Here is a 57,671-nt window from a genome sequence, read left to right as displayed (position 1 = left end):
TCCTATCAAGCTCTTCAATGCCATGCTGGTGGCCGAGATCGTCATGATGGCAATGGGCTTTGCCTGGCTGGCGCTGTTGATCGGCCCGGAAAAATCCTGGCAGTTCGGGGTGGTGCCCTTTATCGTCGGTGATCTGATCAAGGTAGCGCTGGCCGCGAGCCTGGTGCCGGCTGTCTGGTCGCTGCTGAAGCGTTCGTGAAGCCGGTCGAGCGGAACTTAAGTCAAAAGCGGACCTGCATGTTGTATCGCTGTCGCCATGTTATTGCCTGAACCCCCATGACTCGATGGTGACCCGTTCTGCGAGAAAACCTGCCGAATGGTTTTCGCCGTACTTGGTGTGGCCGTGCAGGATCTTTGTCGCCGGCGGCAGGCTTGTGCGCGACGCCTTCCGTCACATTAGCTTCAAGTTGACAGACTAAGTACCAGAACCAACGGGCGATTCGTCACGACTAGCGTAACCACGCACTTACGTATGCAAATAAATTGCTCGACATAGCATCTCAGCCAGCTGAAAAAGAAAGCGGCTCGATGATTATTTAGGCAGAGCTAAATTTCTGGACAATGTGTAGGAAATTCTTAACCCAACCGCCTTGACTCTAGTGGCTTGGTTGCTTGCTGGTATCCACACACTGTCGTAACCGTTGACCTGAGATCATGCCGCCGACCGCTGAAGGGAGACACGTGAATAGCGCGGAAAAAACAACGAGCAAGGCAACAATCCCGTCGCCTGAGCCGACCGCCGCGCCGGCAACCCGCTGGTATGCGGCCAGCGTCTTTCCCGGAAAGGAGCACGTTGCCGAGCGGCATCTCCGGATCCAGGGGTTCCAGCCCTTTGTGCCTCGCTGCGAGAAAACCGTGCGTCATGCCCGGAGGCTCGAAACCCGGTCGGCGGCCTATTTCCCAGGCTATATGTTCATCGCCCTTGACGTCGGACTGCAACGTTGGCGTTCGGTCAATGGAACATTCGGTGTGCGTTCCCTCGTTACGCAAGGCGACCGGCCTTTGCCGGTCCCCTCGGGTTTAGTCGAGCGTTTCATTGCATTGACCGGCAAGGATGGGCTGCTTGATTTCAGTGGAGGCCTCGCAGCCGGTGCCTCGGTCCGAATCCTTTCGGGCCCTCTCGCGGATACAATCGGTCGCCTTGACCGGCTCGATCCAGCGGGACGAGCCCGGGTTCTGGTGGCCATCATGAATGGCGAAATCCCTGTCGACTTGGATGCTAGGGATCTCGTAGCAATCGCGTAGCCGCAACCATCAAGGCGGCGTCGTGATGTAAATTGTTGTAGGATTGGCTCTCGGGTTTTCACCCGGGAGTGCGGTAGCAGTTCTTTGGTGGGACTAGGCGTTGTCTGACGAGATCGTCTCGTCGGCGCTGATTGAGAGTACGCGATATGCGAATAACAATGATTGGTGCCGGCTATGTGGGGCTCGTCTCGGGCGCCTGCTTCGCCGACTTTGGCCATCAGGTCTGCTGCATCGATCGTGATGCGGACAAGCTTGCCATGCTCAAACTCGGCAAGATACCGATCTATGAGCCAGGGCTTGACGACCTCGTCACCACCAACACCGCGCAAGGCCGCTTGCGTTTCGACGACAATCTGGCGGATGCCGTTTCCCAATCGGATGTCGTCTTCATTGCCGTGGGCACGCCATCACGGCGTGGCGATGGCCATGCCGACCTGTCCTTCGTCTATGACGCGGCCGCCGAAGTTGGTCGCGCACTCAAGGAGTTTACGGTCGTGGTGACGAAATCGACCGTTCCCGTCGGTACCGGCGATGAGGTGGAACGGATCATCCGCGAGCAAAATCCCACAGGTGATTTTGCGGTGGTCTCCAATCCGGAATTTCTTCGCGAAGGATCGGCCATCGAGGATTTCAAGCGGCCCGACCGCATCATCGTCGGGACCGATGCAGAACGGGCCAAAGCCGTCATGGGCGAGATCTATCGCCCACTCTCGTTGAATGTCGCGCCGATATTCTATACGAGCCGGCGTACGGCTGAGCTCACCAAATATGCCGGCAACGCGTTTCTTGCCATGAAGATCACCTTCATCAACGAAATTGCCGATCTCTGCGAGCGGTTGGGAGCCGATGTTCAGGACGTCGCGCGCGGCATCGGCATGGACAATCGCATCGGCGCCAAGTTTCTTCATGCCGGGCCGGGCTATGGCGGTTCCTGTTTCCCGAAAGATACGCTTGCGCTGGTCAAGACCGCGCAGGACGCGGCAAGCCCCGTGCGGCTTATAGAAACGACGGTCTCCATAAACGACCAGCGCAAACGGGCGATGGCGCGCAAGGTGGTCGAGGCCTGCGGCGGCACGGTGCGCGGCAAGACTGTCGGTATCCTTGGCCTTACGTTCAAGCCGAACACCGACGATATGCGCGACGCCCCCTCATTGGCCATCATTCAGGCACTCCAGGATGCAGGCGCTTCGATCAAGGCCTATGATCCGGTCGGCATGGAGCAGGCGCGCAAGATGATCGACGGCATTGAATTCGGGGAAAGCGCCTACGCGGTGGCCGACGGCGCGCACGCGATCGTCATCGTCACCGAGTGGAACGCGTTTCGGTCACTGGATCTGAAGCGGCTCGGTGCAGTCATGGCGACGCCGGTGATGGTTGACCTGCGAAACGTCTACCGCGGCGAGGACGTCGTGAAGGAAGGCATAGCCTATTCGAGCGTCGGCCGAGGAGCGATATCTCGCCGAATGGATGTGGGTCATTGAAGCTTGAATGTTGATCAGGTTAGCGGAAATCAACTTGAACACTTCTACAATTACCCTGCCTAGAGCAAGGCATATTTTGCTTCGGATGCGCTTTCAATTGCTAGGTGGATTGACCTTCGCTATTTTGTTTCCTGTGCTTGTCCGTATGTCGTTTGGGTTTGGCGTAATATTTTCTTCAAACATGCAGGTAACGATTTTGGCTGCATTTATTGCTCACATGACAGGCTACTTGTTTTATAAGCGAATTGGAAATTTTCCTGGTGTGGCAGCAACAGGTTACATCCTACCCACCTTTGCGCTAACCTATGGTGTTGTTTTTGTTACCATTTTCTTTTTTCGGTTTGACTACAGCCGGTTCCAAGCCGCTGCGAGCTTCATCCAATCAACATTGTGGTATTTCGGCTTGCATTTAGCCACTCGAAGGCTAGCTCCATACCGGCTGGCAATAATTCCTGGTGGAGATGTAAGTAGGCTCGAAAGCATACCAGGCGTGAGTTGGCACTGGATTCGTTCGCCTGACAGGGTTATCGACTATGCAAACGGCGTCGTGGCCGATCTTCGGGCCGATCTTTCAGATGAGTGGGAGGGATACATCGCCGACCGTGCGCTCTCGGGAACGCCGGTCTACCACGTCAAACAGATCAGCGAATCTCTCACCGGCCGGGTCGAGATCGAGCATCTTTCCGAAAACACGCTGGGCTCCCTGAATCCAAACCAGGCTTACCTGAAGATAAAGCAGGCGATAGACTGGGCTTCTGCATTATTTGTGCTTGTTGTCTTCTCACCATTGCTGGTGTTCGTGGCGATTGCCGTAAAGATCGATTCGCCTGGACCGGCGCTATTTAGACAGAAGCGAATGGGCTATAGAGGCCATCCGTATGAGGTCTATAAGTTTCGAACGATGAAGCTCAGCGACACGGCCGTTGACGAGAAGGAAGCGGCCATCACGAAGGCCGGCGACACACGCATCACCCGTTTGGGGCAGTTCTTGAGAAAATCCAGGATCGACGAGTTGCCGCAGGCATTCAACATCCTGCGCGGCGAGATGAGCTGGATCGGTCCGCGCCCGGAAGCGCTTGTCCTATCGAAATGGTACGAGGCGGAGCTGCCGTTCTATCGATACCGGCACATCGTGCGGCCTGGCATTACTGGCTGGGCGCAAGTCAACCAAGGGCACGTCGCGGCCGTCGACGATGTCCTGGAAAAACTTCACTACGACTTCTACTACATCAAGAATTTCTCTCCTTGGCTCGACGTGCTGATCGTGTTTCGCACCATCCGAACCATGCTGACGGGATTTGGCGCACGTTGACAAGGCGACAAAGATCAGTAGTGGACGCAGCCATGCGGCCGCGCACGAGACCTACAGATGGGCATAAACAATAGTTTTTTGAAATGGGTATTTAAAATGCAATGCCTTATGGCGCGCTGATTGGCATTGAGAATATCGTCCTATCGACACAGGAGAAGCACAATGACTAGGAAAACCGCGCTCATAACCGGCATCACCGGCCAGGATGGCGCCTATCTGGCGGAACTTCTTTTGGCAAAGGGCTATGATGTTCATGGCATCAAGCGGCGTTCCTCGTCGTTTAACACCGGTCGCATCGATAGTCTCTATCAGGACCCCCATGAAAAGAACGTCAGGCTGTCATTGCACTATGGCGACATGACCGACGCCACCAATCTTATCCGTATTGTCCAGGAAGTGCAGCCAGACGAGATTTACAATCTTGCGGCCCAATCCCACGTCCAGGTGAGTTTCGAGACCGCAGAATATACAGCGAACGCGGATGCGATCGGTACGTTACGTCTCCTCGAAGCCATCCGGTTGCTTGGCCTGACAAAGAAGACGCGCTTCTATCAGGCTTCGACTTCGGAGCTCTACGGCAAGGTTCAGGAGATCCCGCAACGAGAAACGACGCCTTTCTATCCTCGCTCACCATATGCGGCTGCCAAAATCTACGCTTACTGGATCACCGTGAATTACCGCGAAGCCTATGATATCCATGCTTCCAATGGCATCCTGTTCAACCACGAGAGCCCGATGCGCGGCGAGACATTTGTCACCCGCAAGATCACCCGGGCGGCTGCTGCGATCAGCTTGGGCCTTCAGGACAAGCTCTACCTCGGAAATCTGTCTGCCGAACGGGACTGGGGCCACGCCCGCGACTATGTCGAAGGTATGTGGCGAATTCTTCGGCATGACGTGCCCGATGACTACGTTCTCGCAACCGGCGTGAAGAACTCGGTCCGCCGCTTTGTCGAGCTTGCATTCAATGAGGTTGGGACCGAGATCCAATGGGTTGGCTCCGGTATCGACGAAAAAGGCATCGACGCGAAATCGGGCGCCGTTCTGGTCGAGGTGGACCCCCGCTATTTCAGGCCGACCGAAGTTGAGCTTCTGATTGGTGACGCATCGAAAGCGGAGCGCGTTCTAGGGTGGAAGGCAACAACGTCCCTAGCAACCATGGTCCAGGAAATGGTCCAGTCCGACCTTGAAACGGTAAAGCGCGAATCGGAGCACCGGCGTCTGGACGAGGATCAGATTCGAGTTGCGGCACAGTAAGGAACGTTGCACCGAGGTGACATGAAAATCTCGGTTTTAACAGTTTGCCGGAATTCGGCGGCGACAATTAACCATACGCTCGACAGCTTCCTGGCCCAGGATCATTTGGACAAGGAGCTGGTGGTTATCGATGGGGGCTCGCGGGATGAAACGCTGCCGATAATCCGATCTTACTCACAGGACCAGATTCGGTTGGTCAGCGAACCCGACAGCGGAATGTATGATGCACTCAACAAAGGACTGCGGCTCTATACGGGTGATGCCGTAGGGGTTCTTAATTCCGACGATTGCTTTCATGACCGCACGGCGCTGAGGCGAATCTCCGCAGGGCTTGAACAGGCGGACATCGTGCATGGTGACCTGGACTTTGTTGAAGATCATCTGACCAAGCGGGTCGTACGCCGTTGGCGTGCGGTTCCCCGGCCCTTCAAGGGTTTTCGGACCGGCTGGATGCCGGCCCATCCCACGTTCTATGTTAAACGGAAAGTCGCCGAAGCGACCGGTGCTTTCGATCTTAATTTCAAGGTGGCATCGGACTATGATTGGATGCTCAGAGCTGTTGAACTCCATGGATTTAAGTCGGCCATAGTCGAGCAGGTCTTGGTTGACATGATGATTGGTGGCGAAAGCACGCGCAGTCTTAAATCTCATGTTTTGCACAATATGGAAGCATTGCGAGCACGGCGCCAATGGCTGGCTTCGGGTTGGATAGACTATGCGCTCATCGCAAAGCCTGTACGCAAAATTGGGCAGTTTTTCGTGGAGCGCGGCACGTCACGGGCATGAACGAAATCAAGGTTTTCTTTGCGGCATGCGGGCGTGGGTTGGATAACTGTAAGACGAATCTTTTTCTGACTCATCTCATTTGCTCGAGTTCCCGTGTTTCGAGCCTAAAAACAGTGAGTGGTTAACTCAGCTATGAACATCTATGGCCTGCAGAACTCCGCTTTTTCGCTTTTTGCTAGAGTGGTTCCACTGCGTTTGCGCATTCCATCACGTGGCTGCGGTTTCTTTGGCGACCTCTTCATGACCCTCAATGGCCTAAGATTTGCTGAGCTTTGCGGAGCGGATGCGTCCGTGGTATGGGGGCAAAATAGCCTCTATTTTGATGCGAACTCGGGACAGAACGCTTATCGCTACTTTTTCGAACAGGCCGAGTTTGACATTAGGACGCCTAGATCGCGCCTGTCCTTGGACATGAAATATCGTCCAACTGCCGATACATTTCGCCGATACGACGGCCTGAGCGTCCGCGCATCGCTTAGACGTGCGCTCGCGAAGTATTGTGTTGTCCGAAAGGAAATTGCAGACGCAGTTGAGACGTTCGTCCGTGACGAATTCAGCAATCTGACGCTTGGTGTTCATATTCGCATGACGGATGCAGCGACCGGTGCTGAGAATCGGAAGGTCGCTGCAATCGATCTCTATAAATATCACGCAGACAAATGGATCAACAGAAACCCCGATGGACGAGTGTTTTTAGCAACGGATGACGAGCGAATTGTCGAGGAGTTCGGGAATCGCTACCGCGAGCGGCTTGTTGTTCGAAAAAGCTTACGATCAACAGACGGAACTTCCTTGCACGGTCACTACGATATTGGGGTCGCAGGAAGTGGTCTAATTAAGGGACAAGATGTTCTTACCGAAGCTTTGATTCTTTCACGATGTAATTACCTTGTTAGAAGTCACTCCAGAGTAACCTGCTACACACTTTGTGTGAATCCCGCGCTGGAATTTACTGACCTGAGCTTGGAAATTGACGGGGTAGATAGAACGCCTTGGCTCCGCGGCAATGGTTTTATTGAGAGATGATGGCTCAGATAGTTCCATTTATGGTATTGGCATTGGCTGCTGTTGTCGCGATGCGCCTGCCGCTTGGAAAGGATTTAGCTGTACCCGCGTTTCTTCAACCCTGGTTTGCGCTGACCCCGAATGTGGGGCTCAATCTTCCGCTCTCTAAGCTCCTGTTTGGCATTCTCATATTCAAATATCTTCTACATGGGCGCTTTGATCCAATAAAGTCTTCGCTTTTTCTAATCTATATGCTGCTGTTGGCCTCGGGACTTTGTGCCGCCACTGTTTCGCTGTCTGTGACGGGATCAGGCGTAGAATTTGTGGGTGGCGGATTTCGAAATGGCTGGCTGCGTGTTTTCGTAGCTGCAATGAGCCTCACGCTTAGCTTTGCGCCCATGTTCCTCCTTTTGGCGAAAGGGATTGACATACCTTCTCGCTTCCTAATTCGATGCATCTGCATTTCTCTGCTCACACTGTGCCTGATCGGTATTTGTCAGTTCGCCGTTTTTGTGGTGACGGGAATCGACATGTTACCGCTCGGACTTTTTATGGGGGCAGAGGATGCGCAAACCGGTATGCTGGCTATCGGCGGCTCCCTTTATATTAGGCCCGGTTCTCTTGCCGGCGAACCGAAGAGTTTAGGTATTGGAGCCTGCGTGCTTTTGCTGATGCTGATTACGATGGGGCGTCAGATTTTCCCTTCCAAGTTCAATAGATATTTTGCGGGAGCAGGCGGTCTATTGACCATTTTGCTCACGCAGTCGACGTCAGCCTTCATTTCGTTATGTCTAGGTTCGGCTGTTTATCTAGCACTGCGCAGCGTAGGGCGACCGCTCCGGAACGGCGAGATAGTTTCGTTGTATACCGCTGGTGCTGTTGTTATTCTCTCTGTGTTCCTCACGAGAGTCTCGAGTATCGATACTCTTGGTTTGTCTGCACAAGAGGTAGCGACTCCAGATAGCTTTGTTTCTCTTCTACAAAGCAGAACTCTGGATCGATTAGAAGTTGAGGACTTCGATGTTATTATTCTTAAGTCAATGCTCGATGACACTCAGTCGATGATCCTAGGAAAGGGGTTGGGATTGGCTCACCTTTTTACCAGCGACTATATTCCTGATGTGTGGCGGTACTACATGCAAGACCGCATCATATTTCCGAAAACCGGTTTGACGTTTTACCTCGCTAGTGGGGGGATCTTTTCCGTGTTTCTCTTTGTTATGCTGATGGCCGCCATGACACCAGGAGCTCAGCGGAGTGGAGACTTGTTGGATAGAAGGTTATGGCGGTCCCTTCTTTTTATGCAGCGCACGGTTATCCCCCTTATGTTTTTAGCAATGATACGCATCTATGTGCTCGAACTGTCACTGCTGGTTGGCGCAATTCTGACAATCGGTCTCCAGCAGACGCTAAATATCAATAGTCGGAGACACCTCTTGTCCTTGAATCCGAGTGATAGGAGAGGATCCGTTTCAACACCCATTTGATTGGCCCAGGTCCCCAATACAGATAGAAACAAGTCCTCGTTCGCATTTCAGAAACACCGGAGAGACTGAATGATCCCACATTCTTTGGAGCTACGAACCAGAGATATCGCGCGACTAGTTGGACTTGAGGTTAGCCCAAGCAATCTCTATTCACGCTTTGATCTTCGGGTTGCCGAGGTTCTCAACATCAAACAAGCACGGTTCCTTCTGGATGTGGGTGCGAATCAGGGTCAGTTCGCATCTGCGGTTTTGAAGGCTGGGTTTGAGGGGACGGTTATATCGTTCGAGGCCTTGCCCCAAGTCTATCAGGAGCTCTTGGCTTCGGCGTCGGCATTTGGCAAACGATGGGTGGCAGCGCCGCGGGCGGCGCTTAGCGGTCGCAGTGATCTGACTCAACGCTTTTTCGAGGTAATCCAATGATGCAAGCATTCATCAAAAATAGTGTAGAGCGGCTATCGGGCGACCAGGTTTGGCTCGAACGCAGTGCAGATTTCTCGCGGCTGGCGGAGTTTGTTCACTCTGTGCGCCCCCGTGCAACGACTACGCCGTTAGTAAGAATTGGGAAACCGGGTGATGGCGGATATCTATTGCCAGATGATTTGGAGGGCATGAAGATATTGATTTCGCCGGGCGTCTCGACAGAGGTGACCTTCGATTCTGAAATGTCGAAGCGCGGATTGCACTCCTTTATGGCAGATGCGTCGGTAGATGGACCTCCTGTTAATGATCCGAATTTCCATTTCTTCAAAAAATTTGTGGACGTTCACGAGGATAACTTGAATATGCGACTGGATTCCTTGTGCCAGAAGGTCCCTCCAGAGCTGGATGGCGATCGGATACTCCAAATGGACATTGAAGGAGCAGAGTATCGCGTGCTTTTGGATCTTGACGAAGACAATCTAAAAAAGTTTAGAATAATGGTCGTTGAATTCCATCACCTTACGCGGTTATTTGGCGAGTCGCAGATGCAAATTATAAGTGCGACATTCCGAAAATTACTGCGGCATCACTACGTAGTGCATATTCATCCCAATAACGTTGCGCCGCCAACCCAAAGAGGCGGCGTGAGTATCCCACCCGTTATGGAATTTACATTCCATCGCAAGGATCGTACGACCTTGGTCGAAGGCGGAAAATGCTTAATTCCAAATCCGTTAGACGCAGATAATTTGCCACATCGCCCTGCGGTCGTTCTTCCAGAGTGTTGGAGATAGACAGCTTCTACATGATAAGCCGTCAGTGCGTAGGCGTTGTCTATCCTATTAGATGAGTTGTTTCATAACTGTTATGAGGAGAATGATATTGTACTGTGTGCAGTCGGAATGATCGTTTGCTGACCACAAGACTTCGGCAAGTCGCCTCAACTGCCGTGCTCGGAAGCGTCGCAAATGTCGTTCGGGTTCTTGCGACTTTGGTGACAGTACCGTCGCTTCTCACATACCTCGGGCAGGATCGTTTTGGTCTTTGGATCCTTTCCCTTTCCCTGATGGGCGTTCTTGGATTCGCGTATTCAGGGACGGCTGGTGCCATCGTCACTGCAGTGAGTCGCTCGCTCAGAGATCCTTTGCATGACGCAGTTCGCCTTGCTGTTACGAGTGCTATGACGATATCTGTTTTATCCGGATTGTTCTGCACCGTCGCTGGCCTTTTAATCTGCTCGCTTGTCGATTTGCCGTCTCTCCTAGGCGTAAGAGCGTCAGTCTCTGCCCATGAAGTTACAACGCACTTGGCAACGATGGCGCTTTTGCTCGGCGTTGGCTTTCCTGCGAACGTGCCGAAGTTCGTATTGATTGGGTCATTACGTGGAGGGATTGCCTATAGCATTGAGTTAGCCGGAGTAATCAGCGCAACGTGTTTGCTCCTAATTTCAATAACATTTAGGCAGCCACTATATATCCTTGCGCTGGCTTTTCTCGGCCCTCAATATCTCCTCATGTTTTTCCTCGGAAGATATGCCTTGAGCCGCCATAGCGTTCCATTATTTTCCAGGCGCTATTTCGTTTGGAGAGACGTTATTGGCATGTTTCGGGAAGGATCGAAGCTCGCCCTTAGCCAAGCTTCCTTTGCAATTGCCTCACATACAGATTTGACTTTGATAAGCGTGATTGCAGGTGCTGGGGCCGCTGTGCCATACGGATTGGCACAGCGGGTGTTTGGAGCTCCGATAATGTTTTTGGCCGTAGCAAATGATGCGCTTTGGCCAGCTCTAGCCCGAGCCGACGCCAATGGTGAAAGGCGTTGGGTCCGGACTACCTATCTTCGAACGCTGATTTCAATGGGTATCGTATCGTCTGTTGCCAGTAGCTTAATTTGGACGCTTTACGGGCCCTTGACTAAGCTTTGGCTTGGAGCTCCTATCGCGACTAGCCCTCTTTTGCTGGGTGGAATGGCGGCCCTCGTCGTAGCTACAATGATGGTGCACACCACCGCCATGCTACTTCGTTCCGTCGGACAGACAACCATTCTCATGCGAGCAATGATGGCAATGATGCTTGTAAACGTGCCCGCTTCAATCGCCCTAATTCATTTTATCGGCGCGGCTGGCGCTGTATGGGGCACAGTTATCTCTTACGCAATCTGTTTGATCGCTCCGTTCATCTGGATTGTACCTAGAATTCTGAAGCAAAGAGAAAATGATAGCGCTTCGGAGCGTACCCAAGGAAGTATATTGAGTAATCAGGTGTAAGTGTGAGAATCTCAATTGTAATGCCAACATTAAATCAGGGGCGCTTTATCGAAGAAGCTCTTCTTTCCATTTTCAGGCAGGACTATGTCGACAAAGAAGTTATTGTAATGGACGGTGGGTCGACAGATGAGACGATGGCCATCGTCGCTCAATACCGTGACCGAATCGCGGTGTTTGAAAGCGGCAAGGATGACGGCCAGAGCGATGCCCTGGCCAAGGGCTTTTCGAAGGCGACCGGTGATATTTTTACCTGGCTGAGTTCGGATGACATCCTTCTTCCTGGCGCATTATCCAGCGTTGCTCGCACTTTTGTTTCGCAGCCTGGCTGCGAATGGGCATTCGGAAACCTTGTGTGGATAGATGCCGATGGTTTCGTGCTCCGTTGTAGGAGAGGCGAAGCGTGGTCAAGGTTGGCTGTTCAGCTTGGGATGTTGTCAGCGTGCGGCCCATCAGCGTTTTTTTGCCGCAACCTTTACGAGCGCGTCGGTGGGATTAATCGGAAATTGCATTATATGATGGACACCGAATTGTGGTGGCGCTTCGCGCTTTGCGGTTCGCGCTTTGTTCGTCTGCCGCGATACACCTGGGCACTTCGCCTGCACGAGAACGCTAAAATGTCAGGGCACATGTTTTCTGATCCCGACGATCCTAAGCAGTTACGGATTGAAGCCGCGAAAGGGAGAGAGAGGGAACATATCGAGCAGATTCAAATGAGGTGCAAGGTTCGATCGGACGCTTTCGTGGCTCCGCTACGACTGGCGCTCAAAGCGGCTGCACCTGGATACGTTCGATCGTTGGTCGATAGCTGGCATTGGCAGGGAAAGCCTTTGCCGTTGCTTTTGGAGAAAATGGGATGAGGCGAAAATTGACGGTTTGGTGGGGAATTCCCTGCAAAAGTGCCATACCGGTTTTCAAATCTCTAGCAGAGCAACTAGACGTCGATATCCTTTTTGTAGCTTTGAACGACTTGCCAGCTCACCGCAAAAAGCTAGGGTGGGATATACCTGACTTTGGTAAATTGTCATTCCAAGTGCTTGGCGCAAGTTGGATTTCTGAGGCTAAAGCGCTGATTGATGATCGTGCCGGGCTTCATATTGTAAACGGTATATATCATGATGAACGTGTTCGTTATATCTCGCACCGGCTGGCAGAAAAGAACCGAGAATTTGGCGTCATCATGGAAGCGCCAGCAAACCTTCGGACTGGTTTGGGGCGCATCATAAAAAAGTTTGTCGGCCCAATAGTGACGCCGTTTCGTACTCGTTTTGTTGCCAAAAAAGCTAGGTTTGTTCTGTCTGCATCGGGTGACCGTCAACGTGATTTCGAGCGCTTAGGTTTCTCGAGAGATCGTATCTTTCGATACGGATACTTTCCCGATTTTCCAGCAATAACCAGGAAGCCCGGTCCCAGCTTTGATCTGCGTGTTCTGTGCATCGGTTATTTAGAGCCGTTTAAGGGGCAGGACTGTCTTCTATCTGCCTTAGCGATACTAAAACACAATAAAATACCGTTTGAGTGTGTTATAACCGGGTTCGGTTCATCGGAATCTTATCTTGTGAAGATGAACGACCGCCTTGGTTTGCAAGAAAACGTAAAATTTGTGGGTGTGGTCAGTAATGACAAACTGAAGGAATTGTTTGATTGGGCAAATATTCTTGTGGCTCCGGGTCTTGAAGAGCCATGGGGTATCCGAGTAAATGAGGCTCTTCTGTCGGGTCTACCGGTCGTCGTCAGTGATGGCGTGGGTGCAAAAGAACTGGTTGAGGTAAGCGGTGCAGGTGAGTTGTTCCGGGCCGGATCATCTGCGTCTCTCGCCGATGCCCTTACACGGAGTCTGGCAAGGCTTTCAAATGAAGCCGAGCTTGTGGATAAGGTCTGCGCCTTTCAGCGATCCATCACCCCGCACGCGGCTGCGGCGTATTTGGTGGAAGTACTTGATTACATCCAGGCTGGATCCGTCGTTAGCTTAACACGCCCGATACCCCCTTGGAGTTTGCCACCGAAGCCAGGCCAACAGTTGCTACAAGAGCATACAGTTTGACCGGTCTTCCGCTCCGGATCGTCCACACCATTGCCTCGATTGAGGCAGAAGCGTCTGGGCCATCTTATTCGGTGCCGGCATTGGCTGCCAGGCAAGCCGCTCAGAACGATGATGTTTCTGTCTACTCAATAGGAAAGAAGGCCGCATATCTCCGGGACGGATTCTTACACCGTCGCTTTGAATCCGATTTTGCCGCCTATCCAGTTTTGCGAAGGATGGCATTCTCCGGTTCGATGTTGAGGGCTCTAAAGCTGGGCAGGCCAGACATTATACACAATCATGGCCTTTGGCTGATGCCAAATGTATACGGTGCGCGGGTGAAGAATAACACGGGCGCGAAGCTCGTATTTGCTCCACGCGGAATGCTTTCGCCTGCTGCCCTCCGGTTTTCGGCGGTGCGTAAAAAAGCATTCGGCGCACTAGTCCAGAACCGCGCCTTGTCGTCAGTTGATCTCTTTCATGCTACGAGCGACCAAGAATACGATGACATTCGCGCCTTCGGCTTAACCGGAGCGGTCGCAATTGTACCTAACGGAATTGACGTGCTGGAAAATGACCCGGCCGCTCAGCCGAAGGAAAAAATTGTAATCTCGCTTGGCCGTGTCCATCCTAAGAAGGGTCTAGACCGTCTTGTTCGAGCTTGGTCGGCGATCGAAGCAGATTTTCCGGAGTGGAACTTACTCATTTTGGGGCCGAGCGAAGGTGGGCACGCAGACGAACTAAGACGGCTCGCCGCCAACTTGTCGTTGGCTAACGTCCAAGTTCACGACGCGGTTTATGGAGAGCGGAAACGAGAGTTGCTCGCACGAGCCGAACTCTTCGCTTTGCCGACGCTCAGCGAGAATTTTGGCATGACGGTCGCCGAAAGTCTTGCGGCCGGTACACCTGTAATTTCTTCTAAAGGTGCGCCGTGGCAAATGCTGGAAACGAAACGTTGCGGCTGGTGGATCGACCATGGTGCTGAACCGCTCGCGTCATGCCTCCGAGCGGCAATGTCGATTTCTCCGAATGAACGCATTGCAATGGGTCTACGGGGCAGAGAATGGATGTTGCAGGACTTTTCATGGGATTCCATTACGAGTCGAATGACAGAGTCTTATCGCTGGTTAATCGGTGGTCGGAAAGATGTGCCAAAATGGATCCGAGTGTTCGAATAGTCGACTTTGAAGAGAACCGCCGTATGGTCAAGTGGAGCAAGCGTGAGCAAGCTGCCCGGATGCTGTGGACTTTCGCCTACCCATTGTTCGCGCTGAGTCCGAGGCCATTTTGGGCATGGCGGCGCATGCTTCTACGGCTTTTTGGGGCAACAATAGAGGATCAGGTGCATGTGTATCCGAGCGTCGAGATAACAATGCCGTGGAATATACATTTGGAAAGAGGGGTAGCCATAGGAGATAAGGCCATCTTATACGCGTTGGGTCCCATTCAAGTCTGTGAGGGCGCTGTTATATCGCAACTTGCTCACCTATGCGCGGGAACACATTCATACCGTGACCCCCGCATGCCGCTGGAAAAGCGTCCCATTGTTGTTGGGCCAGGGGCTTGGATTTGCGCTGATGCGTTCATTGGCCCTGGCGTGACAGTAGGCGCTGGCGCAATAGCTGGTGCTAGGGCTGTCGTGATGAAGGACGTTGGCGAAAACTCAATCGTAGCTGGAAACCCTGCAAAAATGGTTGGCCATCGTTGAAAGACCGTAGTCACTTGATCCCCGTCACAGTAGTTATTCCTGTAAAAAATGAGGAATTGAATATTGGTAACTGCTTGGCAGGACTTAAAAGATTTGAAAAGGTGGTTGTAGTCGATTCTGGTAGCACGGACTCCACAAAAGAAATTGTGGACAAGCATAGCGTTGAATTTATAAGTTTCTCTTGGAACGGAAATTATCCAAAAAAAAGAAACTGGATGCTTTTAAACTACGAGTTTAAGACGCCATGGGTCTTGTTTTTGGACGCGGATGAAGTTGTTTCGGACGAATTTTGTGATGAACTCTCTCGGGCTCTGGCGAATACTGAGGTAGAGGGATTTTGGCTAAATTTTACTAATTATTTCCTCGAGAGGCCCTTGCGATTTGGTGTCCCGCAGAAGAAACTTGCGTTATTCCGCGTGGGCTCAGCTTACTACGAGCGTATCGATGAGCACCGGTGGAGCAATCTTGACATGGAGGTGCACGAGCACCCAATCTTGGATCGCAAGGCCGGCGAAATAAAATCAAAAATCGACCATCGAGATTTCCGCGGGATCGAGAAGTTTATTGACCGACACCAGGACTATGCCAAATGGGAGGTCAAAAGATGCATGAGTATCGACTGGTCGAAGGACACCAATCATCTGACTGAAAGGCAGAAATTTAAGTACAAAAACATAGGAAAATGGTGGTACCCGTGGTTCTATTTCACCTATACCTATTTTGTGAAGCTGGGAATCCTCGACGGTTTCCCAGGATTCTCTTATGCGTTCTACAAAACGTGGTATTTTTTTATGATTAGAAACTTAATGGCTGAGGATAAGTTGAAGCGTTAGCTGATATACTGTTAAATTTAAGAGCGTAAGGGAACGCAGTATGACGAGGACATATGGCAGTCGTAAGCGAATTCTTGTTACCGGTGGGGCTGGGTTCGTTGGCTCGCACCTTATTGACCGACTAATTGACGAGGGGCACGAGGTACTGTGCGTCGATAACCTGTTCACCGGGACCAAGAAGAATATCGATCATCTACATAGCAATCCTCGGTTTGAATTTCTGCGACACGACGTGACACTCCCGCTTTATGTCGAGGTAGATGAGATCTATAATCTTGCCTGCCCGGCGTCGCCCGTTCACTATCAACATGATCCGATACAGACGACAAAAACATCGGTACATGGCGCAATCAATATGCTCGGTCTGGCTAAGCGGCTTCGTTGCAAGATACTCCAGGCTTCAACTAGTGAAGTGTACGGCGACCCGGCCGTTCATCCGCAAACGGAAGAGTACTGGGGACATGTAAATCCGATCGGACCGCGATCGTGTTACGATGAGGGCAAGCGGTGCGCCGAGACGCTTTTCTTCGACTATCATAGACAGCTAGGTCTTGAAATCAAAGTAGCGAGAATATTCAATACGTATGGTCCACGAATGCATTTGGCAGATGGTCGGGTGGTTTCGAATTTTATAGTTCAAGCGCTTACCGGCCGTCCTATCACACTTTATGGGGATGGAGATCAGAGCCGTTCTTTCTGTTATGTTGATGACTTAGTTGACGGGTTGATACGACTCATGGGAACAGCCCCTTCGGTCGCCGGACCCATTAATATCGGAAATCCGACAGAATTTACTATCAGGGAGCTGGCCGAACGAACGCTGGCTATGACAGAATCGTCAGTTCCGATTGTCAGGATGCCTCTTCCTCAAGACGATCCCCGGCAGCGGCAGCCTGACATAACCAAGGCTAAAGAGCTTCTTGGTTGGGAGCCAAAAGTGAACCTGGAAGAAGGGCTCCTTCGAACGATTGAATACTTTAGGGCGGCTATATAACATAATGCCCACGACAGGGCGTACGGGCGCTGCCAGTGTGTATTAGGCAGATAAATTATCTGGTGTGGTCACCAGCGAACGAAAGCTTGCGATGAGTGGTTCTCTGGGAGGCGAGTTGCGTATCATGTCAAAATATGAGGAAGAGGGCGTGGGCGACCGTCGCGTCGGCGAAGCGTTGTCGCGGCGTGCGCGGGCGAGCGATCGAGGAGGCAATTGGCCCTTACCGTTAGCGGGAGCGCGCTGTCAAAGGAATCGCTAGAAACGGCATGGGGTCGTCCTGCCACGGCAAGTCGGATTGCCTGGGGCGACTCTTCGTGCGAAGGCCGACTGGAGTGACTTTGCTGCCGTGCCGTTGATCTCTGATGCCACCCGGATGATCGCTCTGTGGACAATGCTGCCACAGACTGCGCCGTGCCCAGCCACGGGAACCCGATTACAAGGACGTGAACCGGGATAGCTTTAGACCGATCCGGCAATGCGACTTTTGCGGCTAGCACTCAACTTGCACTATGCCGGCGATGCGACGCATGAGTCACCTCACCACGCCACAGCCAATGAACTCAATCACTGGGTGGCCGAAGCGGTCCCGCGCCCAGGCGACTGTAGTCGCCGCTGGTGCTGGATCGACGGTCTGAGCGGCGATCGCGAGCCATAACTGCGACTTCCTGGAAGAGAACAACTGGACTGCCCTTTGGAGCGGTCACCGAGCATTCGCTTGCTCACGTGTTTTTGTGTCGCCAGCGCCGACACGGTAGCATATCGGGTTCTAACACCTTGATTGAGATGTCGCTTGGTTGACGACGCCAGGACAAATCGCCGTTCGTTTTTGAAGGTTGCCCCCATTGCAGCCGTTGGCACCTGTGTGCCGACCGCACTAGCGTGCGCAGATAAACTTGCTGCTGCAGACGCGGTGAACCAGGGGTATGCGCCCATCTACGCGACGAAGACAGGAATGGCGGCTGTTGCTATTCCTGAGGACATCAGCGCGCTCCGGGTCATTGGTTATTCTTCAGTTGGCGATGGCGGCACGGCGCTGTATAAAAGAGCTGTTTCTCAGCCCCATCATGCCGGCAAATTCCAATCGCTCGATGGCGCTTGGTGGGAACTTGCAGAATCAACTATCAGGGTCCAGATGCTTGGTGCAGTCTGTGACGGCGTGACGAACGACGCCGCTCCTTTCGCCGATGCTATAGATCTGGCACTGATGCTGAACGCGTCACTAGAGTTGCCAGCCGGCCGGGACATAAACATAGCTGGTGCGGTGTCGTTCGAGATCGCCCCTGGTAAACAGCTTCGCATCTTCTCAAATGGTGGTGCAAGACTGCTGATCAATGGGGGGACACCTTGCGTAAATTTCCATGGAACAACTGTAGCTACAGGCCTGACGCTAACGTCGCCAGTTGCTTGGGGAGATAGGACAATCGCTATAAGCAGTGCGAGCGGTATCCAAAATGGAGATTTGATTCACCTGGACACTGATACGCCCGTCGAAGCGTCGTATGGTTATGGCAAACAAGTTCTCGGCGTGGTGGGCTTATGCTCAAACGGCAAGATAACACTGGTTGAGCCAAGCAACTTCGACTTCACGTCAGGTGAAACAACGATATCCGTTTACCGCTCCGGAAAGCTCATGCTCGAAGGCGTGAGCTGGAAGTGCTCCCACGGGAGTCGGCTCGATTTCACCAATCTTCGCGCGCCATATTTTTGTGACGCAACGATAGAGGGTAGCTCCGCACAGGGAGAACCAGGGGGAATTGACTGTTTGATAATCAGCAAATGCGAAGGCGTCCTTGGCGAACGGCTACGGCTTCTCAACAGCCGTTACACGATCAACGTTTCTAATGCTTCGGCAAATTGCAATTTCCGAGACATTTATGCCGAAGGATGCAGGCATCCAATAGATGCAAATTCCTGGGCTAGAAATACCCTTGTTCAACGATTGGAAGGGCTCAACAATGTCGCCAGCGTCGAGTGCCATCCGTCCTTTGAAACGAAGTTTGAGGATATCACAGAGACGATGCTTCCCGGTCAAGGTGCTAGTTCCGTGGGGCTCCGCTGCTTAGGTGGTCACGCCAAACGGGTGAAGGCGACCGATCCATCCGGCGCGATCGTAGCGGGGGGCGGTGGCGTTCTCCTCCTGCCTGACTACCAATATCTAGGCCAGCTTTACGACAGGGTCTATGAAGACATCGAAAGTCTTCACGGCGGTCTTGGCGCGACCTATGTGCGAGGTATGTACGTCAGGCGCTGCAGGGTCCCGACTGTTGACGCTGATGCCGCGACAAGCCCAATAGGCTTTGTGGAGGTTGATGATCAGTCTGTCGCGCTGGTCAACATCCGCCGAACAGTCCAAAGAACCGCACCGCGAGCAGAGCCGATCGTTCTTATTCCTGCAGATGAATGGGGCGCTAGAGGTTTGGTCATCAACATCACCGGGATTACGAGAGCCAGTCCCGGAGTTGTTAAAGCGCCGTCACATGGCTTTGCAAACGGTGATGTCATTAGGATCGACGGCGTTGCAGGAATGACACCGGTCAATAAGCTGACGTTCACAGTGGCCAACGCAACAACCGACACATTTGAATTGTCTGATATAGACACGCGCTTCTACCCCGCATACTCGTCAGGCGGTAAGGTTGCATCTGGCATCACTATGAAGACAATTAGTGTCAAACAGGTGCCCTATCTCGGGTGGTCGCCAACCCTTCACTATAAAGCTGTTTTACGCTCATCGGGCACTCCGGTCGGGGCTACAACCATTGCCATTCCGTTCAAGCTGAAGCACAACTACGGTTCTCAGGAAATTGGAAATGGGTATCGACAACTTGACCTGACGTTGCGAGCCATTTCGCGAACCAGAGGTATGTTGGTCGTTAGATACCCTATGCTTCTATACCAAGGGAGTAATAGTGTACTCACTCTTGGAAGGGGGGTGAATCTCGGAAGGGTAGGAACTCTGACTGGAATCATAACCAACACGGCCCCCCATTTCTTTACACAAGTTGTTTCTGAGGGCGGCGACCCGAGCTTGGACCACGATCAATTTTACATTACCGGGGATGCCGTTGTGAGGCTCACCAGTTCGACCGATATTCTTGATCTGGTTGAGCTGGAGGTGGTCGAGTGTCGAATGGGTATCTGATGTCTGCCACACGCCGCCTGTAGACTTCGGGAGGCGGGTCTGTGGCCCGCTCTCTGAGGCGCAAATGAGCTGGCCGATTGGAAACCTCGCCGCAATCCTTCGGCGACGTGCCTTGTCAGCTGGATTCGCAGCCTTCCCTGGGGATCAGGCGGATAGCGAAATTTGCTTGTTGGGTTTGTCGGTGTGTAGGTGTGTAGGTGTGTAGGTCTGGGAGGTGGCGTTCCGAGCAACTCTCCCAAGGCGGCCGGCGCTCAGTTCGGTTTAGATGGGCAGATCGGTCGCTATGCGGTACCTTGGCGATCCGCTGGCCAATCGCTTCGATAGGGGCCTGAAGGAATGGCTTTCTCGGCGCATGCGAGTTCCCCTACTACCCGGCGCAAGGACTGCTGTCACGGCCGCAGGAAGCAGAAAGCCGCTCGTAACACGTCCGAAACGCAATCGGCTTGAGATCTATGGTGTGGCCACGTGGGCGAGCCTTTGGCGTAGATGTCAGCAGCGTCGCTGCGGTGATGCGCCTTGAGGCGCAGTCGTGATCGGGCTAACGGGTGTAGTCACGGTGATTGGATTGACGAAACGGGTGGCTCGGCAACGTGCGGGGCTGGCGGGATTTGTTCGCAAGCGTCAGGCGCGGATCGTTCCATAGGCTGCTTCCGATTGAGGCAAGTCGCACAGGATACGCCGATCATCTGCCGCGTTGCCTTCAGCCGTACATCGATTGCGATTGCAACGGAGAAGAAATTTTGCTGATCAAGAAGATAGGCTTGCTTGCGCTGATAGCCTGCGCATTTTCGGTTTGGTTTCTTGTCATCATTGTTAAAAGAGGAACAGACTTGGATGCGCGGCCTGTAAGCCAGTCCGCTGTGCTTGAGCCATTTGCTGGCCAGCTTTCGATTAGATCAATCGATGATTTGCGTGTCGCCGGGCGCAAGATCGTGCTGTGCGGCGTCGCAGCCACCAAGCCTCAGTCCATCCGAGCTATGGTCACCGAGGCTGCGCGACGGGATTATCAAGGACTCGCCCTGACCTGCAAACCTGTCGGCACGGGGACACCTTGCGACGGCAACGTCGCGCCAAAATTTGGTGACGCCCTCGTTGTGCAGTGCCTGACGTCCGATGGCACGGATCTGGCTGCGAAACTTGTCGAGGCCGGCATCCTGTGCGGACAGCCGGCTCAGGCCGGCTCGACCTACAAGTCTTGCGCGCCAGGCTCGTAGCTCCTGTCTCGAACGCAAGAAGGGCCGGGTCGACGCAATCAGGACATGGTCGGCTGCAGACATGTGTGAAGCGTTGGAGCGATGGTGGCAGCCTCGCAGGCAACCTGCAATTGTGGCCGGCTGTAAAGATGATAAATTAGTCGGCCGTGAACTATCCGCAAGCGTAAGCGCCAAGCCGACCCCATCTGGCGCGGCTTGAGGTGATGAGCGAGATAGTGACACTGAAGAAGCCGAGGAGCTTACAGTGTCAATTTCTATGTCTGCGCCTAAGCCTGATGATAGAAGTTTCCATGTCCTTGAGGCGGTCCCGAACCGGCTGGAGGCAAGCCCGCAGCGTCCGCGGCGGCGCTGGTCGGCGGAAGCGAAGTCGCGGCTGATCGAGGCGACACTGAAGCCGGGCGCGAATGTGTCGGCCATCGCCAGACAAGCGGGGATGGCGCCAGCCCAGCTGTTCGGCTGGCGGAGCAAGGCGATCAAGAGCGGTGCGATCACGCCGCAGCGAGATGCGGATCGGCTTGGCTTTGTCGAGGTCACCCAAGCGGCGTCTTCGACAGTGGAGATCTGTTTGGGCGATGTGGTCATTCGGGCCGGCAGCCGACGTCGGCCAGGATCATTTGGCCAGGATTATCCGGGCGGTCCGCCAGGCATGATCCCGGCCGGCGTGAAGGTGTTGGTCGCCAGTCATCCCGTCGATTTTAGAAAAGGTCCCGACGGCCTTCTGGCACTGGTACGCGATGCCGGTTCGGATCCGTTCAACGGCGCGCTTTATGTCTTCCGCGCCAAAAGAGCGGACAGGATCAAGATCGTCTGGTGGGCCGGCAGCGGCGTGTGTCTTTATGCCAAGCGACTGGACGACGCGAAGTTCTGCTGGCCGCGGATCGGCCACCACCGGGTCCAGCTCAATCATGCTCAGCTCATGGCTCTGGTTGACGGAATGGACTGGAAACGGGTTCGGACGGAGACCGTCAGGCGGCCGCAATCGGTTGGGTAAAACCCTGCGGCATGATGAATCAGGGAGCTGAAAAAGCGGGAAAATTGCCCGCGAATATGCTCTGATTTTGGCCATGTCGGCACCCGAACTCGCGCTCCCGGACGACGTTGACGCGCTCAAGGCGATGGTTATTGCCATGGCCCAAAAGGCCGCCCTTCTGGAGGAGCGCAACCTCCATCTCGAGTTGGTCAACAAGAGCGCTGATGAGCGGATCGCACGCCTGACGGCGGTCGTGAAGATGCTGGAGAGGGCGCGCTTCGGCAGCCGCTCCGAAAGGTTGCGGACCGGCGCGCTGAGCGAGGAACAGTATGCGCTGGTCTTCGAGGAGATCGAAACCGGCGTGGCGGCCATCGAAGCGCAGATGGAGAAGTCTGCGGGCGGCTCGAAAGCGAAGCGCGCGCCGCGTCCTCGCAAAGGCTTTGCGGCCCATCTCGAACGGGTCGAGGTGGTCGTCGAGCCCGAAACGCCTGCTGGCTGCGAAGCGCTGGATAAGATCCTGATCGGCGAGGACGTCTCCGAACGGCTCGATGTCACCCCGGCGAAGTTCCGGGTGATCGTCACGCGTCGTCCCAAATATGCCTACAAGGGCTGGGACGGCGTTATCCAGGCAGCCGCTCCCGCCCGCATCATCCAAAGCGGCATTCCGACCGAAGCGCTGCTGGCGCAGTTCGCCGTGTCCAAATACGCCGATGGCCTGCCGCTCTACCGGCAGGAAGCGATCTATGCCCGCGATCAGGTCGAGATCGACCGGTCACAGATGGCGCAGTGGATGGGCAAGGTCGGCTTCGAGCTCGAGCCGCTCGCCGATTACGCACTGACCCGCATCAAGCAGGGTGAGCGGGTCTTTGCCGATGAGACCACGCTCCCAACGCTGGCCCCAGGATCGGGCAAGGCCAAGACGGCCTACCTCTGGACCTATCTCCGCGATGATCGGCCGTTCGGTGGCAGCGGACCGCCCATCGTCGCCTACCGCTTCGAAGACAGCCGTGCCGGCGAATGTGTCGCCCGCCATCTGGACCGCTATCGCGGCATCCTGCAGGTCGACGGATACGCCGCCTATAACCGGCTGGCCCGATCGGATCGGGGCAATGACGGCGTGACGCTGGCGGCGTGCTGGTCGCACGTGCGGCGCAAGTTCTACGAACTGCATGCCGCAGGCTCCTCCGTTATTGCCTCGCAGACGGTGGCGCAGATGGCCCCGCTGTGGGCCGCCGAGGAGGCCGTGCGCGGCCAGGACCCGGTAGTTCGGATAGCTGCGCGTCAGGAGAAATCCGCCGCCGTCGTTGCCGCTCTCTTTGCGCTGTGGGAAAAGGAGCTGCCGAAGCTGTCGGGAAAATCGAAGCCCGCCGAGGCGATCCGCTATGCGCTCGGCCGGCGTGCCGCGCTGGAGCGCTTCCTCACCGACGGCCGCATCGAAATCGACTCCAACACCGTCGAGCGCGCGATCAGGCCACAGACAATCACCCGAAAGAACAGCCTCTTCGCTGGCAGCGACGGCGGTGCGATATACTGCTCATCTGTCGATCGCCTTATAAATTAAAGACATTTTGGCGCGGATCATGAGACGCCGGACGCCGTGATCGCCGCGCATCAGCTTCACGCCGAACGGCATCATTCTCGATATCCGAGAGGTGAATGATCCAGGGTGCCCCTTTGCATAGTTGATTCGCTGCCAACGTGCCGCGGTTGACCATGCGACGAACTGTCGACGGGCTGACCTGGAGAATCCCCGCGGCTTCGTCGAGCGTTGCTTCGCCACGCTCCGCACGTTCGCCGTCGCGGTATGGCGCAATGCCATGGGTGTTGCGAAGACTGCACACCCTACTACGCGTCCAGCTATTGTCCTTCCCTGTCCTTTTGCCGGCGCGATTGAGGATGGCGGCGATGGACAGATCCGACATCTGGCGGGCCAGTACCCGAACAAGATCAAGGGTATCGCCTTCGATCGTCCAGCGGGTTTGCCCGACCTTGTTCTTCTTCACGATGAGACGTGTGTGATCGCCACCTTGCCAATGGATGATGAGCGCCAGACTATCGTCCACGACATCGACGATGATCTCCTTGACCAACAAGCGAATGATCTTCTTGCGCGTCTCGTTCGAAGCGCCCGGACTGTCCCATGCCTGGGCGAGGTCCTTCCCCAGAGCCATCAGCCTTGCACGATCGTCGGCGGAGACCGTTGGTGCTTGCAGCGGGGCCAAGCGGTCCAGCTCCTCCTCAAGCTCGCCCAGGTGGGTCAGCTTCTCGTTCCAGCGTCGCTCGAGTTCGCCGGCGACAAGCCGGTTCTCGGGATCGACCGCATTGTATTGGCGGCGTGCACGCTCCGCCTCGTACCGGGCCTGCCGGCAAGCATTCTCGACCTGCTGTCGCTTGTCACTATGCTCCTGGCCTTGCACCTCCATGGCAGCCAGCGCCGCCTCGATGCCGAGCGGCTGCAGTCGACCGAGAACCTCCTGGACGACTGCCCGGTCAACCCGCATACCGCCGAAGCGGATGCAGTTGTCGACGGCCTTGTCGCTGAAGGTGCCGCGACAGACGTAACGTTGGGTGTTTCCGCCTTTGCCGCTGTAAGCGACATGCAATCGACGGCCGCAGCGTGCGCAGCGCAATAGGCCTGGCAGCAAGGCTTCTCCGCGGCGGATCGCCCCGCGCCCAAGGTAGCTCTTGCCGTTGGCGTTGTCGGCGATCAAGTGCTGATTCCTCTCGAACTCCTCCCAGGAAATATATGCCTCATGGTGGCTGCGGATCAAAACCTCCCAGTCCTTCCAGTTCCGGCGCATGCTGTCACGCATCACGCGCTTGCGGCCGCCTTCGATTACAACGCGCGTTCCGCGCCGGCCAAATGCGTAGGCGCCGGCATAGACCGGATTGGTCAGCATGTGGTGCAGCGTGTGATAGACCGGCACCTTCCATTCAATCGCGTGTTTGCCGCGGCCCTGAACGACGGCCGGAACTAGAACTTGCTCCTGCCGGAACCAGAGCAAAACCTGCCGGATCGACTGCAACTCGGCGAACTTGCGGAACACCAGAGCAATGCCGTCCTGGACACGACGATCCGAATCCTTGTCGAGCTGCCCATCATCCGCTTTGACATAGCCGACAGCCACAGTCAGCAGAAGTTCCCCCCGGCGAGCCTTCTGCCTGAGCGCCTCGATGGAGCGCTGCCGGAATACCGAAAGCTCCATCTCGCTCATCGTGCCCTTCATGCCAAGCAGCAGACGATCGTTGATCAGACGCGGATCGTAGACGCCATCTTCATCTACGATCAATGTCCCGACCAACCCGCAGAACTCAAGCAAGGTGTGCCAGTCACGGCCGTTGCGCGCCAGCCGCGACGCCTCCAGCGAGACGACCGCTCCGACACGACCTTCGCAGATGGCCGCCAACAGCTTCTCAAAGCCGGGCCGAGCCGTGCCGGCGCCGGATCGGCCGAGATCGTCATCGACGATTTGCACATCATCCCAACCCAACTGCCGAGCCCGCTCAGCTAGGCCATATTGGCGACGCTGGCTCTCAAGGTTGTTTACGACCTGGTAGGACGTTGATTGCCGGATGTAGATGATGGCGCTGCGGCAAAGGTGCTCAGCGGTAATCTTGCTCATCACCCGCCTCCTTCCGGTTCGGGATCGACAGTCCGACGCCCGGCACGGACGCTGCTTCGACGAGTAGAGACTGCAACAGCACCACCGCCTTTACGCGTTCCTCGCCCGACATCTTGGCCGGCGGTATGGTGGGCACAAACAAATCCAGTTGGGTGCGCAGCGGATTCTTCATCGGCATGTCCTCCTCCGGAGATCGAGTCTCTTGGAAGAGAGCCTACGAGATGATCGAGAAGTGCGCGAAGTTCGAGGAGGTGTGTGAGCGAAAGTCGGGGCGCGGCAACGATCGCAACCGAACCGGCCTGTGGGGCGGCCATCCAGTCCGGAAGATGGAAGCTTCCGCCGTGCGGCTGCCGAACCAAAAGGTGGCGGATGCCGTCATGATCATGCTCACCGACCACCGCAACGGTCTGCCCAACCAACGGATGGAATGGATAGGTGACGACAACGTCGAAGCCCGGATTCCCGGCATTATGACGCTGCTTCCGACGGCGGTGGACGGACATGGGCCACCATCGCCACGCTGCTGACCACCGCCAAGATGAATCAGGTCGATCCGTACGCCTGGCTCACCCAGACCCTCGAGCGCATCGCCAATGGCTGGCCAAACAGCGATATCGAGGCGCTCATGCCTTGGAACTACCAGCGCTAAACGGCATCAGCTACGCGCTTACCCGCAAGCCGTTGATCTGGCATGTTGATTGAGGCGGATGGCGGCTTTGGAATTGCAGGATTTGCGGTGTTTGGGCGCTGTTTTCCTGCAATTCGGTTTTGCGATTCCCTTGCGCTACGGAGCGTGATTTCACTCGGTTCGGCGGCGGCGAATCGAGGGGATGGCGAATGTCCAGGCCACGCGAAAAGCGCGAGACGGGAGAGCAGGACCTGTTCCGCTCCAGGCTCGATCAGATCATCAACATGAAGCACGAGCTGGTGCGGCTGGCGCAGGCGATCGACTGACCGGTTCTGGAGGAGCGTTTCGGCGCCGTCTATTCGGACGGCCCTGGCATGCCGCCGCTGCCGACCCGGCTGATGGCGGGGCTGGCGATCCTCAAGCACACCTTCAACCGTCGGACGAGGTGCTGTGCGAGCGCTGGGTGGAGAACCCCCACTTCCAGTATCTTTGCGGCGAGGAATTCTTCTGCCACGAACTGCCGTTCGACCGCTCGTCGATGACGCGCTGGCGCAGTCGCATGGGCGAGGAGCGGATCGTGGCGCTCTTGCAGGAAAGCCTCAGTCTTGCGGTCAAGACCGGGGCGATGAAGCCGGCCGACACGCGCCAGGTCATCGTCGACACCACCGTGCAGCCGAAGAACGTGATGTTCCCGACCGACGCCAAGCTCATCCACCGGGCGCGTGAACGGCTGGTGAGGCTGGCCAAGAAGACGGGTCTCAATTTGCGCCAGAGCTATGTGCGGGTCGGCAAGCTGGCGCTGATCAAGCACCAGCGCTATGCCCACGCCAAGCAGTTCAACCGGGCCAACAAGGCGCTGCGCAGGCTCAAGACCTATCTCGGCCGGACCCTTCGCGACATCTCCCGCCAGATCGCCGGCGATGCGGAGCTGGACGCGCTCTTCAAATGGCCGCTCTACCAGGCCGCCACCGTTCTCCAGCAGCGTCAGCGCCAGCGCGGCCGCAAGATCTACAGCCTTCACGCGCACGAGGTGGAATGCATCGGCAAGGGCAAGGTGCATGCGCCCTACGAGTTCGGCGTGAAGGTGTCGGTGGCCACCACGCTGAAGCGCTCGAAGGGCGGCCAGTTCGCCCTGCATGCAAAAGCGCTGCCCGGCAATCCCTATGACGGCCACACGCTCGCAAGCGTCATCCCCGACATGGAAAAGGCCATCGGCAACGAGATCAGCCGCATCCTCGCCGACGCCGGCTATCGCGGCCACAACGCACCGGAGAGCCACACGTTCAGGGTCTTCACCAGCGGCCAGAAACGCCGCGTCACCCCGGTCATCAAGCGCCAGATGCGCCGCCGCTCCGCCATCGAGCCCGTGATCGGCCACATCAAGGCCGAGCAGCCGAGCACCGGATGGGCCGCAACTACCTCGCCGGCAAGCAGGGCGACGCGGTCAACGCCATCCTGGCCGCCGCAGGCTACAACTTCTCCCTCGTGCTCAGGTGGCTGAAGGATCTTTTGTGGCTTCTCATCGCCGCCCTCCAAAGTCAGCCGAAGGAACTCGAAGCCTGATCCCTCTCATTGTTCACGGCCGACAAATTACGATATTCTAATAGTGTGTTCGATCAACCACACCGAAACCGAAAAATATCTCGCAACTGCGAAACGGGTTGGAATTCGCGCAAAAAGCTGTTACGCGCTTTTCAGTACCTTAGCGGTTCGGCGGGCCTCAGGTAACGTGGGACAGAAGGATTGATGCGGATGAACCTAGTTGTGAAAAGTGTGTTGGCCGGAGTTGTTGTGTTGGCCGGCTTCGCCCCGGTGTCGTCTTTCGCGCAGGATGGGTCGTGCACCTGTGCAACCGCCTATAATGGCGTAAATCCGATTGGATCGCTCGGCAGCGTCAATGGCGACGTGATGATCTCGCAGGTGGCTGGCTATGGCCCGGCGCAAGCGGGCGGCGCGCTGGATTTTGGCAGTCGTGTCGTGGTTGGCGCCAAGGGCTCGGCTTCGGTTCAGGTCGGTGGCTGCAATGTGAGCGTCCCGGCGAATTCGACGCTCGATATTTCGCGTGTCGAGAACAAGATCTGCCTCAATGTCCTCGGTTCTGAGCACACCGCCCAAACTGGCAATTCCGGGGGCATTACCAACAACAAGCCGTTGTGGATCTTCCTTGGGTTGGCCGGCGGTGCTGGTATTCTGGCGGCAACGCAGGACAACGACAACGGCCACGCCGTTAGCGACTAAGTTGACCGTAAATAGGGCAACGGTAGCAGGGGCGCATGGCGCTTCTGCTGCGTGTCTGTTGTTAGATGGAATGGCCTTGGCGTTCATGCTGGTGTTGTAGCCAGTATATTAGTCGGATCGCTTAAGCCAAGGCGACGTGCGGATGTCTGAGGCTTGCGGCCGGGAGGCGAAGGGCGGGGGTGCCAGTCCCGCCAGCCAACATGGCCGAATCGCAATCGTCCGCTTCGCCGTTGCGTGTCAGTGCGAACTGCAGTCTCGACATTCCGGCGGCGGTTAAAGTCGATCCCGGGGAAGGCGGCATGTGGGTAGCGCTGTCACATCGGGACTTCGCCTTGCGCCAACTCTGCCAACTCTGTTGGGTGGCGCTGTTGTCGGCCTGTATGATGGCAACTCTGTCAGCCAGTAGCTGGAGCCTAGGCTTCATCGCATCGCATGAGCTTGACACATGCGCCACTCGCTGTGCGGCGGGTGACGCATTTATGTTTTTTTGGGATGACGTCGCTACATTTCTTTGTTGCAGTCACAAACGCCCATGATCGATCTGCATTCCCATATCTTGCCCTGCCTCGATGACGGCTCGCCCAGTCTTGCCGAATCGCTGGAAATGGCTCGATTGGCGGTGGCCGACGGAACGACCCACATGGCGTGCACACCGCACGTGACGCCCGGCGTATACGAAAACGGAACATCGAACATCGTCCGGGCGGTTCAAGAGTTGCACCAGGCGCTGCGCGACGCCGCCATACCGCTTGCTCTTTATGTCGGCGCCGATGTTCACATAGCGCCGGATCTTCCGGATCAATTAGCGGCTGGCAGTGTACCGACTTTAAACAGGTCCCGTTATTTTCTGTTCGAACCGCCGCATCATGTTCTGCCTCCACGAATGGAGGATCTTGCTCTACGCCTGATAAATGCCGGCTTCATCCCGATTCTTACTCATCCTGAGCGTTTGACCTGGATCAAAACGAATTACGACGTTATCGAGAGGTTGAATGCAGTGGGTTGTCTTATCCAGCTTACCGCAGACTCGATTGTTGGTGCTTTTGGACGCACGGCGCTTTATTATTCGGAAAAGCTGATTGACGAGGGCAGGGTGGACATCATCGCATCGGACACGCATAGCGCTACACGCCGGCGTCCTGGCCTTTCACAGGCGGTTGCTGCTGCTGCCAAGCGATGTGGGGAAGACGAGGCCCGTAACATGGTGTTGAAACGTCCAGGCGAAATATTGGCGAACCGGCCCATCGAGCCGGTCGGAAAAGCACGTCCAAAAAAACCTAATGCCGGCAACGCCGGCCGTTTTGGATTGGGCCGCTTGTTCAAGGGCGGGACAGTGTGATGGGCGTTTTCCGTTTCGTAAGAAGACATATGGTCACAATGTTTGCCTTGCTTGCATCACTGGCAATCTCGGCATGCACGAGCACCCCGTCGACGACCCCATCCTCTTCGGGTGCGGTCGATGCGCTGCAATTGACATCATCATCCGCTCCACTTTCGGGCGGCGGCGCTCTACAGGTGGTGAAGGAACTGCCTGCGCCGCAAAATACACAGAACGGCAGCGAGCAGCCTCTGTCGCCGAACGATGTGCTGGAGGTTAATGTGTTTCAGGTCGACAACTTGAACAGAACGGTTCAAGTCGACTCTGGCGGCCAGATTTCGCTTCCGCTTATCGGCACGATTACCGCGGCAGGGAAGACCGTCCGTCAGTTGGAGCAGGAGATCGAGACCGACTACGGGTCCAAATACCTGCAGTCTCCCGACGTCACGATCTTCGTCAAGGAATCGATCGGACAGCGCATTACCGTCGACGGCGAAGTCAACAAGGCCGGTATTTATCCAGTGTCGAGCAATTCTTCTCTCATCGATGCGATCGCCCTCGCTGGGGGGTTCAATACCGTTGGGGACGCAAAAAAGGTTTTTGTCTATCGCAATGTCGGCCCAAATACATTGGTTGCTAACTACAACGTCGAGGAGATTCGTGGTGGCAAAAGCCGCAATCCGCGCATCTATGGTGGCGACAAGATTGTGGTCTTCGCCTCGAAATCGAAAATTGCGATGAACAATCTCAAGGACGCCCTCGGTGTTGCATCAAGTGCAGCCCGGCTTGCTGTGGTCCCCGGCTTGTGATTCACGGCGGCAGAAATTCAGGACTGAAAATCTAGGATCACCTCGCACCATGCTCGATCGCAACAGGCAGCATCAAATCGCAGGTCCAGGACATGGCCAGGCCCTGTCCGCCGACCTCTATTATGACGGTGCGCAAAACTTTAGCCCGTACGGTCGCGATTATTCGGAACAGGACGAGGGCTTTAGCCCGCTCAAACTGCTCTTTTACGTTGTCCAATATCGGTGGCTGATCGTCATGCTTGCGGCAGCTGGGGTTGTTGCCGGCGTCGTCGTAACGATGATGCAGACGCCAAAATATCAGGCGACAACTCAATTGGAGGTTCTGGTGCCTTCGGCCAAGGTCTTCCAGGATATTGAGGTGGTGTCTGAAAACAGCGATGTACGAGCCTTTCAGACTGCACGCGAGAAGCTCAAAAGCCGGGCGTTGGCCCAGCGGGTTGTGTTCCAATTGGGGCTCACCGAAAAGCCGGATTTCTTGTTCCCCACGCCGGACTTTTCAGTTAGCAATATTTTCTATCGCGCGTTCGGAGTGTCAAAATCGCCTTCCATTCAGGAGAAAACTCCAGAGCAGCGCGAGGAAATTGCAATCAAACGTGTTCTAAATGATCTCACAGTCAATCTGGTTCCCAACACGAGCCTGCTGTCGATCACGTTCGTCGATCAGAAACCGAAATATGCCAGCGACGTCGCCAACCAGGTCGCGCAAAGTTTTATTGATCAACGTCTCGATCAGACAAGTGAGACGTCCGACCTGGCGCGACAGTTCATTCAGGAGCAGGTCCTGCAGGTGAAGCAGAAGCTTCAGAAATCGGAAGAAGAGCTGGTCGCTTATGCGAAGGATGCCGGCATCACGATAACCGGTGACGACAAATCGCTGATAGGGTCGAACATCGAGGCGCTAAACACGGCGCTTGCGACGGCAATCCAGGACCGTCTCGATGCGGGACGGGTGGTAGACCAGATAGACAAAGGTCGTGGAGCGAGCCTCTCTCCCGTGTTGGAAAGCGAAGGCTTGCAGAAGCTTAGCGAAAAACTGGCTGACCTGACCAGCCAGTATCAACAGAAGCTAGGCATTCTGAAGCCTGGTTTTCCAGAAATGCAACAGCTTCAATCTCAGATCAAGGAATTGCAGCGTCTCTATAACAACGGCGTGCTTGCCATTACGGATTCACTTCGGTTGAAATACCAGGAAGCGCAGAACAAAGAGGCTGACCTTAAGGCCAAACTTGCCGAAATGGAAAAGCAGCAGGTTATTTTCAACGACAAGAACATCAAATACACCATTCTGAAACGCGAAGTTGATTCAAATCGGTCGCAGTACGACAATCTTATAGCCAAGCTGAATGAAGTGGGTGTCAGCTCGGAACTCAAGACGCAAAGCGCGGCAGTGGTAGATTTCGCGGCGTTGCCAGATCACCCATATTCTCCTCGGTTAACTATCAATGTAGCGATCGCCCTTGCTCTTTTCATGGTCCTGAGCGCATCGGTTATTTACGTCATTGAGCTATTGAACAACACCTTCACCAACCCTGAACAGGTCGAAAAAGAGCTGGGGCTGGCGATGCTTGGCATCTTGCCGCTCGTCGACGACCGAGAACTCATGGCCAGTATCGCCGATCAGAAGTCCGGCTTGTCGGAAGCCTACCGTTCACTTCGAACATCGTTGCAATTCTCGGGTGCGGAAGGCGCGCCACGATCGCTGGTTGTCACAAGTTCGGAGCCCTCCGAGGGCAAGTCTACGACATCATTCAAGCTTGGGCAGGATTTTGCGGCACTTGGTGCAAGAGTGCTTATTGTCGACGGCGACCTCCGGAAACCGAACCTTCACCGCCTGTTTGGCCTGGATAATACGATTGGGCTCAGCAATCTGCTAACAAATACCGTCCGCAAGGAGGATCTGGCCAGCATCTTCAGGGCGACGAAATATCCCAACGTGACCGTCCTGACGTCTGGAACAATCCCACCAAACCCCGCGGACCTGCTCTCGTCACCGAAAATGGCTCTGATCGTCACAAATCTCGGCAAGCGCTTCGATCTCGTCATAATCGATGCGCCGCCAATCGTCGGCCTCTCGGATGCGCCCATCCTCAGCCGGCTTGCTGAGGGCACATTGATGGTGATCTCTACCAATCAAGTGACGCGTAAGTCGGCTAAGACGGCGTTGAAGCGCCTGCGGGCAGCGGGCGCCAACGTAGTCGGCGCTGCGATGTCCAAGTTTGCGGTGAATAAGTTCGACTACAACTACGCATACAAGTACATGAATTACCAGTATTACAACTACGGCACGGACACGGGTACTCCGAAGATTGAGGGCAAAGTCGATGATGGAGCAGGCCAGCCCGCTTATGCAGAATCTCCGGCGCTCAGTCGCCTGGTTCGTCGCATCCGTTCTAGTGTTGGTGGTTTCCTCGATCGGGCTAAGTCGATTTCTTGAAACTGAAACGCCGGCCGTCTCTCTTGCGCTGGATCCGTTCAACGCTGATGCGTTGATAGCTGAAATCACCAGCGACCTGAACGACACGAATAATCCTCCCAATCTTGATCTATTGCTTGCCAAGACCCGTGGAGCGCTTAGCTTTGATCTTGCGGACGCGCGTCTCTATAGCCTGATCGGCGAGATCAAATACCGGCAGGGCGAAAAGGACGAAGCCTATGCACTCTTTGATCAAGCAAGAAAACTGTCCAAAACAGAAATCCATGCGTTACAGAGATCCATTAGCCGTGCCGTAGAAATAGGCCATTTGACAAAGGCCATTGGCGAGATCGACATTTTGCTACGGCGATGGCCGGACCAATTTCCGGCGATCGCTGGCGGCATGCCGGCAATTCTCTCGAATCCTGATGGATACCAAGCTGTGCTGACAGCCCTCGGGACCGAGGCGCCCTGGAGGCCTAGGCTAATCGCGGCTCTTAGCAAAACTCCCGAGGGACTCGACTTCGCAAATCGGCTTCTGCTTGACTTGTCAGGCACAACCGCACCGCCAAAATCGAGCGAACTTTCCGTGGTGATTAGCGGCTATATCCTTCAAAAGAAATATGAACCAGCTTATCGGTTGTTTCTGTTCAGCCTCTCTGATCAGGAGAGGAAGTTGGGGGGGTACATTTTCAATGGAACGTTCGAACCAGTGGCGAGCGGCAGACCGTTCGATTGGCAACTCCGCGATCAATCGGGATTGGAAGTTACATTTGCAGCCTCCGACCACGCAGTCGAGGGCGAAGGTGGTGCAACGGTCCGTTTCTTGAATACGCCAGTCAAGAAGACAGCTCTCGAGCAGTACATTGAGCTACCTCCTGGCTCCTACAGGATCTCCCTGGCTGCCTCCGCAAGGAATCTTAAGCTTCCAAAGGAATTATTCTGGTCGATCAGATGTGTTGACCCGGCTGGAGAAATAGCGCGATTCAATATTCCGGAAGGCACGTATAATCGTCAGAACCTCAGCCAGGATTTTTCGGTTGGACCGTCTCCGTGTCCGCTGCAGTTGCTCAGGCTGCAAACCGCCGCCATTGCCGAGAGCTGGCGGTTTCGATATGTCGGTACATTGATAATGCACAAATTGAGCATCGAGAGACTTCCATCTTGAACGACCGGCCTTCGGAATGGGATAAATATCTTCTCGGGTCGGTGTTGTTCATGTCGCTGCTGATCGGCGGTGGTACCGCGAGCGGCCTCTATACGGACACTTTGATCGAGGTTGCTGCAATTGTCTCGGCGGCGGCCGTTTTTACCCAAACCTCTGGCCAAAGAAGCTCGCAATCGGCTCTGTGGCTGCTGATTTTAGCCGCAGCATTGGCAGTTTTGCAAATCGTCCCACTGCCGGCGACAATATTCAACGGGTTGCGGCCAGAGCTTCTGCTCGGAGATCCCTGGATTGGAGAAAGCCGATTTCGGTTTATCAGCGTTGGGGTCGGCCGCACGGTCGAATGTCTGGTTTATCTTCTTGCCTGTGCTGCGTTTTTTTTGGCCGTATTGCGTTTACGTGCCGAGCAGGTCAGCGCGCTTCTTCCGTTTTTCTTCATGGGTGTTATCTGCAACGGTTTGGCGGGAGCGATTCAATATTCACTCTCTGACGACATTGCTATTATAGGACTGTTGCCTTTTACGATCAATGCCGGGCTTTTTGCTAACGTGAACCATTTTTCGGCGTTGCTTTTTGTGTCTATTCCCTTCGCAGTCTATTACGGTCTGTTCCGCGGGCATCTATTGTCCGGATCTTTCGGCTTGATCGCGCTTTTGCTGCTGCTTTTAGCAGCCGGTTCCCGCGCCGGTGTTCTGATAGGACTGGCGATAACCGTATTGTCCGTCATCTTTCTTTCAGCCCGTTCCAGGGCGAGTGGATTTGGTATTCTCCTAATTTTCATAGCGCTTTCGATCTACACGATAGGCGCTTGGACTAAGATCGATGCAGAAGTGGTCGATCCGGCATTCGGGCGGGGAGAATTCGCCCGCACCACAATAGAAGGAATAAAGGAGAATTGGCCAACAGGAGTGGGCTTCGGCAACTTTCAAAAAGCCTATCAAATATACGAGAGAGAAGGCATGATTTTCAGCAACTATGTTAACCATGCCCACAATGATTACCTTGAGATAGCCTTCGAAGGGGGAATCTTTGTTATTTCCTTGATGATAGGTTACTTTGTCTTGCTTTTGATGACATTGGCTAGGGCTCGCCGCGATTCTCTTCAGAAGGCGGCGTTTCTCTCAGTATCTTTTCTTCTTATTCATTCGCTGGTTGACTACCCGCTGCGAACCGAGGCGCTGGCGATGACGTTCGCGTATATGAACGCGATCATCTTCCACAAAGGATTTGCGGAACGTTTTACCCGCAAGCGCGAGGTGATCGAGATCGACCACGATGGTGACAAGCTGTTTGTTCCCGTAGAAATGTCGAGGAGGTCACCAGTTAAGGCCGCATCGCTTTAGCGGTGCCGACTGCAGTCAGTCGCCGGTTCGTCGGTGCTTGAGATCTCGAAGGGGTGGGGGAAATCGTGCCGAAATGTTTAGGGTGCGCGGGGCTTCTTCTTCCTCACCTTCAACGAGAAACGGTTTTCACACTTAGGCCTGGACGTTGTTGGTCTAGGCCCTTCACTTCCCATTTGCGTTTTTCTTCGCCATCGTCCCGGACGCCGAGGCGCTGTATGGAGGTCACCGATACCTACTTGCCGAAGCATGATTGCGCAATCCGTTTCGGGCATCGAATGCCCTTTGATAACTGGGGGATTTCTAATTTTGGATAAGTGTTCGGTTTTTGGATAAGAATTCGGGGCGCCCACAGTGGCCGCCGAGTAGTTCGCATGAGCGGCCCGTGATTGCCTGAGGAGGGTCGCATGAACTTTCTTGTAACCGGGGGGGCCGGCTTTGTCGGCTCAGCAGTCTGCCGGCACTTGTGCAGCAATCCGGCCCATCGCGTGACCAATCTCGACAAGCTTACGTATGCAGGAAACCTAGCGTCGCTGCGAGCTATTGAGAACGCCCACAATTATAAGTTCGAGCACGCCGACGTTTGTAACGCGAGGGCGGTTCTGGACATTCTAAATCGCGATGAGATCGACATTGTCATGCATCTGGCCGCCGAAAGCCATGTGGACCGGTCGATCGACTGGCCCGCTGCGTTTATCGAGACCAACATTGTTGGAACCTACCGAATGCTGAATTCGGCGCTGGAATATTGGCGCAGGCTCCCCGGCAAGAGAAAAAGCCGGTTCCGCTTCCACCACGTTTCGACCGACGAGGTGTTCGGCGATTTGCCTTTCGATAACAGTGTTTTTACTGAACAGACACCATACGCGCCATCCTCGCCGTATTCGGCTTCAAAGGCCGCATCCGACCACCTGGTGCGTGCGTGGCATAGAACTTACCGCCTGCCGGTCGTGCTGTCGAACTGCTCGAACAATTACGGTCCTTGTCAGTTTCCCGAAAAGCTGATCCCGCTCGTCATTTTGAACGCTCTCGAGGAGAAGCCGCTGCCGGTATACGGCGCCGGCAGTAACGTGCGCGATTGGCTCTTCGTCGACGACCACGCCCGCGCCTTGGCTATAATCGCTACCCGAGGTGTAGTCGGCGAGAGCTACAATGTCGGTGGCGGCTCGGAACGCAGCAACATCGAGGTGGTCGAGGCAATCTGCAGCATTCTGGACGACCGACGGCCGCGTTCCGGTTCTCGGCGGTATCGCGATCTCATCGCATTTGTCGCGGATCGCCCTGGCCACGACCGCCGTTATGCGATCGACGCCTCCAAGATACGGCTGGATCTGGGCTGGGCGCCGCGCGAGACATTCGCCGGCGGCCTCGCCAAAACGGTCGACTGGTATCTCCAGAACGAATGGTGGTGGGGGCCGATCCGCCGCGACCACTTTACAGGCGAGCGGCTTGGCGAGGCGCGAGTGGGTGCTGTGTGAGGCTTATCGTCACCACGCGAGGCCAAGTCGTTAATAGCTCGGTCGAGCGTGTCTATTTGACTCAGCTTCGAGAGATCACTGTAGTCGGCCGGCCTCAGCTCGATCCGGCGTAGCCGGAATCATCGCTCCCGCGCTCGCGGCCACTCGATCTGCTCGTTTCCGCCGCAGGCTGCACCGCCTCGATCAGGCCAAAGATGAACCGGACCTTGCCTCCGAGGTCAAATGGCGCGCTGGCAGCCAAGGTTTCGATAACAAATGGGATGCACCACGACAAGATGCAGCGGCCACAGCCCAGGCAGTATTTTCCTGCCCCTCCTAGGAGTAACGGCTCGCTGGGCAGGAATTTCCCGATTTCGCTCGCTGCATGGAAAATTCATTCCCGAACCAATCGGCTGCAGGCTTGTCTTGCATTGTTCTGGACAGGAGCGATCTGCTAGAAGGCCTGCACGAAAATAGATTTGTCCAGAAGTGCGGCTTGAACCGGGCGGCTGAAAATTGCGCCTATTGATGATGCAAGCTCTTGCGCGGACGGCACGAGAGAACGCTTACAGTCCATGAACATCGCGCTTACGCACCTTCAGCGGCTTGAGGCCGAATCCATCCATATTTTTCGCGAGGTCGCCGCGGCTTTCGCCAAGCCGGTGATGCTCTATTCGGTCGGCAAGGATTCGTCCGTGCTCATGCACCTGGCGATGAAGGCGTTTTATCCGGCCAAGCCGCCCTTCCCCTTTCTTCATGTCGACACGACCTGGAAATTCCGCGAAATGATCGCCTTTCGCGACCAGATGCAGCAAAAGCTCGGCTTCGACCTCCTGGTCCATGTCAATGAAGACGGCGTGCGCGACAACATCAATCCGTTCGACCACGGCTCCAACACGCATACGCATGTGATGAAGACGGTGGCGCTGCGGCAGGCGCTCGACAAATACGGGTTTGACGCTGCCTTCGGCGGCGCGCGACGCGATGAGGAGAAGTCGCGCGCCAAGGAACGCATCTTCTCGTTCCGCAACGCCCAGCATGCCTGGGATCCGAAGAACCAGCGGCCGGAGATGTGGAAGATTTTCAACACCCGCATCGCTGCCGGTGAATCGATCCGGGTGTTCCCGTTGTCGAACTGGACCGAGCTCGACATCTGGCAGTACATTCTCCAAGAAGACATCCCGATCGTGCCGCTGTATCTGGCCAAGGAGCGGCCGGTCGTCGAACGTGATGGCATGCTTATCCTTAGGGATGATGAGCGCATGCAGCTGCGGCCCGGCGAAACAGTGGAGAACCGGATGGTGCGGTTCCGCACGCTCGGCTGCTATCCGCTGACCGGCGCGATCGACTCGGACGCCGACACTCTGGAGGCGATAGTCGGCGAAATGCTCACCGCGCGCACGTCCGAGCGGCAAGGTCGCCTGATCGACCGCGACGAAGCCGGCTCGATGGAAAAGAAGAAGCGCGAGGGGTATTTCTGAGCATGCGCCACATCATGGCCAAGAGTCTCGCCCCAACCGACGGCGTCCGCGACTATCTGGCGGCGCAGGAACGAAAGTCGCTGCTGCGCTTCCTGACCTGCGGTTCGGTCGACGACGGCAAGTCGACGCTGATCGGGCGCCTGCTTTCCGACACCAAGCAGATTTTCGAGGACCAGCTGGCCACGCTCGAGCGCGATTCACGCAAGCACGGCACCACCGGCGACGACGTCGACTTCGCGCTGCTGGTCGACGGCCTCGAGGCCGAGCGCGAGCAAGGCATCACTATCGACGTCGCCTATCGCTTCTTCGCCACGCCAAAGCGCAAGTTCATCGTCGCCGACACGCCCGGCCACGAACAGTACACCCGCAACATGGCGACGGGCGCATCCACCGCCGATCTTGCCATCGTGCTGATCGATGCCCGACAGGGCGTACTGCGACAGACAAGGCGGCATTCGATCATCGCCTCGCTGCTTGGCATCCGCCACATCGTGCTCGCCGTCAACAAGATCGACCTTGTCGGCTTCGACAAAGCGGTTTTCGAGCGGATCGTCGCGGATTACGGCCAGTTCTCACGCGAGCTCGGTTTCCAGTCGATCGTGCCCATTCCGATGTCGGCCCGCTATGGCGACAACGTTACCGGTCGTTCCGATAGGACGGACTGGTATTCCGGCCCGACACTGATCGAACATCTCGAAACCGTCTCGGTCGACGAGGCCGCGGTCGAATTGCCATTCCGCTTTCCCGTCCAATATGTGAACCGTCCCAATCTCGATTTCCGCGGCTTCGCCGGCACCATAGCGTCCGGATCGGTTGCGCCGGGCGACGAGGTGGTCGTCGCGAAATCCGGCAAGTCCTCCCGTGTCAGGCGCATCGTCTCGCATGGCGGCGACCTTCAGCAGGCTATCGCCGGCCAGGCCATCACCCTTGTCCTCGACGACGAGGTCGAGGTCTCTCGCGGCAATATGCTGGTATCACCGGCAGCGCGGCCGCAGGTCGCCGACCAGTTCGCCGCCAACATCGTCTGGTTCGACGAACACGCGCTACTGCCCGGCCGCTCCTACATCTTGCGCACCGAGACCGACCAGACCAGCGCCACCATCACCGACCTGAAGTACCGGGTCAACGTCAACGACTTTGCCCATGAGGCGGCCAAGTCGCTTGAAATGAACGAAGTCGGCATCTGCAACATCTCGACGCGGTCGCCGATCGCCTTCGATCCGTTTGCCGAGAACCGCACCACTGGCGCCTTCATCCTGATCGACCGCATCACCAATGCCACGGTCGGTGCCGGCATGATCCTGCATTCGCTGCGTCGCGCCGAAAACATCCACTGGCAGTCGCTCGATGTCGGCAAGCGCGCCCGCGCCGATATGAAGAACCAGCGGCCGGCGGTGTTCTGGTTTACCGGGCTGTCAGGCTCGGGCAAGTCGACCATCGCCAATCTGTTCGAGAAAAAGCTGTTCGCCACCGGGCGCCATACCTACATTCTGGATGGCGACAACGTCCGTCACGGCCTCAACCGCGATCTCGGCTTCACCGACGCCGATCGGGTCGAGAACATTCGCCGCGTCGCCGAAGTGGCGCGCCTGATGGCCGACGCCGGGCTGATCGTCATCGTGTCGTTCATTTCGCCGTTCAGCGCCGAGCGACGCATGGCGCGCGAATTGATGGCCGATGGCGAATTCGTCGAGGTGTTTGTCGACACACCTTTCGAGGAATGTGCCAGGCGCGATCCGAAGGGCCTCTATGCGCGGGCGTTGAACGGCGAGATCAAGAATTTCACCGGCGTCGATTCACCGTATGAGGTGCCGGAAAAACCCGAAATTCATCTCAAGACACTCGGCAAATCGGCCGAGGAGATGGTGGACACCCTGGAACACTGGCTGGACGAGCGGGACATTGCCGAAGACCAATATGACAGCGGCGGCGGTATCTGACGCCGAAGCAATGCTCGCGGTCTTCGAGCACCTTGCCTTGGCGGCAGGGCGCGAGGTGATGCGCGTCTTTCGTGCCGGCTGTGCGGTCGACAGCAAGTTGGACAGTTCGCCGGTGACGGAGGCTGACCGCGAGAGCGAGAAGATTATTCTTGCCGGGCTGCGCGCCGCATTTCCCGAGATTCCGTGTGTGGCCGAGGAAGAAGCTTCGGCCGGCATCATGGCACCGGATCTCGGCGACGCCTTCTTCCTGATCGATCCTCTCGACGGCACCAAGGAGTTCGTCAACCGCAGGACCGATTTCACTGTCAACATCGCGCTGGTTCGCCATGGCGTGCCGGAGATCGGCGTTGTCTTCGCGCCTTGCACCGGCCGCTTCTTTTCCGGCCGGCCGGGCAAAGCGGAAGCGATCGAGATCAATGACGACTATGAGATCGTCGATCGCCAGCCGATTTCGGCGAGGGCCGGTATGGTGCCGCTGACCGTCGTTGCCAGCCGGTCCCACAACACGCCGGACACCGACGCCTATATCCGCGCGCTTGGCGCGGCCGAGATCGTCTCAGTCGGCTCATCGCTGAAATTCTGCCTCCTCGCCAGCGCCGAGGCGGACATCTATCCGCGCTTCGGTCGCACCATGGAGTGGGATACGGCCGCGGGTGATGCGGTGCTACGCGCCGCCGGCGGCATGACGCGCACGCTGGATGGTGAGCCGCTCGCCTACGGCAAGCGCAACCAGAGCGACGACGAGGATTTCGCCAACCCGCATTTTATCGCCAGCGGCAAGCTGCTGGGCCTGCCTAGACGATGACTGCGCAGTTTCCAGACCCGTACGAAAGTGCGAGTGCTACAAGTGATTTATGGAAGTTACCTCAGATATTGCTCGAGATCTGTAGGCACAATGGGACGATCCCTATCCAGCCTGGCGTGGCCGATTCGCTTCGCGTCCGGTCGCTGCTGGCGGAGCCTTCACACGGTGTATCCAAATTGCTATATACCGGTACACTTGAACGGCTATACGAGCGAGTGATGGCGTTCCACATCAAGAATCCCGAGACCGACGCGCTGGCCCGCCGGGTCGCCGCGCTTAAGAGGACTGGTCTGACAGAGGCCGTCCATGCCGCGCTCACGCATGAGCTTGAGCGCGAACAGGCTAGACCGTCCCTGGTGGAGATCGGCGTCAGGTTCTGCCGTGATCTGCGAGCCCGGGGCAAGCCCGATCAGGGCAAGCCCGCCGACAAGGCGTTTCGCGACAGCCTGTACGAGAATGACTGATGTTCATCGACGCCTCGGCTCTGACGGCGCTGATGACCAACGAGGATGATGCGCGCGAACTCCTTGCACGCATGCAGCAGACCAGAAAGCGGCTGACCTCGCCACTTGCGGTATGGGAGGCTGCAATCGCGGTCGCGAGAGTCTTGGACTTGGCAATCAGCGAGGCGGCTGAGGCCGTCGAAAGCTATCTCTCATTGATGGAGATTGACATGGTCGCGGTGCCGCCGAATACGGCTCGCCTCGCGCTCGAGGCTTTCGATCGCTTCGGCAAGGGCCGGCACCCGGCGCGGCTAAACTTTGGTGACTGTTTCGCCTATGCTTGTGCCCGGCATTTTGACCAGCCATTAATGTTCAAAGGCGCCGACTTTCCGCAGACCGACATCGAGGCGGCGTGAGTGCCACAGTCTCGCGACGCAGAGCACAAGCGTCGCTTACTGGTTTGTCGCGCTCCCCATTAGTCCTACGGGTTAGCCGACTGTCACCGAACAGAAAGTAGGTTGCCCGTTCCACGGTCCAGATTGCATCACGTTCAAGAACCTAAAATGCGGCGGGCTTGGTTCGGATGGATAAGGCCAGGAGCGCCTCCGAAAGTCGTTTCTTCGCCCGCTCGACCCCGTTCTCGTCGATTGCCTCAACATCGAGGAACAAGTCGAGGCCAGTCGCGTGCTCGCTGATGACCTGAGGACGCTGGGCGAGCTCACCCAGGAGGCCCTCGACTTCGTAGGGGACAACCTCCCGGCTGATCCCCTTCATCGCAATCGGTGCTAATGGACGCGCCCGGACAAGGTCGCGCACGAGCGCGTAAGTCTCATAGCTGAGGCAGATGCCGCCGGGCTCGGCAATCGACTGCAGACGGGCCGCCAAGTTCGCCTCGGCTCCAATGATCGTGTAGTCCATCCGATCATCGGAACCGAAGTTCCCGACATTGCAATAGCCTGTGTTGATGCCCATGCGAGCTCGGAAGGGCCGTTCAACTCCGCGGTCATGCCACACCCTGTTCAACTGCTCCAGCCGACGCTGCATGTCGACAGCCATGCGCAAGCAGGCCCTCGCGTCTTCCTCGATGCCTTGCGTCTCGGGGTCTCCGAAGAACACAAGAAGTGCGTCGCCGATGAACTTGTCGACGGTGCCGCCGTGTTTGAGCGCGATCGTCGACATCTCGGTGAAGTACTCGTTGAGGAGAAGCGTCAAGTCCTCGGGCTGGAGCCGTTCCACGATCGCGGTGAAATCCTTGACGTCGGAGAAAAAGATCGTGAGCTTCTTGCGCTCGGTCGCGATGGTGACGTCCTTCTGGCCACTGAAGATGCTTTTGTAAATTTGAGGCGAAAGGTATTTGGCGATCTTCAATGAGATCGCGGCCAGGAAGTCGTTTGCCTCCGAAAGCTCCTTGTTGATGCCCTGAATCAACGCCGACTGCCGACGCTGCAGGAGAATGAACGTCAGGCCCGCCGCCGCCGCGAAACCGAAATATAGGAGCAGATACTTGAAGGTCAGCACATTCGCAGCAATAGGCTGATTGACTGATATCTCCTGGATCCCTCGGACATCCCCTACCTTCCAGTCCGTCTTGGGGCTATCCGGGTGTGAGTTATGGCATGTCACGCACACTTGTCCCATTATGACAGGGGCCGCGGCGCGGACCTGCCGGTCAAACAGTGAGCCCGAGACTTCGATGATCGGCTCCTTCGGGTTGGCGCGCAAAGCCAAGATTGCATTCCGCTCGAACGCATCGAGCTGGTGGGGCGCGCGACCTTTGAAAGGCAGATCCGAGACGAACCGATATTTGACCGACCCGTCGTGAGCGCTAATGCGCTTGCCGAGTTCGATCGAGAGGGTTGCTGGAATAGGGATCGCACCGGGCACGTCCCGGTAGTTGTGCGTCGCAGTCACGGCGCCGTCTGCCTGCAGCACGCGTCCCACGACGTCGCTGCCGTAGAATCCGCGCATTTCGTCGATGATCCGGCTGATTTCGCTGGCTTGCCTGCGCAGCATCCGTTCCGACAGGTCTCGGAGGTCGAGCCAGGCTGCGACGGGCAGACCGATAAGGCCGATGACCACTGCCGCCACCAGGAGCGGTCCCATGGTGCGCTGCTGACGCGCAATCTGTTCACCCAGTCCAGCCATTGTGCAAGCGCCCGGCCGTCTTAGTATGTGAACTATAGCTCATTCCCGGCACGGTACCAGAGTCAGTCTTGGCTCGATGAAAACACGTCAGCCCTGCAGCGTCGGACCGACCTTGAGCAGTTGGTGCTAAGCCCCGGCTCTCACAGAGGATTTCGCTTTCTGGCGCGAGACGGCAGTGAATCGGTGAAGGGGATGTCGCAAAGTCGGCTGTGGCCCGAATGCGCTCCGCGATAACCGCTCAGGGGTCAAAAATTCACGTCTGGCAAGATTGAGACTTCTGCGGCTGGAGAGAGCACGTCGGAAAAGAAAGCGTCCCGCAAACGTATCCGCGCTTCGGCCGCACTATGGAATGGGACCCTGCGGCGGGTGACGCGGTACTGCGCGCTGCCGGCGGCATGACCCGTACGCTGGACGGTCAGCCGCTCGCCTGCAGCGCAACCGGAGCGACGACGAGGATTTCGCCAATCCGCATTTCATTGCCAGCGGCAAGGGCTGCCACGGCCGTTAGCCACCATGATGAACTCGGATCCCATCCTGGCTCGTCCCCCCAAATGACGCCGTCGCGCATGCGACGCCTAGGTGAAACATTTATTTTCGGTCGAACCGTTGCGCGAGAAATAACCCTAAGGTGTGGATCGTGGCAGCGGCGCTTTCGCGTGTTAAACTGCTTGCATGGAGATCGACACCGACAAGATCGACGATGCCGTTATGGGCCTGCTTTGGCTGACGCTGCATGAAGAGAGGCGCGCCTGGAAGGGGTTGGATTGGAATGCCCTGGATCGCTTGCACGAGAAGGGGCTGATCGCGAATCCGGCAAACAAGGCGAAGTCAGTGGTTCTGACGGATGAAGGACTGCGGCGTGCTGAGGAGCTATTCCGAACCCTGTTCACTCGCCCGGCGCCCTGAGCCAGAGCGCTGGACGGGCGCCTGCGAGCTGATAGCGCACATGGCTGAATTTTTCGACACCGGCGGCGCGCTGACCCCAGGCGGGACGGCGATGTTCTCGCCATGGCGGCCAGTCACCTACGCCAACGGGGGCATTCTGTCTGTCAAGGCAGTGGCAGATAACACCGCAGCCGCGACCCTCAAACGTCAACGGCATTGACGCGAAGTCCAGCCGCGAGCTGCTCTCCCGGCGAATCGGCGCCCAACGCGCTGAGTTGCAGCCAGCAGCGGGTCTATGCCGCTGCTGACACATGGGATGTTAGTGGGGCAGATTGCCACTGGCGATGCGAAATCTCTATGGCTGCGGATTTCCGAAGGCAGGTTTCTCAAGCACGAGCACATGACTACCAAGGGGCGATGTGTGAGTGCTCTTGACCTGGAACCCCTCGTCAGAAAGCGTTTCGATGAATTCGCCATCCGTTCCAGGTGGAACGCGGGCAACGACGTTTGAGGTGCGCCTCACAATATTGGAAAGCACCCTTCGCGCCTTGCCTGGGCCGATGTTGCGCTGCATGTGCTGATAGACGGCCAGCAGCAGGACGATATCGTATTTCGGTAGAAGGATATTGCCGAGGCGCCGGCTGCCAAGATTCAGGCGATCGAACCGGGCATGTACCGGGGAGCCGCTCAACAACATCTTTGCAGTCTCGATATGCGGCTTGGCAATGTCGATCCCATGGATCGAACTGGGTTTCAGCTTGGATATCTCATAGGCGACAACACCCATATTGCAGCCAACATCGAGAATGGATTTTCCGGCGTAGTCGACCTTTGCGGAGAATAGCCCGTCAAGTCTGTCGTCCCACGTTCCTGCAAAACCCCTTTTGAATCTTGACCACCACAAATCATCAGCTCCTTTGGGAAGAGCCCCCTTGAGCGCCTCCTACCACGAGAGAATTAACGGTCGATACCCTTTCAACTGGAATTGATCACCTTGACGAACCAAGGCAAGGACGTGTGCGGCGGCGTCACAACCCCATCACCTTGAGTGCCGCGAGAACCGCGTAGCGGCTGCCGTCATAGCGCAGCCGGTAGGTCCGCTTCACAGGCTTGCCGGGATGGGACTGGCATTCGCCATTCTGGTCGGGGGAGGGATTGTCGGTATTCGACCGCTCGACCGCAATGATGTCACGATAGCCGTGGTGGCGCGCCGGACTCATCGCCAGGCTGACCTGGCTGGAATGAAACCATCCATCGCAACTGGTATCGCCTTCGCCGGCATGGCCGGCCACCACGAGGCCGTCGAGCACCAAGCGCAGCGCATCGGTGGCGACGGCATAGAGCCGCAGGTCGGTTTCAGTGAAGGGAGTAGCCTGCGAATGGTTTGCCATTTCGATGCGCAGGCCGAAGGCGGTGACCTCAGGGGCCAGTGCATAGCGGCCGGTGTCGAATTCCACCTTACGGATCGCGATGGCATCATCGGTCATCAGACCGGGCTGGAGCAGGCGCTGGCGCACCCGCAGGCTCTTTCTATCGACCACCAGTAGCTCGAGGTCGCCGACATGCAGGTGGTCGCCGTTAGCACTGTCGATCAGCGGTACCGCGACCAAAAGCAGGTCGTCATGAGCCGGCCAGATCTTGCAGGCCAGGCCGAATGGCGCATCGCTCTCCGGGAGCGTTGAGGCGATGCTCGTATGGGGTACAATCGTGAACGACGCGCCGTCGGCGCTCTTTCGGGCCTTGGGATAGGCCTGCTGCACCAGGGCGGCGGCATCGCCGCAATCGCCCGCCGCGGCTCGGGCGGGCAACAGGCCGGCGGAGGCGAGGCCGAGCAAAAAGAAGAGGGCACGAGACCGTATTCGCATGAGGATCTCACGTCGCGGCGGATGCGGGCAGGCATGTCTACGCGACATTGCTGGCGGCGCACAGGGGTGCGCGGAAGCCGCGGCTAACGCCACGTCAATGAAATGCTGAGTCGAGAGAGTTCGTTTGAGACTCCAAGATCCGGCACTGACTGCCGAATCCTTCGAGGCGAGGCCAGCCACTTCGACGAGAACGCCCAAAAGATGTTGGTGAAGGCTGCTGGGCTATTTGCTGTCGATTCTGGATTTGGCTGCATGTTGTCGGTGCAAGTGGTAATTGCTGCGGCCGAGATTAGCCGCCCCTTTGGGGCTCGGGAGCGTGGAGGCGCCGGCCGAGCGGACATCAGGTCCGCCGCCCGGAGAACTTAACAGCGGCCACGCTCGCGCCTATGACATTATCACGGAAGGCCCGACGGCAGCCGGTCAGACCTCAGGCCGTCTCAACACGAGCTGGCTATGGCTTTGCAACCGCCAGCGCAACAATGAGCGCCGTTAAGTAAACAGCGCCTCTTCTTGTAAATGGCTGCCTAATGTGATCCTACCAGACTTGCCGGTCATACCAGTCGTCAATATCCTGCCGAACACGGTCCTTTTCGATACCATATCGTTCCTGGATCTTGCCTTCGAGCTGATCGCGATTGCCAGCGATGCGATCAAGATCATCATCGGTAAGTTTACCCCACTGTTCCTTGATCTTACCCTTGACCTGCTTCCAATTTCCTTCGACGCGATTCCAGTCCATGACATATCCTCCATTGTATCACACAAAGCGAAACGGTCGTCTGGCCTGGGAGTTCCGGGACGAAGATCTCTGATGTTCAAGTCTCCAGTTGGGAAGGTGACGGCGCCAATTAGGAGATGGTGGGCCTTTTGGGTACGCGTCGACCTCCCAGACGAAGGCCCTTTCCTACACGTCGCCAGGTGATGTAGCGCCGTGGGCGAACGCAAACAACGAGCGGAGCGTGACGTGTTGAGCGAGAAGAGCACGGCTGTCCTGCGCAAGATCATCCAGGTCGAAATAGTCCTCCCAGGCCTTCGGGCCGCTAGGCCGCCCCGCGGTAGTGACATGCCGGATCCGAATACATGGGCTCATTCGATACCCTTGCCGGGGAGCTGGCACCACGCGCGTCGCCGGATTGAACCGGAAGAGTCCGGCCGCGTTGTCTGGTGACTGGAATGGCAATTGTTGAAGATGGAAAATGGCGAACACTGGCACAACGCGTGGACGCATCCAGGACCGGGTAAAGGGTCGCTGGTGGGCACGACCACGACATGAACTACGACGCAAGCAAAACCGGCGCCAGCAAAGCCGACCTCAAATCGGCGGTGAAGTCGCTCGGCAACAATCGCAAGAAGGCCGAAGATAAGCTGGGCAAGGAGTGAGCCTGGGCCGCACAGGACGCCGGCGAAATTGGCGACAAAAGCCTCGAGGTTCAGCGAAGGGGCATAGGCCACGTTGCCCTGTGCGCCGATTGCCGCCAGTAGTCATGAGAGGGCATTCACATGACCCGCATCGCCACCTTTAATGTGAACGGTATCAACGGCCGACTACCTGTGCTCCTGAGGTGGTTGGGCGAAACTGACTACAACATTGTGTGCCTGCAGGAATTGAAGACGTCAGACGACAAGTTTCCTGCCGACGCGATCAGGGAGGCGGGCTACGGCGCGATCTGGCACGGTCAGAAATCCTACAACGGTGTTGCAATCCTCGTTCGCGGAATCGAGCCGATGGAACGTCGACGCGGCCTGCCCGGGGATCCCGACGATACCCACAGCCGCTATATCGAGGCCGAGGTGGATGGGATCGTCGTGGGCTGTCTTTACCTGCCCAATGGCAATCCAGCGCCTGGCCCAAAGTTCGACTACAAGCTGCGCTGGTTCGATCGTCTCATCAGCTACGGCCAGCATTTGCTCCAGGACCGGGTGCCAAGTGTTCTCTGCGGCGACTTTAACGTCGTTCCAACCCCGATCGACGCCGTGGTGCCGAGCCGATGGCTGGGCGATGCGGTCTATTTCCCGCAGAGCAGGCAGGCCTATGCCAAAATGCTCCAAGCTGGCTGGATAGATGCCGTGCGGCGCATCCATCCGGAGAAGGGCATCTACACCTATTGGAACTTCTCTTACCGTGGCGGCTACGATCGGAGTTCCGGCCTGCGAATGGACCATCTCCTGGTGAGCCCCTCCCTTTCCGACCGGCTGCGCAATGCTGGCGTGGACGTCGAGCTTCGCAGGTGGGAGAAGCCAAGCGACCATGCGCCGGCCTGGATCGAGCTCAATTGACTGCGAGGAATACAAATGGTCGAATTGGATGACCACGTCGATCAACAAAATCTCTTTGTGTGTGGGCGGCGGGAGGAGTCGAGCGGGGGAACCGCCAAACAGGATAACTTAGGGGCAGCTCCTGCTGCACCAGGTTCATCCAGTATATGCGTTCGCCGCCATGCCACTGAACAAGCTTTGGAATATCGGGGAGTTATTCCCCGGCTGCCAAGCCACGGATGGCAAGGAAGCAAAGATCGTGGCTGGTCTGGAACAGTCCGAGGCGCAGAGCACTGCCAGGAAAGCGGTCCGGCATTGACGAAATTGGACGAAGGCCTGCGGTTTGGACCGCTTCGTGAGCGCTGGGTTCACCTCTGTGTCGACATGCAACGGATGTTTGCCGAACCGACGCAATGGCACACGCCGTGGATGGAGCGCGTATTGCCCAATGTCGTCGCCCTCGTCGAATTGGACCCGGCGCGGACGATATTCACCCGGTTTATTCCCCCTCGATCTCCTAACGACGTAGGCGGCGCCTGGAGACGCTACTATCAAAAATGGGAGACGATGACCCGTAATAGGCTTGATCCTCAGCTGATTGATCTTGTTCCGGAACTGGCGCGCTTCGTGCCGCCCGCTTTGTTGGAGGACAAACCTGTCATGTCCGTTTGGCACGGTTCACTGCATGCTCGCCTGCGCTCTGCGGGAATTGATTCACTGATCGTGTCGGGCGCGGAGACGGAGGTCTGCGTGCTCGCCTCTGTGATGGGAGCCATCGATTTCGGCTACCGGGTGATCATCGTCGCTGACGCGGTATGTTCCGGAGCTGACTCGACCCACGATGCCATGCTGGCGATCTATGAGAGCCGCTACGGTATGCAGGTCGAGACAGTGACCACCGCCGACCTCCTGGCCGCTCGACTGGACAGAATGTTGTGACATCGGGAGCACCTCGGCGAATGACAGAACAGGAAATGATTATCGAAGCGTTGGGCGTCACTGCCAGCTTCGACGTCGCGCTGGAAGCGCGCCGGCGCATGGACTTTCTCAGCACCTATCTGCGTGCATCGGGCCTAAGCACCTATGTGCTGGGGATCAGCGGCGGAGTGGATTCACTCACCGCCGCTCTTCTGGCTCAACGCGCCGTCGAGGAACTGCGAATGACAGGATACGACGCTACATTCCTGGCCGTTCGTCTCCCGTACGGCACCCAGGCGGACGAGCATGATGCCCAGCGGGCCTTGGACACCATAGCGGCGGATGAAGTGCACCGGGTCGACATCAAGCCGGCTGCCGACGCGATGCTGGATTCGATTAAGCTGGCTGGGGTCGAGCTTGGCGATGCCGGCCGCGAGGATTTCTTGCTTGGCAACATCAAGGCGCGTCAACGCATGATCGCCCAGTTCACGCTCGCCGGCGCCACGCGCGGGCTGGTCATCGGTACCGACCATGCGGCTGAGGCGTTGATGGGCTTCTTCACCAAGTTCGGTGACGGTGCCGCCGACATTCTTCCTCTTTCCGGGTTGAACAAACGCAGGGTTCGCGCCTTGGCAGCGCATCTGGGCGCTCCGCCTGAACTTGTTGACAAGATCCCGACCGCCGACCTGGAGAACCTCGTCCCGCTTCGGCCTGACGAAGATGCATATGGTCTCACATACGATCAGATTGACGACTTCCTAGAAGGCCGGGAAATCAACGAAGCGGCGCGCAGGCGGATACTTCACGCGCACTCCAGCACAGCCCATAAGCGAGCGCCTCCGGTCACAACGAGTGCCATGACGAGTTCGGCATTGGCGCATCGGCAATAGTCGTCTCAACATACGCGGCCGATGGGCTTAACTTCCGCTGGAGCGATGCGTTGCTCTTTCCGCTCCGCATGCGGTCATGCGGTCGAGAGTGTCGGCAGTATGGCCGAGGCCGGCGCGCGAACTCACTCCTCCCTGACTGCCCGCTGGATTTGATCTTCCAAAGGTTTCACGAGGTAAGACAGCATTGACCGGCTGCCGGTCGAGAAGAACACCTCGACAGGCATGCCGGGCGCCAAGGTTAGGCCTTTCAGCCGTGTAAGCTCTGTGCGCGGCAGTGTGACCCGCACGGTATAGAAGCTCGTGCCGCTTCGCTCATCGATGCTGAGATCGGGGGAGATCTCACTGACTACACCATTTAGCTCAGGCGTTATCCGCTGGTTGAAAGCCGAAAGCCGCAAGGTTGCGCTCTGCCTTGGTGTCAGCTGATCGATGTCTTGCGGTGCCACACGCGCTTCCACGGTCAGGTCATCTGTCACAGGGACAATCTGCATGATGAGCTCTCCGGCAGATATAACGCCGCCGACCGTATGCACGCCAAGCTGATGGACGACGCCAGTTTGCGGGCTGCGTATATCGATACGCCTGAGTTGATCTTCGGCAGAGACTTTTTGCTCAACCAACTCGGCGAGCTTTGCCTGGACGTCACGGAGTTCGGTTGCCACCTCGCTGCGCAAATCCTGGTCGATCTGAATGATCTGCAAACGGATTTCGGACGTATGACCCTTCGATTGCGCGATTGCCGCAGTCAGCTTGCCATGCTCGCCTTCAAGCCGGACTGCATCACGCTCAAGTGTCGTTATGCGATCGATTGAAACCAGCTTGCGGTGCCAGAGCTTGCATCCCGTCGAGCTCAAGCCCGATCAGCTTGATTTCCTGGCTTTTAGCATCCCTTTGCTCGGTCAGACCGGAAACTTCCTCGCTGAGCTGAGCAATGCGCTCTTCCAACTGAGCCTTCTGGCCAGCGCGTGCCTGGCGACGAAACTCGAACAGGGATTGCTCGCCTCCCATCGCACGCCGGATCTCAGGATCGCCCTGCCGCGAGCTCAGCGAAGCTGGGAAGGCGATGGCGTCATTGCCATCGCGCTCGGCTTCGAGGCGGGCCAGCCGGGCCTCGAATTCGTCCAGGCTCTTGATGACGATGGCTAAATTCGCCCGGGTGACGGTTTCATCGAGACGGATCAAGACCTGGCCCGCCTTCACGGCATCGCCTTCTCGAACGAGGATTTGACCGACGACGCCACCCGTTGGATGCTGCACCTTTTTAACGCTGGAATCGACGACCAGCCTTCCCGAAGCAATGACGGCTCCGGAAAGCTCCGTGACCGCGGCCAGGCTTCCCGCCCCACCAACCAGAAGCACGCACACCGCGACACCACCGAACAGATAGCGGCGAATGGTCCGATCGATCGCGGGCGCCGCGTATTGCGTCATCACTGTGTCGCCTCCTCAGGGCCGGAGACGACCTTCAGAGGAACGCCTCCCGGGCGGGTTACCTTCCCCAGGACCTCATTCTTGGGCCCAAACGCCTGGACACGGCCGTTTGCCATGACAAGGACCTGATCCAGGCTTGCAAGCGCGCTCGGCCGATGCGCAACCACCACAGCAATACCGCCTCGCGCCCGCACTTCTTCAATTGCCGCCGCCATCGCGGCCTCCCCTTCTGCATCGAGGTTGGAATTGGGCTCGTCCAGAATCACGAGGAACGGGTCGCCGTAGAGGGCTCGTGCGAGTGCAACTCGCTGTCTCTGGCCCGCTGAAAGCGCCGCCCCAGCCTCGCCGATGCGAGTTTCGTAACCTTCAGGCAGATGGACGACGAGATCGTGAACGCCGGCGGCTTGCGCAGCCGCCAGTATCTTGTCCGACGGGGGGCGAGATTCGAAGCGCGCGATGTTCTCGGCTATGGTGCCATCAAACAGCTGCACATCCTGCGGCAGATAGCCGATGTGGTTGCCGAGCTCTTCCGGCGACCATTGGTCGAGGGTCGCGCCATCGAGCCTGACCGTTCCCCGGATCGGGAGCCATATTCCGGCGATTGCCCGGACAAGTGAAGATTTTCCAGACGCGCTCGGTCCGACGACGCCGAGGCCGGCACCCTTTTCCAGCGCGAACCCGACATCCTGCACCACCACACGCCGCTCGCCGGGTGGCGTGACGCTGATGCTTTCGACGGCAAGAGCAGATACCGGCGCGGGCAGCGAGACACTCGTGGCGGTCTGGGGAAGCATGGCCAAAAGCTGGCTCAGCCGGGTCCATGCCTGGCGAGCACTGACAAAGCCCTTCCAATGGGCGATAGCCAGTTCGACCGGTGCGAGCGCCCGGCTCATCATAATCGAACTGGCGATCATAATACCGGCTGTCGCTTCTTGATGAATGACCAGATAGGCGCCGATCGCCAGTATACCCGACTGCAGCATCATGCGCAGGACCTTCGAGATCGTCCCGAGTGTCCTAGCCAGGTCGCTGGCTGTTGCGTTCGTGTTGAGATAATCGGCGTTGACGCCTGCCCAGCGCTCGGCAATGCGCGCGCCAAAGCCCATCGCCTGCAGAGCCTCTGCATTGCGGCGCGTCGCCTCCGCAAGCGTATTGCGCGCCGCCGCCTGGCTGTTTGCCCTCTTCGCCGGCTCCCTCGTGCGAACTTCGGCAAGCAGAGTCAGGCTGGCGAGAACGATGGCGCCGGCCAGCGCCGTCATGCCGATCCAAAAATGGAACAGGAAGCAAATTATCAAATACAGCGGCATCCAGGGCAGGTCGAAAAGCGCTGTCGGACCAGTGCTCGACAGAAACGAACGAACCTGATCAAGATCCCGCAAAGACTGAAGGCCGTCGCCTGGGAGCTCGGTGCGCAACGGCAAACGCATAAGGGCGGTATAGACTTGCCCACTCACTCGCGCGTCCAACGCCATCCCGATGCGCACAAGCAGCCGCGACCGGATTAGTTCAAGAACACCCTGAAAGACGAAAAGCGTGCCGGCAAACACAGCAAGTCCGATGAGTGTCGGCACACTGCGGCCGGGTATGACCCGATCATAGACCTGCAGCATGAAGAACGAGCCGGTCAGCGCCAGAACATTGACGACACCGCTAATCAGGGCGATTCCAGCGATCGCGCGGCGGAAAGAGGCCAAAACCGCAGCGAGCGTTGTTCGCGGCGGCTCGGACGAATGGAATACGACATCGCCTTCACATCGGTTTCAGTTCGGTCCCACGCGCAAGGATCGTGCCCGAAATCAGGCTCGATGACAACGTCTACATACCGCCGCAGTCAGGCGCCGCGCCTAGATAAGCCAATCGTTCAGCGCGTAGGCGTGGATGTAGTCGATCTGCATCTCCGCAGGTGTCGCAAGCCCGTCGGCAGGCGCCCCCGCGAGACCACCGACTGCCAGATCGACCAGCATATACATCGGGTCGTGCATGTCGGAAGGGGTTGCGGCACGGGCAACTTCCACATCATCGAAATACCAGACGAGTTCGTCTTCCGTCCACAGCACTCCGTACGTGTGGAACCCTCCCGTATCGGCGGCAAAGGCCGTCGAGGACACTGTCGTATGACTTCCCGTCTCGTTCGAGTGGCTTGTCATAATGAGCTTGCCTGGATCCTGGCCGAGCATCTCCACGACGTCCAGTTCCGGTGGCCAGGAGCCGTCTGCCGGCAGCAGCCAGAAGGCCGGCCACACACCTTGCTTTTCGGGCATGTCGGCCCGAATTTCGAAATAGCCGTAGGTCTGCGCGAACGATTCATAGGTCGTCAGCAAACCTGACGTGTATTTGTAATTGTCTATGTAGGGCTGGATAGCCGCGGGAGCCCGGGCGGCGGTAATCGTAAGAACACCATCCTCGATGCTGAAGGGGTTAACGGAACGCGTCGGAGCGTAGTTGGTGTCGATATACCATTGAAGCTCCTTGTTGCTCGTGGGCGAGCTGCCATTCGGGGCACCCCACCAGAAGTTCGAATCCCAGGTGCCGCTCGAGCCATTCCACAGGTCCAGCGTGTTGAACTCGTCCGAAAAGGTGAGTTCCAGATGCGACCTGTCCAGGGCAAGATCAAACTGGCCTGGGGTGAACTGGCCGATGGGTCTTGTTGGCGAACACGAGAAACTCGTTTTCGGACAGGTTGAGTCGGACGTTCGCTCCCGTTTGCACCATGTTGGCGTGCAATTCCTCGAAGGAGGTGAAGCCGTAGCTTCCGACGCGCGCTGTATCGTCGGCGCCAAAGTCGAGGATCAGGTCACTGCCATTCCCGGGGGTCACAACAAAAATGTCGGCCCCGGACCCGCCCTTGAGAACGTCGTCTCCCCGGAGGCCGTCGAGCGTCTGTTGGCCGGAGCCGCCGGTAATGATGTTGCTTAGCTCGTTTCCGAAAGCAAAGTGTTTGTCCCCGGTGACCGTCAGGTTCTCGAAATTGGCCGGGAGCTTGTAGCTCATCCAGGTCGAGATGGTGTCGATGCCCTCGTTGGGCAGCTCGACCGCCTTGTTTTTGGATGAATACAGATAATAAATGTCATCGCCCTTGCCGCCATACATTGTGACGGCAACGCCGCCGTCGGCGTACATCGAGTCGTTGTAGATGCTGCCATAAAGTAGCGGGCCCGAATTCGTCGCCGAATACCACTTTACCGAGGACCCACTAAGGGAGTGGCACACCCTTGGCGTTCAATACGGTGGCCATTTAGTTCTTCTCCTTTGTCTCGCCTGTCTCGCCTCGACATCAGGCTACCTTTGGAGGACAAAACGAGCCAGTAACATTTGGCTCCCGACTCGAGAGAGTTACCAGAACTTTAATGGGCAACGCAGCGAGGGCCCGCCTGAACGTTCAGGGCACCGGGATTGCAGCCGGGCCCTTGCCGCTCTGCTTCGGCCGGCCGCAATGTCAGACGTGCGGCCGTTATGCGACGCAGGGCTTGTTGTCAGATGCATGATGCGAAACGTGAGATGCAGCTCCAGTTTTGGCGATGGCAGGCGCGCCGCATTGTTGATATCATCCGCACAGAACAGGCGCGCAAATGACATCGGATTCAGAGAAGGCTGAGGCGGTCGAGCAGCTGCTTGATACACCTGACCTTGCAACAGCACTCGAAAGCGAACAGTTCAAGAAATTCCTTGACCAGGTGCCGATCGCCATAGCCGTTTCGGACCTTGCCGCTGAAGAGCGCGTGGTCTACGCCAATCCGGAATTCGAGAAACTGTCAGGCCTGACGGCCGCCAGGCTCACCCGAGAAAACTGGGCGGCCCTTTTAGGCACAGGCCTCCATCAGCAACAGGACAGGCCGCTAGCCGAGGCCGTGGTCGAGGGCACCGATCTGGTCGGCACCTTCAGGCTGGAACGCGGCGAGGACAAACCCACGATTGTCGACGTTTATTCCAACGAGATAGAGGACGACAACGGCAAGGTTTGCTTCCGACTGGTGGCCCTGGTCGACGTATCGGCTCACGGCGAGGCGGGAGATCAGCGCTCGGCCGAGGAGCGTGTCAGCGAGAACGACATACTGCTTCGCGAACTGCAGCACAGGGTGAAGAACAACCTGCAGATGATCACCGCACTGATCCGGCTGGAAAGCCGCAACGCTACCGAGGCCGACCGGACACGGTTTGAGCGGCTCGCCGGTCGCGTCGACGCTTTGGCGATCCTCTACCAGACGCTAACGGCCGACCAGCCGAAGGAGGAGGTCGATCTTGGTGTGTATCTCAGCCAGATAGCGTCCGCGGTGATGAGCTCGCATGCAGTCGAGGGGATCCGGCTGGATATGAAGGTGGATACATATCCTGTGTCAATAAACGTCGCCATGCCGGCGGGACTGGTCGTGAACGAATTGCTGACCAATTCACTAAAGCATGCCTTCCGGGGGCGCGACGGCGGCACGATAATGCTGCACAGTGTCGTCGATGGCGATGGCTGCCGGGTTACGGTGGCGGACGACGGAATCGGTCTGCCGGAAGGCGAGATGTGGCCCAAGCCAGGCAAGCTCGGAGCGCTGATCGCGCGATCGCTGACCGAGAACGCCAAGGCCCAGCTAGCCGTCGAGTCCAGCGCCAACAAAGGGACGAAGGTGACCATCGTTTTCAAACGGTGGGCGGCAGCAAGCTGAACGATTGCCGTCGAACATAGCAGGCTGGCGGCTGGCTTCATGGCGTTTTGAGCAGGTGGCTGCAAATAGGCGAGGGCGCCCGACGCGCGCTTCGAGCCGCCAGCAGTCGGACGCCGCCAACTCGGCACGCGCCGGCTCACGGGTCACGAGAATACGTCATAACCCTTTGCTGCGAATGCGCCTGCAGCGGCTCGCCCGATCCCCCTGGAGGGGCCGGTGACCGCGTTCGGACGCAAGGCACGGCTGGGCGACTGACGCTAGTTCCGTAGACCGCGACCCTCGGGAACGGCGGGGGCACCTGACGCCTTCGCGCTCATCACGCGCGAGCCGGTAATTCACCAGCGAGTCATCGCATCGGCCAATCTTGCCGACGACGAAGGTCTAACCTACACATCAAAAGTGGTCTGACTGTTCGTGGCCGGAGGTAACCGCGAAATTGCGCTGTCGGGACATGAGAGCGTGCTGTAGGCAAACCGTGATGCGTGCATTCGTTCGATTGGTTGCTACCGCCACGAACATGGTGCTTTCCGGTTTTCGGCTGTGTTCCCTACGGGGATATTTTATTCCGAATTTGTTGTCAGTGGCTCACGTCTGATGCAAAGAACAAAGAAGCTTCCGTCAGGTTCTTCAGAGCCGACGGTGTCCAGGTGGAGAGCGTTATCGAATTGGCCGGTCCCCATAAGGCCGAATACTTGAAGCGGATTATTCGCGCGGTTGCTCGCAATGCGGCAAAGAGGGATCACTTAGGGTCAGGACTCATTGATCCAGAAGATGAAGGCTGCAGCGAAGGCGATCGCCGACAGGAAGGTGTGAGCACATCGGTCGTATC

The 57,671-nt window shown here is 56.9% G+C and carries 46 protein-coding genes and 7 pseudogenes (1 of these 53 running past the window's edge); 43 read left to right on the top strand and 10 right to left on the bottom strand.

All coding sequences use genetic code 11. The features are described 5' to 3' along the window. From NKJ17_RS25550 to tnpC, 20 genes and pseudogenes are all read left to right on the top strand, one after another. Positions 1-199, top strand: the 3' end of a protein-coding gene (locus tag NKJ17_RS25550) for a biotin transporter BioY (RefSeq protein ID WP_352690615.1). 392 nt of this gene lie to the left of the window's left edge; 199 of the gene's 591 nt are visible here — the last part of the coding sequence; the start codon falls outside the window, past its left edge; the stop codon is at positions 197-199. A 482-nt stretch (positions 200-681) separates the two neighbouring features. Next, on the top strand, positions 682-1,245 hold the full coding sequence (gene nusG, locus NKJ17_RS25545; protein ID WP_352690613.1) for a transcription termination/antitermination protein NusG: 564 nt from the start codon (positions 682-684) through the stop codon (positions 1,243-1,245). 146 nt (positions 1,246-1,391) lie between these two features. Further along, on the top strand, positions 1,392-2,726 hold the full coding sequence (locus tag NKJ17_RS25540; protein WP_352690611.1) for a UDP-glucose dehydrogenase family protein: 1,335 nt from the start codon (positions 1,392-1,394) through the stop codon (positions 2,724-2,726). Between the two features lie 34 nt (positions 2,727-2,760). Continuing rightward, positions 2,761-4,038, top strand: a complete 1,278-nt coding sequence (locus NKJ17_RS25535) for a sugar transferase (RefSeq protein WP_352690609.1) — start codon at positions 2,761-2,763, stop codon at positions 4,036-4,038. A gap of 162 nt (positions 4,039-4,200) precedes the next feature. Beyond that, a complete protein-coding gene (gene gmd / locus NKJ17_RS25530; RefSeq protein WP_352690645.1) occupies positions 4,201-5,295 on the top strand; it encodes a GDP-mannose 4,6-dehydratase in 1,095 nt (364 codons plus the stop codon). Between the two features lie 21 nt (positions 5,296-5,316). After that, positions 5,317-6,081, top strand: a complete 765-nt coding sequence (locus NKJ17_RS25525; RefSeq protein WP_352690607.1) for a glycosyltransferase family 2 protein — start codon at positions 5,317-5,319, stop codon at positions 6,079-6,081. Positions 6,082-6,213: 132 nt separating this feature from the next. Beyond that, positions 6,214-7,107, top strand: a complete 894-nt coding sequence (locus NKJ17_RS25520; protein ID WP_352690605.1) for an O-fucosyltransferase family protein — start codon at positions 6,214-6,216, stop codon at positions 7,105-7,107. Beyond that, complete coding sequence (locus NKJ17_RS25515) at positions 7,107-8,573, top strand: hypothetical protein (protein WP_352690603.1); 1,467 nt, start codon at positions 7,107-7,109, stop codon at positions 8,571-8,573. Before NKJ17_RS25520 ends, NKJ17_RS25515 begins: the two co-directional genes overlap by 1 nt. A gap of 69 nt (positions 8,574-8,642) precedes the next feature. Beyond that, entirely contained in the window at positions 8,643-8,993 is a 351-nt protein-coding gene (locus NKJ17_RS25510) for a class I SAM-dependent methyltransferase (RefSeq protein WP_352690601.1), read from the top strand. After that, positions 8,990-9,787, top strand: coding sequence for an FkbM family methyltransferase (locus NKJ17_RS25505; protein WP_352690598.1), 798 nt, complete (start codon positions 8,990-8,992; stop codon positions 9,785-9,787). Before NKJ17_RS25510 ends, NKJ17_RS25505 begins: the two co-directional genes overlap by 4 nt. Positions 9,788-9,903: 116 nt before the next feature. Continuing rightward, on the top strand, positions 9,904-11,259 hold the full coding sequence (locus NKJ17_RS25500; RefSeq protein WP_352690596.1) for a lipopolysaccharide biosynthesis protein: 1,356 nt from the start codon (positions 9,904-9,906) through the stop codon (positions 11,257-11,259). Positions 11,260-11,279: 20 nt separating this feature from the next. Beyond that, the gene (locus NKJ17_RS25495) at positions 11,280-12,116 is read left to right on the top strand and encodes a glycosyltransferase family 2 protein (protein WP_502906569.1); all 837 of its coding nucleotides are present in this window, start codon (positions 11,280-11,282) and stop codon (positions 12,114-12,116) included. Continuing rightward, positions 12,071-13,300 (top strand): glycosyltransferase family 4 protein, encoded by a 1,230-nt coding sequence (locus NKJ17_RS25490; protein WP_352690592.1) that lies wholly within the window; start codon positions 12,071-12,073, stop codon positions 13,298-13,300. The genes NKJ17_RS25495 and NKJ17_RS25490 overlap by 46 nt, the downstream gene beginning before the upstream one ends. Further along, positions 13,297-14,457, top strand: a complete 1,161-nt coding sequence (locus NKJ17_RS25485; protein ID WP_352690590.1) for a glycosyltransferase — start codon at positions 13,297-13,299, stop codon at positions 14,455-14,457. The genes NKJ17_RS25490 and NKJ17_RS25485 overlap by 4 nt, the downstream gene beginning before the upstream one ends. Positions 14,458-15,001: 544 nt before the next feature. Further along, on the top strand, positions 15,002-15,820 hold the full coding sequence (locus tag NKJ17_RS25480) for a glycosyltransferase family 2 protein (RefSeq protein ID WP_352690588.1): 819 nt from the start codon (positions 15,002-15,004) through the stop codon (positions 15,818-15,820). Positions 15,821-15,860: 40 nt separating this feature from the next. Then, positions 15,861-16,814 (top strand): UDP-glucuronic acid decarboxylase family protein, encoded by a 954-nt coding sequence (locus NKJ17_RS25475; protein WP_352690586.1) that lies wholly within the window; start codon positions 15,861-15,863, stop codon positions 16,812-16,814. Positions 16,815-17,604: 790 nt separating this feature from the next. After that, positions 17,605-19,956, top strand: a complete 2,352-nt coding sequence (locus NKJ17_RS25470) for a ubiquitin-activating E1 FCCH domain-containing protein (protein WP_352690584.1) — start codon at positions 17,605-17,607, stop codon at positions 19,954-19,956. Between the two features lie 740 nt (positions 19,957-20,696). After that, positions 20,697-21,170 carry a hypothetical protein gene (locus tag NKJ17_RS25465; protein WP_352690582.1) on the top strand — a complete coding sequence of 158 codons (474 nt, stop codon included), beginning with the start codon at positions 20,697-20,699 and terminating at the stop codon, positions 21,168-21,170. A 244-nt stretch (positions 21,171-21,414) separates the two neighbouring features. Beyond that, on the top strand, positions 21,415-22,161 hold the full coding sequence (gene tnpB / locus NKJ17_RS25460; protein ID WP_352690580.1) for an IS66 family insertion sequence element accessory protein TnpB: 747 nt from the start codon (positions 21,415-21,417) through the stop codon (positions 22,159-22,161). A 73-nt stretch (positions 22,162-22,234) separates the two neighbouring features. Continuing rightward, positions 22,235-23,695 (top strand): annotated as a pseudogene (gene tnpC, locus NKJ17_RS25455) (IS66 family transposase); the annotation flags it as partial. Here tnpC and NKJ17_RS25450 read toward each other — a convergent pair. From NKJ17_RS25450 to NKJ17_RS25440, 3 genes and pseudogenes are all read right to left on the bottom strand, one after another. Further along, on the bottom strand, positions 23,691-25,763 hold the full coding sequence (locus NKJ17_RS25450; protein ID WP_352690577.1) for a recombinase family protein: 2,073 nt from the start codon (positions 25,761-25,763) through the stop codon (positions 23,691-23,693). The pseudogene tnpC and the gene NKJ17_RS25450 sit on opposite strands and share 5 nt — an antisense overlap. Beyond that, complete coding sequence (locus tag NKJ17_RS25445) at positions 25,744-25,941, bottom strand: hypothetical protein (RefSeq protein ID WP_352509784.1); 198 nt, start codon at positions 25,939-25,941, stop codon at positions 25,744-25,746. The genes NKJ17_RS25450 and NKJ17_RS25445 overlap by 20 nt, the downstream gene beginning before the upstream one ends. A gap of 100 nt (positions 25,942-26,041) precedes the next feature. Next, positions 26,042-26,266, bottom strand: a pseudogene (locus tag NKJ17_RS25440) (DUF5372 family protein); the annotation flags it as partial. Here NKJ17_RS25440 and NKJ17_RS25435 point away from each other — a divergent pair. The 14 genes and pseudogenes from NKJ17_RS25435 to NKJ17_RS25370 form a co-directional block, all read left to right on the top strand. Then, a pseudogene (locus NKJ17_RS25435) lies at positions 26,239-26,412 on the top strand (transposase domain-containing protein); the annotation flags it as partial. The pseudogenes NKJ17_RS25440 and NKJ17_RS25435 sit on opposite strands and share 28 nt — an antisense overlap. A gap of 188 nt (positions 26,413-26,600) precedes the next feature. Beyond that, positions 26,601-27,954: pseudogene (locus NKJ17_RS25430) on the top strand (IS5 family transposase). Positions 27,955-28,182: 228 nt separating this feature from the next. Then, positions 28,183-28,629 carry a hypothetical protein gene (locus NKJ17_RS25425; RefSeq protein WP_352690643.1) on the top strand — a complete coding sequence of 149 codons (447 nt, stop codon included), beginning with the start codon at positions 28,183-28,185 and terminating at the stop codon, positions 28,627-28,629. 532 nt (positions 28,630-29,161) lie between these two features. Further along, on the top strand, positions 29,162-29,968 hold the full coding sequence (locus NKJ17_RS25420) for a tyrosine-protein phosphatase (protein WP_352690575.1): 807 nt from the start codon (positions 29,162-29,164) through the stop codon (positions 29,966-29,968). Then, the gene (locus NKJ17_RS25415; RefSeq protein WP_352690573.1) at positions 29,968-30,756 is read left to right on the top strand and encodes a polysaccharide biosynthesis/export family protein; all 789 of its coding nucleotides are present in this window, start codon (positions 29,968-29,970) and stop codon (positions 30,754-30,756) included. The genes NKJ17_RS25420 and NKJ17_RS25415 overlap by 1 nt, the downstream gene beginning before the upstream one ends. Positions 30,757-30,805: 49 nt before the next feature. After that, complete coding sequence (locus NKJ17_RS25410; RefSeq protein ID WP_352690571.1) at positions 30,806-33,190, top strand: GumC family protein; 2,385 nt, start codon at positions 30,806-30,808, stop codon at positions 33,188-33,190. After that, positions 33,078-34,337, top strand: a complete 1,260-nt coding sequence (locus tag NKJ17_RS25405) for a tetratricopeptide repeat protein (protein WP_352690569.1) — start codon at positions 33,078-33,080, stop codon at positions 34,335-34,337. The genes NKJ17_RS25410 and NKJ17_RS25405 overlap by 113 nt, the downstream gene beginning before the upstream one ends. Before the next feature lie 50 nt (positions 34,338-34,387). Then, positions 34,388-35,677, top strand: coding sequence for an O-antigen ligase family protein (locus NKJ17_RS25400; protein ID WP_352690567.1), 1,290 nt, complete (start codon positions 34,388-34,390; stop codon positions 35,675-35,677). A gap of 404 nt (positions 35,678-36,081) precedes the next feature. After that, entirely contained in the window at positions 36,082-37,152 is a 1,071-nt protein-coding gene (gene rfbB / locus NKJ17_RS25395; RefSeq protein WP_352690565.1) for a dTDP-glucose 4,6-dehydratase, read from the top strand. Between the two features lie 554 nt (positions 37,153-37,706). After that, positions 37,707-38,612: a sulfate adenylyltransferase subunit CysD gene (gene cysD / locus NKJ17_RS25390; RefSeq protein ID WP_352690563.1), complete on the top strand. Its 906-nt coding sequence runs from the start codon at positions 37,707-37,709 to the stop codon at positions 38,610-38,612. Positions 38,613-38,614: 2 nt separating this feature from the next. Further along, positions 38,615-40,552 carry a sulfate adenylyltransferase subunit CysN gene (gene cysN / locus NKJ17_RS25385; RefSeq protein WP_352690561.1) on the top strand — a complete coding sequence of 646 codons (1,938 nt, stop codon included), beginning with the start codon at positions 38,615-38,617 and terminating at the stop codon, positions 40,550-40,552. A gap of 10 nt (positions 40,553-40,562) precedes the next feature. Next, on the top strand, positions 40,563-41,357 hold the full coding sequence (gene cysQ, locus NKJ17_RS25380; RefSeq protein ID WP_352690641.1) for a 3'(2'),5'-bisphosphate nucleotidase CysQ: 795 nt from the start codon (positions 40,563-40,565) through the stop codon (positions 41,355-41,357). 218 nt (positions 41,358-41,575) lie between these two features. Further along, positions 41,576-41,821: a type II toxin-antitoxin system VapB family antitoxin gene (locus NKJ17_RS25375; protein WP_352508782.1), complete on the top strand. Its 246-nt coding sequence runs from the start codon at positions 41,576-41,578 to the stop codon at positions 41,819-41,821. Next, on the top strand, positions 41,821-42,216 hold the full coding sequence (locus tag NKJ17_RS25370) for a type II toxin-antitoxin system VapC family toxin (RefSeq protein ID WP_352508781.1): 396 nt from the start codon (positions 41,821-41,823) through the stop codon (positions 42,214-42,216). Before NKJ17_RS25375 ends, NKJ17_RS25370 begins: the two co-directional genes overlap by 1 nt. Before the next feature lie 142 nt (positions 42,217-42,358). Here the strand turns inward: NKJ17_RS25370 and NKJ17_RS25365 are convergent, their stop codons facing one another. Continuing rightward, positions 42,359-43,945 (bottom strand): adenylate/guanylate cyclase domain-containing protein, encoded by a 1,587-nt coding sequence (locus NKJ17_RS25365; RefSeq protein WP_352508780.1) that lies wholly within the window; start codon positions 43,943-43,945, stop codon positions 42,359-42,361. A 323-nt stretch (positions 43,946-44,268) separates the two neighbouring features. Here NKJ17_RS25365 and NKJ17_RS25360 point away from each other — a divergent pair. From NKJ17_RS25360 to NKJ17_RS25350, 3 genes and pseudogenes are all read left to right on the top strand, one after another. Continuing rightward, a pseudogene (locus NKJ17_RS25360) lies at positions 44,269-44,453 on the top strand (inositol monophosphatase family protein); the annotation flags it as partial. 164 nt (positions 44,454-44,617) lie between these two features. Further along, on the top strand, positions 44,618-44,851 hold the full coding sequence (locus tag NKJ17_RS25355) for a DUF6429 family protein (RefSeq protein ID WP_352508779.1): 234 nt from the start codon (positions 44,618-44,620) through the stop codon (positions 44,849-44,851). Positions 44,852-44,891: 40 nt separating this feature from the next. Next, on the top strand, positions 44,892-45,050 hold the full coding sequence (locus NKJ17_RS25350; RefSeq protein ID WP_352508778.1) for a hypothetical protein: 159 nt from the start codon (positions 44,892-44,894) through the stop codon (positions 45,048-45,050). A 135-nt stretch (positions 45,051-45,185) separates the two neighbouring features. Here the strand turns inward: NKJ17_RS25350 and NKJ17_RS25345 are convergent, their stop codons facing one another. The 3 genes from NKJ17_RS25345 to NKJ17_RS25335 all read right to left on the bottom strand — a co-directional run bounded on the left by NKJ17_RS25345 (position 45,186) and on the right by NKJ17_RS25335 (position 47,434). After that, a complete protein-coding gene (locus tag NKJ17_RS25345; protein WP_156948240.1) occupies positions 45,186-45,734 on the bottom strand; it encodes a class I SAM-dependent methyltransferase in 549 nt (182 codons plus the stop codon). 124 nt (positions 45,735-45,858) lie between these two features. After that, positions 45,859-46,665 (bottom strand): PA3715 family protein, encoded by an 807-nt coding sequence (locus NKJ17_RS25340; RefSeq protein WP_352690558.1) that lies wholly within the window; start codon positions 46,663-46,665, stop codon positions 45,859-45,861. Between the two features lie 565 nt (positions 46,666-47,230). Further along, positions 47,231-47,434: a CsbD family protein gene (locus tag NKJ17_RS25335; RefSeq protein WP_352478587.1), complete on the bottom strand. Its 204-nt coding sequence runs from the start codon at positions 47,432-47,434 to the stop codon at positions 47,231-47,233. A 530-nt stretch (positions 47,435-47,964) separates the two neighbouring features. Between NKJ17_RS25335 and NKJ17_RS25330 the strand changes: the two genes are divergently transcribed. The 4 genes from NKJ17_RS25330 (at position 47,965) to nadE (ending at position 50,759) form a co-directional block, all read left to right on the top strand. After that, complete coding sequence (locus NKJ17_RS25330) at positions 47,965-48,075, top strand: hypothetical protein (RefSeq protein WP_352690556.1); 111 nt, start codon at positions 47,965-47,967, stop codon at positions 48,073-48,075. A gap of 120 nt (positions 48,076-48,195) precedes the next feature. Then, on the top strand, positions 48,196-48,972 hold the full coding sequence (gene xth / locus NKJ17_RS25325) for an exodeoxyribonuclease III (RefSeq protein WP_352690554.1): 777 nt from the start codon (positions 48,196-48,198) through the stop codon (positions 48,970-48,972). 15 nt (positions 48,973-48,987) lie between these two features. After that, positions 48,988-49,890, top strand: a complete 903-nt coding sequence (locus tag NKJ17_RS25320) for a cysteine hydrolase family protein (protein WP_352690552.1) — start codon at positions 48,988-48,990, stop codon at positions 49,888-49,890. Between the two features lie 20 nt (positions 49,891-49,910). After that, positions 49,911-50,759: an NAD(+) synthase gene (gene nadE / locus NKJ17_RS25315; protein WP_352690550.1), complete on the top strand. Its 849-nt coding sequence runs from the start codon at positions 49,911-49,913 to the stop codon at positions 50,757-50,759. Positions 50,760-50,881: 122 nt separating this feature from the next. Here nadE and NKJ17_RS25310 read toward each other — a convergent pair. From NKJ17_RS25310 to eglC, 3 genes and pseudogenes are all read right to left on the bottom strand, one after another. After that, positions 50,882-52,190 (bottom strand): annotated as a pseudogene (locus tag NKJ17_RS25310) (HlyD family type I secretion periplasmic adaptor subunit). Next, positions 52,190-53,884 (bottom strand): type I secretion system permease/ATPase, encoded by a 1,695-nt coding sequence (locus tag NKJ17_RS25305; RefSeq protein ID WP_352690548.1) that lies wholly within the window; start codon positions 53,882-53,884, stop codon positions 52,190-52,192. Before NKJ17_RS25305 ends, NKJ17_RS25310 begins: the two are co-directional and overlap by 1 nt. A 150-nt stretch (positions 53,885-54,034) precedes the next feature. After that, positions 54,035-55,425 (bottom strand): annotated as a pseudogene (gene eglC, locus NKJ17_RS25300) (endo-1,3-1,4-beta-glycanase EglC). Positions 55,426-55,759: 334 nt separating this feature from the next. Between eglC and NKJ17_RS25295 the strand changes: the two are divergent. Further along, positions 55,760-56,842 carry a histidine kinase dimerization/phosphoacceptor domain -containing protein gene (locus NKJ17_RS25295; RefSeq protein ID WP_352690546.1) on the top strand — a complete coding sequence of 361 codons (1,083 nt, stop codon included), beginning with the start codon at positions 55,760-55,762 and terminating at the stop codon, positions 56,840-56,842. Positions 56,843-57,489: 647 nt separating this feature from the next. Then, a partial coding sequence (locus NKJ17_RS25290; protein WP_352690544.1) for a hypothetical protein occupies positions 57,490-57,671 on the top strand: 182 nt, incomplete at its 3' end.

Origin of the sequence: Mesorhizobium sp. M0208 (assembly GCF_040322015.1) — a bacterium.
Lineage (GTDB): Bacteria > Pseudomonadota > Alphaproteobacteria > Rhizobiales > Rhizobiaceae > Mesorhizobium.
The sequence above is the reverse complement of the archived record's forward strand: the minus strand, read 5'-3'. Positions and strand labels throughout refer to the sequence as shown.

Coding starts and splice junctions, on each gene's coding strand:
- NKJ17_RS25495 (WP_502906569.1), top strand. CDS start 11,280: ATGCCAACATTAAATCAGGGGCGCTTTATCGAAGAAGCTCTTCTTTCC.
- cysQ (WP_352690641.1), top strand. CDS start 40,563: ATGCTCGCGGTCTTCGAGCACCTTGCCTTGGCGGCAGGGCGCGAGGTG.
- NKJ17_RS25525 (WP_352690607.1), top strand. CDS start 5,317: ATGAAAATCTCGGTTTTAACAGTTTGCCGGAATTCGGCGGCGACAATT.
- nadE (WP_352690550.1), top strand. CDS start 49,911: ATGACAGAACAGGAAATGATTATCGAAGCGTTGGGCGTCACTGCCAGC.
- rfbB (WP_352690565.1), top strand. CDS start 36,082: ATGAACTTTCTTGTAACCGGGGGGGCCGGCTTTGTCGGCTCAGCAGTC.
- NKJ17_RS25320 (WP_352690552.1), top strand. CDS start 48,988: ATGGTCGAATTGGATGACCACGTCGATCAACAAAATCTCTTTGTGTGT.
- NKJ17_RS25295 (WP_352690546.1), top strand. CDS start 55,760: ATGACATCGGATTCAGAGAAGGCTGAGGCGGTCGAGCAGCTGCTTGAT.
- NKJ17_RS25410 (WP_352690571.1), top strand. CDS start 30,806: ATGCTCGATCGCAACAGGCAGCATCAAATCGCAGGTCCAGGACATGGC.
- NKJ17_RS25450 (WP_352690577.1), bottom strand. CDS start 25,763: ATGAGCAAGATTACCGCTGAGCACCTTTGCCGCAGCGCCATCATCTAC.
- NKJ17_RS25415 (WP_352690573.1), top strand. CDS start 29,968: ATGGGCGTTTTCCGTTTCGTAAGAAGACATATGGTCACAATGTTTGCC.
- NKJ17_RS25350 (WP_352508778.1), top strand. CDS start 44,892: ATGGCTGAATTTTTCGACACCGGCGGCGCGCTGACCCCAGGCGGGACG.
- NKJ17_RS25365 (WP_352508780.1), bottom strand. CDS start 43,945: ATGGCTGGACTGGGTGAACAGATTGCGCGTCAGCAGCGCACCATGGGA.
- NKJ17_RS25475 (WP_352690586.1), top strand. CDS start 15,861: ATGACGAGGACATATGGCAGTCGTAAGCGAATTCTTGTTACCGGTGGG.
- NKJ17_RS25355 (WP_352508779.1), top strand. CDS start 44,618: ATGGAGATCGACACCGACAAGATCGACGATGCCGTTATGGGCCTGCTT.
- NKJ17_RS25515 (WP_352690603.1), top strand. CDS start 7,107: ATGGCTCAGATAGTTCCATTTATGGTATTGGCATTGGCTGCTGTTGTC.
- NKJ17_RS25400 (WP_352690567.1), top strand. CDS start 34,388: ATGTCGCTGCTGATCGGCGGTGGTACCGCGAGCGGCCTCTATACGGAC.
- NKJ17_RS25375 (WP_352508782.1), top strand. CDS start 41,576: ATGGCGTTCCACATCAAGAATCCCGAGACCGACGCGCTGGCCCGCCGG.
- NKJ17_RS25520 (WP_352690605.1), top strand. CDS start 6,214: ATGAACATCTATGGCCTGCAGAACTCCGCTTTTTCGCTTTTTGCTAGA.
- NKJ17_RS25510 (WP_352690601.1), top strand. CDS start 8,643: ATGATCCCACATTCTTTGGAGCTACGAACCAGAGATATCGCGCGACTA.
- NKJ17_RS25405 (WP_352690569.1), top strand. CDS start 33,078: ATGATGGAGCAGGCCAGCCCGCTTATGCAGAATCTCCGGCGCTCAGTC.
- cysN (WP_352690561.1), top strand. CDS start 38,615: ATGCGCCACATCATGGCCAAGAGTCTCGCCCCAACCGACGGCGTCCGC.
- NKJ17_RS25505 (WP_352690598.1), top strand. CDS start 8,990: ATGATGCAAGCATTCATCAAAAATAGTGTAGAGCGGCTATCGGGCGAC.
- NKJ17_RS25330 (WP_352690556.1), top strand. CDS start 47,965: ATGAACTACGACGCAAGCAAAACCGGCGCCAGCAAAGCCGACCTCAAA.
- NKJ17_RS25540 (WP_352690611.1), top strand. CDS start 1,392: ATGCGAATAACAATGATTGGTGCCGGCTATGTGGGGCTCGTCTCGGGC.
- NKJ17_RS25335 (WP_352478587.1), bottom strand. CDS start 47,434: ATGGACTGGAATCGCGTCGAAGGAAATTGGAAGCAGGTCAAGGGTAAG.
- cysD (WP_352690563.1), top strand. CDS start 37,707: ATGAACATCGCGCTTACGCACCTTCAGCGGCTTGAGGCCGAATCCATC.
- gmd (WP_352690645.1), top strand. CDS start 4,201: ATGACTAGGAAAACCGCGCTCATAACCGGCATCACCGGCCAGGATGGC.
- NKJ17_RS25370 (WP_352508781.1), top strand. CDS start 41,821: ATGTTCATCGACGCCTCGGCTCTGACGGCGCTGATGACCAACGAGGAT.
- xth (WP_352690554.1), top strand. CDS start 48,196: ATGACCCGCATCGCCACCTTTAATGTGAACGGTATCAACGGCCGACTA.
- NKJ17_RS25445 (WP_352509784.1), bottom strand. CDS start 25,941: ATGCCGATGAAGAATCCGCTGCGCACCCAACTGGATTTGTTTGTGCCC.
- NKJ17_RS25420 (WP_352690575.1), top strand. CDS start 29,162: ATGATCGATCTGCATTCCCATATCTTGCCCTGCCTCGATGACGGCTCG.